50 protein-coding genes (2 of these 50 running past the window's edge) are annotated in these 57,671 nt (G+C 37.0%); 33 read left to right on the top strand and 17 right to left on the bottom strand.

Going from position 1 to position 57,671, the window contains the following annotated elements; all coding sequences use genetic code 11:
* Both ampD and murJ read left to right on the top strand, forming a co-directional pair.
* Positions 1 to 218 carry the final stretch of a 1,6-anhydro-N-acetylmuramyl-L-alanine amidase AmpD gene (gene ampD / locus MKI85_RS08385; RefSeq protein WP_241626773.1) on the top strand. It extends 358 nt beyond the left edge of the window, so the window shows 218 of its 576 coding nt (coding positions 359–576); the start codon falls outside the window, past its left edge; it ends in the stop codon at positions 216 to 218.
* 84 nt (positions 219 to 302) lie between these two features.
* The gene (gene murJ / locus MKI85_RS08380; RefSeq protein ID WP_241626771.1) at positions 303 to 1,853 is read left to right on the top strand and encodes a murein biosynthesis integral membrane protein MurJ; all 1,551 of its coding nucleotides are present in this window, start codon (positions 303 to 305) and stop codon (positions 1,851 to 1,853) included.
* Positions 1,854 to 1,925: 72 nt separating this feature from the next.
* On the opposite strand, the gene MKI85_RS08375 is transcribed toward murJ, so the two are convergent.
* The 5 genes from MKI85_RS08375 to MKI85_RS08355 all read right to left on the bottom strand — a co-directional run bounded on the left by MKI85_RS08375 (position 1,926) and on the right by MKI85_RS08355 (position 7,476).
* Positions 1,926 to 2,615: an FKBP-type peptidyl-prolyl cis-trans isomerase gene (locus MKI85_RS08375; protein WP_241626769.1), complete on the bottom strand. Its 690-nt coding sequence runs from the start codon at positions 2,613 to 2,615 to the stop codon at positions 1,926 to 1,928.
* A gap of 203 nt (positions 2,616 to 2,818) precedes the next feature.
* Positions 2,819 to 3,523 (bottom strand): FKBP-type peptidyl-prolyl cis-trans isomerase, encoded by a 705-nt coding sequence (locus MKI85_RS08370; protein ID WP_241626767.1) that lies wholly within the window; start codon positions 3,521 to 3,523, stop codon positions 2,819 to 2,821.
* 219 nt (positions 3,524 to 3,742) lie between these two features.
* On the bottom strand, positions 3,743 to 5,926 hold the full coding sequence (locus tag MKI85_RS08365) for a polysaccharide biosynthesis tyrosine autokinase (RefSeq protein WP_241626765.1): 2,184 nt from the start codon (positions 5,924 to 5,926) through the stop codon (positions 3,743 to 3,745).
* 18 nt (positions 5,927 to 5,944) lie between these two features.
* Entirely contained in the window at positions 5,945 to 6,373 is a 429-nt protein-coding gene (locus MKI85_RS08360) for a low molecular weight protein-tyrosine-phosphatase (RefSeq protein ID WP_241626763.1), read from the bottom strand.
* Positions 6,373 to 7,476: a polysaccharide biosynthesis/export family protein gene (locus tag MKI85_RS08355; RefSeq protein WP_241626761.1), complete on the bottom strand. Its 1,104-nt coding sequence runs from the start codon at positions 7,474 to 7,476 to the stop codon at positions 6,373 to 6,375. Before MKI85_RS08355 ends, MKI85_RS08360 begins: the two co-directional genes overlap by 1 nt.
* 205 nt (positions 7,477 to 7,681) lie before the next feature.
* On the opposite strand from MKI85_RS08355, the gene tviB reads away from it, so the two are divergent.
* From tviB to pgi, 17 genes are all read left to right on the top strand, one after another.
* A complete protein-coding gene (gene tviB, locus MKI85_RS08350; protein ID WP_241626759.1) occupies positions 7,682 to 8,959 on the top strand; it encodes a Vi polysaccharide biosynthesis UDP-N-acetylglucosamine C-6 dehydrogenase TviB in 1,278 nt (425 codons plus the stop codon).
* Between the two features lie 18 nt (positions 8,960 to 8,977).
* Complete coding sequence (locus MKI85_RS08345; protein ID WP_241626757.1) at positions 8,978 to 10,174, top strand: UDP-N-acetylglucosamine 4,6-dehydratase; 1,197 nt, start codon at positions 8,978 to 8,980, stop codon at positions 10,172 to 10,174.
* Positions 10,174 to 11,325 (top strand): LegC family aminotransferase, encoded by a 1,152-nt coding sequence (locus tag MKI85_RS08340; RefSeq protein WP_241626755.1) that lies wholly within the window; start codon positions 10,174 to 10,176, stop codon positions 11,323 to 11,325. Before MKI85_RS08345 ends, MKI85_RS08340 begins: the two co-directional genes overlap by 1 nt.
* A gap of 1 nt (position 11,326) precedes the next feature.
* Positions 11,327 to 12,463: a UDP-N-acetylglucosamine 2-epimerase gene (gene neuC / locus MKI85_RS08335; RefSeq protein WP_241626753.1), complete on the top strand. Its 1,137-nt coding sequence runs from the start codon at positions 11,327 to 11,329 to the stop codon at positions 12,461 to 12,463.
* Positions 12,453 to 13,544 carry an N-acetylneuraminate synthase family protein gene (locus MKI85_RS08330; RefSeq protein WP_241626751.1) on the top strand — a complete coding sequence of 364 codons (1,092 nt, stop codon included), beginning with the start codon at positions 12,453 to 12,455 and terminating at the stop codon, positions 13,542 to 13,544. Before neuC ends, MKI85_RS08330 begins: the two co-directional genes overlap by 11 nt.
* A gap of 3 nt (positions 13,545 to 13,547) precedes the next feature.
* Entirely contained in the window at positions 13,548 to 14,192 is a 645-nt protein-coding gene (locus tag MKI85_RS08325) for an acetyltransferase (RefSeq protein ID WP_241626750.1), read from the top strand.
* Positions 14,185 to 15,243: a nucleotidyltransferase family protein gene (locus MKI85_RS08320; protein ID WP_241626748.1), complete on the top strand. Its 1,059-nt coding sequence runs from the start codon at positions 14,185 to 14,187 to the stop codon at positions 15,241 to 15,243. The genes MKI85_RS08325 and MKI85_RS08320 overlap by 8 nt, the downstream gene beginning before the upstream one ends.
* Complete coding sequence (locus tag MKI85_RS08315; RefSeq protein WP_241626746.1) at positions 15,243 to 15,941, top strand: acylneuraminate cytidylyltransferase family protein; 699 nt, start codon at positions 15,243 to 15,245, stop codon at positions 15,939 to 15,941. The genes MKI85_RS08320 and MKI85_RS08315 overlap by 1 nt, the downstream gene beginning before the upstream one ends.
* 1 nt (position 15,942) lies before the next feature.
* A complete protein-coding gene (locus MKI85_RS08310) occupies positions 15,943 to 16,833 on the top strand; it encodes a hypothetical protein (protein ID WP_241626745.1) in 891 nt (296 codons plus the stop codon).
* A 22-nt stretch (positions 16,834 to 16,855) separates the two neighbouring features.
* Positions 16,856 to 18,082: an oligosaccharide flippase family protein gene (locus MKI85_RS08305; protein ID WP_241626742.1), complete on the top strand. Its 1,227-nt coding sequence runs from the start codon at positions 16,856 to 16,858 to the stop codon at positions 18,080 to 18,082.
* Positions 18,070 to 19,263: an O-antigen polymerase gene (locus tag MKI85_RS08300; protein WP_241626741.1), complete on the top strand. Its 1,194-nt coding sequence runs from the start codon at positions 18,070 to 18,072 to the stop codon at positions 19,261 to 19,263. Before MKI85_RS08305 ends, MKI85_RS08300 begins: the two co-directional genes overlap by 13 nt.
* 5 nt (positions 19,264 to 19,268) lie before the next feature.
* Positions 19,269 to 20,051, top strand: a complete 783-nt coding sequence (locus MKI85_RS08295; RefSeq protein ID WP_241626739.1) for a glycosyltransferase family 2 protein — start codon at positions 19,269 to 19,271, stop codon at positions 20,049 to 20,051.
* Positions 20,052 to 20,066: 15 nt separating this feature from the next.
* Positions 20,067 to 21,239, top strand: a complete 1,173-nt coding sequence (locus tag MKI85_RS08290) for a nucleotide sugar dehydrogenase (protein WP_241626737.1) — start codon at positions 20,067 to 20,069, stop codon at positions 21,237 to 21,239.
* Between the two features lie 108 nt (positions 21,240 to 21,347).
* Complete coding sequence (locus MKI85_RS08285; RefSeq protein ID WP_241626736.1) at positions 21,348 to 21,956, top strand: sugar transferase; 609 nt, start codon at positions 21,348 to 21,350, stop codon at positions 21,954 to 21,956.
* A 37-nt stretch (positions 21,957 to 21,993) separates the two neighbouring features.
* On the top strand, positions 21,994 to 22,872 hold the full coding sequence (galU, locus tag MKI85_RS08280) for a UTP--glucose-1-phosphate uridylyltransferase GalU (protein WP_241626734.1): 879 nt from the start codon (positions 21,994 to 21,996) through the stop codon (positions 22,870 to 22,872).
* A gap of 22 nt (positions 22,873 to 22,894) precedes the next feature.
* A complete protein-coding gene (locus MKI85_RS08275) occupies positions 22,895 to 24,160 on the top strand; it encodes a nucleotide sugar dehydrogenase (protein WP_241626733.1) in 1,266 nt (421 codons plus the stop codon).
* The gene (pgi, locus tag MKI85_RS08270; RefSeq protein ID WP_241626731.1) at positions 24,157 to 25,830 is read left to right on the top strand and encodes a glucose-6-phosphate isomerase; all 1,674 of its coding nucleotides are present in this window, start codon (positions 24,157 to 24,159) and stop codon (positions 25,828 to 25,830) included. The genes MKI85_RS08275 and pgi overlap by 4 nt, the downstream gene beginning before the upstream one ends.
* A 209-nt stretch (positions 25,831 to 26,039) precedes the next feature.
* Here pgi and MKI85_RS08265 read toward each other — a convergent pair whose 3' ends face one another.
* Together MKI85_RS08265 and MKI85_RS08255 are read right to left on the bottom strand one after the other, a co-directional pair.
* Positions 26,040 to 28,223, bottom strand: a complete 2,184-nt coding sequence (locus MKI85_RS08265) for a polysaccharide biosynthesis tyrosine autokinase (protein ID WP_241626729.1) — start codon at positions 28,221 to 28,223, stop codon at positions 26,040 to 26,042.
* Between the two features lie 271 nt (positions 28,224 to 28,494).
* A complete protein-coding gene (locus MKI85_RS08255) occupies positions 28,495 to 29,601 on the bottom strand; it encodes a polysaccharide biosynthesis/export family protein (RefSeq protein ID WP_241626727.1) in 1,107 nt (368 codons plus the stop codon).
* Positions 29,602 to 30,092: 491 nt separating this feature from the next.
* Between MKI85_RS08255 and MKI85_RS08250 the strand changes: the two genes are divergently transcribed.
* The 11 genes from MKI85_RS08250 to galE all read left to right on the top strand — a co-directional run bounded on the left by MKI85_RS08250 (position 30,093) and on the right by galE (position 44,481).
* Positions 30,093 to 31,628 (top strand): lipopolysaccharide biosynthesis protein, encoded by a 1,536-nt coding sequence (locus tag MKI85_RS08250; protein WP_241626724.1) that lies wholly within the window; start codon positions 30,093 to 30,095, stop codon positions 31,626 to 31,628.
* Between the two features lie 837 nt (positions 31,629 to 32,465).
* Complete coding sequence (locus MKI85_RS16965; RefSeq protein ID WP_413351451.1) at positions 32,466 to 32,666, top strand: glycosyltransferase; 201 nt, start codon at positions 32,466 to 32,468, stop codon at positions 32,664 to 32,666.
* Between the two features lie 225 nt (positions 32,667 to 32,891).
* Positions 32,892 to 33,998 (top strand): EpsG family protein, encoded by a 1,107-nt coding sequence (locus MKI85_RS08245; protein WP_241626722.1) that lies wholly within the window; start codon positions 32,892 to 32,894, stop codon positions 33,996 to 33,998.
* Complete coding sequence (locus tag MKI85_RS08240; protein ID WP_241626720.1) at positions 33,988 to 34,863, top strand: glycosyltransferase family 2 protein; 876 nt, start codon at positions 33,988 to 33,990, stop codon at positions 34,861 to 34,863. The genes MKI85_RS08245 and MKI85_RS08240 overlap by 11 nt, the downstream gene beginning before the upstream one ends.
* 635 nt (positions 34,864 to 35,498) lie before the next feature.
* On the top strand, positions 35,499 to 36,632 hold the full coding sequence (locus MKI85_RS08235) for a glycosyltransferase family 4 protein (protein ID WP_241626718.1): 1,134 nt from the start codon (positions 35,499 to 35,501) through the stop codon (positions 36,630 to 36,632).
* Between the two features lie 2 nt (positions 36,633 to 36,634).
* Complete coding sequence (locus MKI85_RS08230; RefSeq protein WP_241626716.1) at positions 36,635 to 37,237, top strand: sugar transferase; 603 nt, start codon at positions 36,635 to 36,637, stop codon at positions 37,235 to 37,237.
* Position 37,238: 1 nt separating this feature from the next.
* Positions 37,239 to 38,291, top strand: a complete 1,053-nt coding sequence (locus MKI85_RS08225; protein ID WP_241626714.1) for a GNAT family N-acetyltransferase — start codon at positions 37,239 to 37,241, stop codon at positions 38,289 to 38,291.
* Positions 38,284 to 38,886 (top strand): GNAT family N-acetyltransferase, encoded by a 603-nt coding sequence (locus MKI85_RS08220; protein WP_241626712.1) that lies wholly within the window; start codon positions 38,284 to 38,286, stop codon positions 38,884 to 38,886. Before MKI85_RS08225 ends, MKI85_RS08220 begins: the two co-directional genes overlap by 8 nt.
* Positions 38,887 to 38,896: 10 nt before the next feature.
* Positions 38,897 to 40,081 carry a DegT/DnrJ/EryC1/StrS family aminotransferase gene (locus MKI85_RS08215; RefSeq protein ID WP_241626710.1) on the top strand — a complete coding sequence of 395 codons (1,185 nt, stop codon included), beginning with the start codon at positions 38,897 to 38,899 and terminating at the stop codon, positions 40,079 to 40,081.
* A 1,408-nt stretch (positions 40,082 to 41,489) separates the two neighbouring features.
* Positions 41,490 to 43,364 carry a polysaccharide biosynthesis protein gene (locus MKI85_RS08210; RefSeq protein WP_241626708.1) on the top strand — a complete coding sequence of 625 codons (1,875 nt, stop codon included), beginning with the start codon at positions 41,490 to 41,492 and terminating at the stop codon, positions 43,362 to 43,364.
* A gap of 97 nt (positions 43,365 to 43,461) precedes the next feature.
* Positions 43,462 to 44,481: a UDP-glucose 4-epimerase GalE gene (gene galE, locus MKI85_RS08205; RefSeq protein WP_241626706.1), complete on the top strand. Its 1,020-nt coding sequence runs from the start codon at positions 43,462 to 43,464 to the stop codon at positions 44,479 to 44,481.
* Between the two features lie 7 nt (positions 44,482 to 44,488).
* Here galE and MKI85_RS08200 read toward each other — a convergent pair whose 3' ends face one another.
* The 10 genes from MKI85_RS08200 to MKI85_RS08155 form a co-directional block, all read right to left on the bottom strand.
* Positions 44,489 to 45,523 carry an acyltransferase family protein gene (locus tag MKI85_RS08200; RefSeq protein ID WP_241626704.1) on the bottom strand — a complete coding sequence of 345 codons (1,035 nt, stop codon included), beginning with the start codon at positions 45,521 to 45,523 and terminating at the stop codon, positions 44,489 to 44,491.
* A gap of 55 nt (positions 45,524 to 45,578) precedes the next feature.
* Complete coding sequence (locus MKI85_RS08195) at positions 45,579 to 46,949, bottom strand: phosphohexomutase domain-containing protein (RefSeq protein ID WP_241626702.1); 1,371 nt, start codon at positions 46,947 to 46,949, stop codon at positions 45,579 to 45,581.
* 54 nt (positions 46,950 to 47,003) lie between these two features.
* Complete coding sequence (gene glmS, locus MKI85_RS08190) at positions 47,004 to 48,842, bottom strand: glutamine--fructose-6-phosphate transaminase (isomerizing) (RefSeq protein ID WP_241626700.1); 1,839 nt, start codon at positions 48,840 to 48,842, stop codon at positions 47,004 to 47,006.
* A gap of 12 nt (positions 48,843 to 48,854) precedes the next feature.
* Positions 48,855 to 50,219 (bottom strand): bifunctional UDP-N-acetylglucosamine diphosphorylase/glucosamine-1-phosphate N-acetyltransferase GlmU, encoded by a 1,365-nt coding sequence (gene glmU / locus MKI85_RS08185; RefSeq protein WP_241626698.1) that lies wholly within the window; start codon positions 50,217 to 50,219, stop codon positions 48,855 to 48,857.
* Between the two features lie 21 nt (positions 50,220 to 50,240).
* Positions 50,241 to 50,789: a phosphatidylglycerophosphatase A family protein gene (locus MKI85_RS08180; protein ID WP_241626696.1), complete on the bottom strand. Its 549-nt coding sequence runs from the start codon at positions 50,787 to 50,789 to the stop codon at positions 50,241 to 50,243.
* Complete coding sequence (gene thiL / locus MKI85_RS08175) at positions 50,740 to 51,657, bottom strand: thiamine-phosphate kinase (RefSeq protein WP_241626694.1); 918 nt, start codon at positions 51,655 to 51,657, stop codon at positions 50,740 to 50,742. The genes MKI85_RS08180 and thiL overlap by 50 nt, the downstream gene beginning before the upstream one ends.
* A gap of 17 nt (positions 51,658 to 51,674) precedes the next feature.
* The gene (gene nusB, locus MKI85_RS08170; RefSeq protein ID WP_116762674.1) at positions 51,675 to 52,124 is read right to left on the bottom strand and encodes a transcription antitermination factor NusB; all 450 of its coding nucleotides are present in this window, start codon (positions 52,122 to 52,124) and stop codon (positions 51,675 to 51,677) included.
* A 3-nt stretch (positions 52,125 to 52,127) separates the two neighbouring features.
* Positions 52,128 to 52,598: a 6,7-dimethyl-8-ribityllumazine synthase gene (ribH, locus tag MKI85_RS08165; protein ID WP_016165653.1), complete on the bottom strand. Its 471-nt coding sequence runs from the start codon at positions 52,596 to 52,598 to the stop codon at positions 52,128 to 52,130.
* 11 nt (positions 52,599 to 52,609) lie between these two features.
* On the bottom strand, positions 52,610 to 53,731 hold the full coding sequence (gene ribBA / locus MKI85_RS08160) for a bifunctional 3,4-dihydroxy-2-butanone-4-phosphate synthase/GTP cyclohydrolase II (protein WP_241626692.1): 1,122 nt from the start codon (positions 53,729 to 53,731) through the stop codon (positions 52,610 to 52,612).
* Positions 53,732 to 54,029: 298 nt separating this feature from the next.
* Positions 54,030 to 54,452: an Lrp/AsnC family transcriptional regulator gene (locus MKI85_RS08155; protein ID WP_100242299.1), complete on the bottom strand. Its 423-nt coding sequence runs from the start codon at positions 54,450 to 54,452 to the stop codon at positions 54,030 to 54,032.
* 204 nt (positions 54,453 to 54,656) lie between these two features.
* On the opposite strand from MKI85_RS08155, the gene MKI85_RS08150 reads away from it, so the two are divergent.
* From MKI85_RS08150 to astA, 3 genes are all read left to right on the top strand, one after another.
* On the top strand, positions 54,657 to 55,928 hold the full coding sequence (locus tag MKI85_RS08150) for a Glu/Leu/Phe/Val family dehydrogenase (RefSeq protein WP_241626690.1): 1,272 nt from the start codon (positions 54,657 to 54,659) through the stop codon (positions 55,926 to 55,928).
* Positions 55,929 to 56,000: 72 nt separating this feature from the next.
* Positions 56,001 to 57,218: a bifunctional succinylornithine transaminase/acetylornithine transaminase gene (locus MKI85_RS08145; protein WP_241626687.1), complete on the top strand. Its 1,218-nt coding sequence runs from the start codon at positions 56,001 to 56,003 to the stop codon at positions 57,216 to 57,218.
* A gap of 16 nt (positions 57,219 to 57,234) precedes the next feature.
* Positions 57,235 to 57,671: the 5' end (the start) of an arginine N-succinyltransferase gene (gene astA, locus MKI85_RS08140; RefSeq protein ID WP_241626685.1), read on the top strand. It continues 595 nt past the right edge of the window; 437 of the gene's 1,032 nt are visible here — the first part of the coding sequence; the start codon lies at positions 57,235 to 57,237; its stop codon lies beyond the right edge, outside the window.

Genomic DNA, 57,671 nt, shown 5'->3' with positions numbered 1-57,671 from the left:
GGATTGAGTTAGAGGGCAGTGATGATACTGCTTTTGAAGAACAGCAATATCAGGTTTTGGCACAAGTGATTGTGAGCTTGCAGCAAGCTTATCCTGCAATTCAACAGCATTTGGCTGGGCACTCCGATATTGCGCCAGGGCGTAAAACGGATCCGGGTCCTTTCTTTGATTGGGGCAAGTTACGTAGCTTGATCCAACAGATCAAGCATGCAAAATAAAAAGACATTTCCGTTGAGATTAATCATTTAACAACGATTTTCTTTCACAAGTTTCATTACAATAGCGACTAATTTTTTTACTGGGTGGTAACGATGGCGCTTTGGCGATCGACCTTTATTGTCAGTGCAATGACCATGTTGTCTCGCGTACTTGGTTTAGTCCGCGATATTGTCTTGCTCAATGTATTTGGTGCAGGTAAGGATTTCGATACGTTCGTCGTCGCTTTCCGTATCCCCAATTTTTTTCGGCGCTTATTTGCGGAAGGGGCGTTTTCACAAGCTTTTATTCCTGTACTAACGGAATATAAAACCAGTAAGACACACGCAGAAGTCCAGATTCTCATCAGTCGAGTGTTTGGTGGTTTACTCACTGTGATGACCTTGCTGACCTTTATTGCGATGGTCGCTGCGCCTGCAGTTTTGTATATTTATGCGCCAGGTTTCCACTCAGATCCAGCGAAATTTGATCTGGCGGTGAGCATGTTCCGCCTCACTATTCCCTATTTAATGTTCATGTCACTGACGGCTTTTGCCAGTAGCATTCTGAACAGTTATGGATCTTTTTCAACGCCTGCATTTGCTCCTGTTTTACTCAATGTTGCAATGATTGCAGGGGCATGGTGGCTCACACCGTATATGGCTCAGCCGATCATGGCATTGGGTTGGTCGGTGGTTGCAGCAGGGGTATTGCAGCTTGCGATCCAGATCCCAGAATTGTGGCGCAAGAATTTATTGATTCCACCAAAGGTCGACTTTAAACATGAAGGGGTCGATCGCATCATGAAGTTGATGTTGCCTGCCTTATTCGGTGTTTCAGTGACCCAAATCAATTTATTGCTGAATACCATCTGGGCATCCTTTATGCAGGATGGATCGGTGTCATGGCTCTATAGTGCGGAACGTATGACCGAGTTGCCGCTCGGGTTGATTGGTGTGGCGATTGGTACCGTCATATTACCGTCTTTGTCGGCACGACATGCGGAACAGGATCAACATAAATTCCGTGGCATGATGGACTGGGCTGCGAAGGTGATAGTCATGGTTGGGCTACCTGCCAGTATTGCGTTGTTTATGCTGTCGACCCCGATTATTCAAGCCTTGTTTCAACGTGGTGAATTTACCTTAGAAGATACGCAAATGACAGCACTGGCTTTGCAGTGTATGAGTGCTGGGGTAATTTCTTTTATGTTGATTAAAGTCTTTGCACCTGGTTTCTATGCCCAGCAAGATACCAAAACCCCAGTCCGGGTCGGTTTAATGGCAGTTGCAGCAAATGCGATTTTAAACGTCGTGTTTATTGGTTTCTTTAAACTGATTGATTGGCATGCCGAACACATGGCATTGGCATTGGCATCTTCAGGTTCGGCGTTGGTGAATGCAGGTATGCTGTATTTCTATTTGCATAAACGTCATATCTTCCGTTTTGGTCCACATTGGAAAAAACTGTTTTTACAATATGGAGTGGCTAATATCGTGATGATTGCTGCTTTGGCTTACGGTTTAACTTGGTATGATGGCACAGTGTCACAATGGATGCGTGTTGCTGAAGTGATTGGCTTATGTGTACTTGGGGTTGCGGCTTACCTGATCGGATTAATCTTAATGGGCTTCCGCCCACGAGATATTCGACCATAAGCGATTGACGATTTACAGAAAAATCTAGTTTAGAGTTTTAAAAAAAGGGGACTGAAATCAGTCCCTTTTTTATTAAGGTAACACTTGTAATAATTCGACATCAAAAATTAAGGTACTGTTTGGCTCGATAATATCGCCAGAACCAATCTGACCATAGGCAAGATTCGATGGAATAAAGAAGCGATATTTTGCGCCTTCTTTCATCAACTGTAGGCCTTCCGTCCAGCCTTGAATGACTTGATTGACTTGGAATTCGGCAGGATGCTGACGAGCGATTGAACTATCAAAAACTGTCCCATCAATTAAACGTCCTTCATAGTCGACTTTGACTTTAGAACTTACTTTCGGGGTTTTCCCTGTACCAGTTTTTAGTACTTGATATTGCAGACCTGAAGCAGTGGTTTGTACGCCTGACTTTTTGGCATTTTCTGCGAGAAAAGCTGTGCCAATTTTACTATTTTCTTCAGCTTGCTTTCTTAATTCAATCAGTTGTCGTGCTTCAGCCTGCTTTTTATATTGGGTTAAAATACGCGCCATTTCCTCATCAGTAAGCGATGCATCTTTCCCTTGAGCCGCTTCACGCAGCCCTTGAATAAAGGCTTCGAGATTTAAATCTTTCATGGACTCGGCGTTGGTACGACCCATCAAATAGCCAAAGCTATAACCGACTTGTTCTGAAGCGGAGCTGCTGGTGGTAATTGGCTTGGCAAAAGCAGTGGCACTCAATAACAGGGTAGATGCCAACAGTATTTGTATTTTCATTCAATCTTCCTAAGGAATTTTCGTGTCGCTATATTCGAGTATCAGGAATACGTAGGACAGAACTTTTTATTTTTTAGTGTATTCAAGTTCAATCAGTTTAGAACTTTTAATATATAAAATCTGTTCTAGTTGAGGAACACTCGATTTTGTAAAAAGTCGATTGCCTAAAGCGAAAGAAGGAGAGCTAAGCTCTCCTCTATTTCTTATTTCACTTTAATTAATTCAACATCAAAAATCAGCGTACTGTTGGCAGGAATGGTGCCTGGAACACCTTGTTCACCGTAACCCAATTTTGCTGGAATAAACAGAGTCGCTTTGCCGCCTTCTTTCATTAACTGTAAACCTTCAGTCCAGCCTGGGATGACCTGATTCAATGGGAACTCAATTGGTTCACCACGTTGAATCGAGCTATCAAAAACTTTACCGTCAACCAATTTACCTGTGTAGTGTACGGTTACCACAGAGTCAGCTGCTGGCTGCTTGCCAGTCCCTTCTTGGGTAATGATATATTGCAGTCCAGAAGCTGTGGTTTTCACGCCCGATTTTTTAGCATTTTCGGTCAGGAAGCTATCGCTTGCACTTTGTGTATTTTTGGCTTGATCTGCTTGTTTTTGCTGCATTTCTTGTTGGAATTGCTGATAAGCTTGTTGTAATTCTTGCTCGGTATAAGCAGGCTGGGTACGAGCGTGCCCTTCACGGACGCCTGTCACAAAGCTGTTAATGTCGAGTTCAGGTGGTGTTTGGTGGGCAACTTCATAGCCTAAAGCATAGCTAATTTTTTCAACAGCAGAAGCATTTTTAGAGGCTTTTGAAGTGATGGCTTCAGGGTGTTGGGTTGCATAATAAACTGGAACAAGTGCAGCACCGCCTAAAATTACAGCAACAGCGATGGGTAAGGCTTTACTCATAGGGTTTTCCAAAATTCATTGTAGTATTCAAAATTTGCCACCATTTTAGCAAATTTTTAAAAGCGTAGATGCTATTTCAACCAGCTTTATAATTGGATATTACTATATGCCTGTATCAATAAAGAAGCTATAACAGACTGATAAGCTAAAACATTTTTTATACAAATAAAAAGGACCAGCATAATGCTGATCCTTTTTAATTAAATAGAGCTAGAACGATCAATCATCTTGGGTATTTTTATAGGCATACGCGTAGTTATAACCATAACTTGAGCCAGCCGTACGTTGAATATCATTCAAGATAATACCCGTAACTTTAACGCTCGCTTGTTCAAAGCGGTTAACGACCAATTCCAGTTCTTTAATTTGTGTCTTACCATAGCGTGCAATCACAAGGTTAACGCCTGCATATTGCGAAATGATAATACCATCAGTAACCGCCAGAATTGGTGGAGTATCCACAATAATATGATCAAACTGAGTAGAAAGCTGTTCAAGTAAGTCTTTAAATCGCGTTGTACTGAGCAGCTCAGATGGGTTTGCGGGGCTTTTACCTCGAGTAATGACTGATAAATTTTCAACTTCAGTCGTTTTAACAATTTTATCTAGTGGTTGTTGATCATTCAGATATTCCGCCAGACCAGATTGATTATCCTGATGGAAATATTTATGTAAATACCCGCGTCGTAAGTCAGCATCAATTAAGAGTACACGCTTATTGCTTTGCGCCAGAATCACTGCCAGATTAGTCGAAACAAAAGACTTACCGAGCTCTGGTGCTGGTCCGGAAATCATAATGACATTATTTCGCGCATTATTGAGTGCAAAATGGATTGCGGTACGCATGCTACGTAAACTTTCAATCGCGATATCATCACTATTTTTGACGGCAAGAATAGGGATGTGTTTCTTCTTCTTGAGAATGTTGATACGGTTTTCTTGCACAGGCGAACGAGGAACTGTTGCATAAACAGGAAGATCAAGTTCGGTCTCGATTTGACCAGAATCTTTAATTCCTGTACGCATCATATTTCGCATCAATGCTACAAGGACACCAATAAAGCCACCGACAAAAATTGATAATAGTAGTACCAATAACTTTTTAGGCTTAATTGGTTCAATTGGCAACACCGCTGTATCAACAATACGAACATTGCCAATTTCACCGGCTTTGGCAATACGTAACTGCTGATAAGAGTTTAATAAAGTGGTGTAGAGTTGTTGTTTAACTTCAACTTCACGATATAACTGTAAATAGCGGCGTTGCAGGTCTGGTAATTGTTTTAATGTTGCATTGAGTTCTTTAATTTTACTATTAATTGAGGCAAGTTGAGCATCGATTTGCTGCATTGCAGGATGTTCAGCTGTATATTTTTCAGCAAGTTCAGCTTGTTTTTGCTCTAATTGAATCTTTTGGGTTTCAAGATTAATACTTTGAGTTAGATAGAGTTCAGACTCTTTGGTAACATCTACCGTATTATACTGTTCACGGAATTTGTTAAACTCACGTTCAGCAACATCAAGTTGTTGTTTTAGTTCAGGGAGTTGCTCATCCAGAAATTTTAGGGTTTGGGCAGTTTCCGCAGAACGACGTTCGATATTCTGTTTGCTATAAGCAACTAAAATAGAATTTAAAACTTTAGTGATGTGTTCTTTATCAGGGCCTTGATAATTCAGTCCAAGTACACCTGTGAGTTTACCTTTTTCTGCCACAGAATAATGATCAAGAATCGAATTTACCGCAGCAGGCAGCGACATCTTCTGAACATTATAACTTGAATTTAATGAGTCACGGCTAAAAATGCCAATATTCCACGTTCCATAAGAAGAGCGGTCTTGATTCAACTGGTTTAAGGAGCCCTTAAAAACTACTTCATCTGTTTTTTGATCTATTAAAGTAAATAGTTTACCTTCAAAACGTAGAAGAAGTGGTTGATTTAGATATTCAGCGGGAACATCAAACTTTCTGATCTGAAATGACTTTTCATTATTGTAAAAAGTAACAGCCTGTGGTTGATATTCCGTTTGAAAGGTATCTTGATTAAGCAGGCGATTAAAGATCGTATCATCAGTAGAAGAAATACTAAAATCTAAATGTAGTTGCTGTATGACTTGCCCGAGAACCAAACGTGATCTCAAAATCTCAATTTCTGCTTGGGCTGGCGACTTTTGCTCTACCATAGATGATAGATTACCTAATAAAGCAGCAGTACCTGCTCCCTTACTATCTTCAACCTGGATCAATGCATCTACTGCGTAAATATCTTGAGTTGTTCTTAAATAGAGTAATGCACACACCAGACTTAAGATGGTACATAAAGCAATTAGTTTCCATTGAGCAATTAGCGAAAAGAACAGCTCTTTTAAATCAATTGTGTCTTCTGTATTGGTATTTTGGCTCATAATTTTGCTATCAATGGGTTAAATATGTTTCTTCCAGTCATTTATACAATTTTGTATAAGCTGACAGGTATCATCAAAAACGGCTTGTTCATGCTGGTAAGGGTCAGGCACATTTTTCCCTTGCCAATGCCCTAATCGAAAGGTTTTTCCTTTGGAAAAAGGCCATGTCTGTTCGATATGTTTTTGTTGATTTTGACTCATCACTAATATTAAGTCTGATTTTTTAATTAACTCGGCACTTAACTTTTTTGCAATATGTGGCTGCATATCAATACCATGCCTTTGCATGCACAAAATAGCTTTATCGTCGGCACTATGTCCAATTAAACCAGAGATCCCCGCAGACTCAACATGCAGTTGGGGAAATTCCTGTTTTAAAAAATATTCAGCCATTGGGCTACGACAAATATTTCCAATACAGACCACGAGAATATTCTGAATATGCATTAGTTCCCCAACCGATCAATGTTATAAAGTGCGTTAGAGAAAGGTAGAATTTGGGTCACAATACGTTGCCAACGAGCTAACCCAGTAGAATCTACATAGACAATATCATTACGACGCATTTTAAACTGATTGGCTAAGCCAAAATCACCTAGACTGAGTAGGTTCATATGATATAGCTCAGTTTGCTGTGTTCGTCCATCACTGCGTAAGACATAAATACGACTTGCACTGGCGGTATTGGGGTTTAAACCAAGACTTTCTCCCAATACATCACTCAAAGTCATGCCTTGATCGCGCATCTGTAATGACTGATTTTTACCCGACTCACCCATCACGTAAATTTTTTGATTTTCTTTAGAATTTACATAAAGCGTATCGTTGGGTTGAATTAAAAGATTATGGAGTGAATAACCTGCTTTTTCTAAATCAATGCTATTTAACTGATAAGTACGACCCTGACGAACTAATGTGATGGAGGTATTATCCCCATACTGGGTGTTTACCCCGCCAGCTAAACCGAGTGCAGTATATACACTAACAGGTTGATCACTCAGGAAAAATTGCCCGCCTCTCATTACATTCCCTTGCACAGAATAACGTTGACCTTGATAAGACAATACGCGTGCAATCACATCGGGTGTTTTTAAATAACGAGACAGTTGACTACGCAACTCCTGATTGACTTGAGCGAGTGATTTACCAGCTGCTTTGTAGCGTCCAATAATTGGAAACTGAATATAGCCTGTTTGATCAATTTGAAAGCCATTGGCTTGAATGGATTGATCATTGTTAGCATTGCTTACAGGAGGTGTAATTTCAGGATATGCCCATAAATAAATAGATAAGATATCACCTGGACTGAGTTTGTAGTTCAGTTGAGAGTGACGAAATAAACTAGAAATATCTTGAATATCAGTATTTTGGTTTTGTTGCAAATGACGTAGTGTATTTTGATTTAACTGTATCACATTCACGGAGCTTCCTAGCTCTGTCTGATAAATGCCTTGTTCAGGTAAATCGTATGTTTGTAGGCCAGGCGCTAATGCACAACCGACAGTGCTGAGTGTGAACCCCAAAAGGCCTATATGTTGTAGAAATTTCACTCTGAACCCTATTATAAAAATATTTCAATCTTTTGATGAGATTGAGTGTATCTATTCAAAATTTAGCTAACTATAACAAATTGTATAATTTATTTATACGCATTTGCGTTAAGACAAAATGTATTTCTGTTATATTAGCCAATAGCCGATAAAATGGCATTTAATTTATTCTAAAGTCAATGAGTACGGGCATCAAGGCAGACACATGTTGCATAATTCTGAGTTAAAAATAGCCATTATTGGTCTGGGGTATGTAGGTTTGCCATTGGCAGTGGAATTCGGGAAAAAAGTACCAGTTGTTGGATTTGATATTTATCAAAAAAGAATTGAAGAGTTGAAAGGTGCACAAGATCACACCCTTGAGGTGAGTTCTGAAGAATTATTGGCTGCGACTCAGTTAAGCTATTCTTGTGAGTTAAAAGATTTACAAGACTGTAATTTTTTTATTGTGACTGTTCCAACCCCAATTGATGATTTTAAGCAACCTGATTTGACGCCATTAATTAAAGCATCTGAAAGCATTGGAAAAGTATTAAAAAAAGGCGATATCGTTGTCTACGAATCAACGGTTTATCCTGGTGCAACAGAAGAAGTTTGTATTCCTGTATTGGAAAGAGTTTCTGGACTCCAATTTAATCAGGATTTCTTTGCGGGTTATAGTCCAGAGCGTATTAATCCTGGTGACAAACAGCACCGTGTAACCAATATTTTAAAAATCACATCAGGCTCTACGCCTGAAACTGCTGACTATGTCGATCAAGTTTATAACTTAATTGTTGTGGCAGGTACACATAAGGCTCCAAGCATTAAGGTCGCAGAAGCAGCAAAGGTGATTGAAAATACACAACGTGATGTGAATATTGCGTTAATTAATGAACTGGCATTGATCTTCAATAAACTCGGTATTGATACTGAAGATGTACTCAAAGCTGCGGGTACGAAATGGAATTTTTTACCGTTTCGGCCAGGCTTGGTTGGTGGGCATTGTATCGGAGTCGATCCGTATTATTTAACGCATAAAGCTCAATCTATTGGTTTACACCCTGAAATTATTTTAGCTGCACGTCGATTAAATGACCGCATGGGTGAATATGTAGCAACGCAACTTATTAAAGAAATGGTGAAGAAGCGTATTCAGGTTGTGGGCTCAAAAATTTTGGTGATGGGTTTAAGTTTTAAGGAAAATTGCCCAGATATTCGAAACAGTAAAATCATTGATATGGTCAATGCCCTAAAAGATTATGATCTTGATTTGGATGTTTATGATCCATGGGTTGATCCTGAAGAGGTGAAACACGAATATGGTTTGGCGCCTGTTAAGAAGTTGGAAGTAGGGCAATATGACGCCATTATTCTTGCAGTTGCACATGATCAATTTAAGGCAATGACCTCACAAGAAATGCATGCTTTGGGTAAACAGAATCATGTCTTATATGACTTGAAATATATATTAGATAAAGAATTTTCAAATATTAGACTTTAGGAAATAGGGTTTTAAATAATGTCAGTTGATATTCAATTAGAATTAATTGGTCGTAAGCAAGAACTTTTTATTGATGATATTCAATTATGGGATGAAAAATTAAAAAATATTGTTTCATCTTCAAGATTTTTAGTCCTTGGCGGTGCAGGATCTATAGGTCAGGCTGTTGTTAAAGAAATTTTTAAAAGAAATCCATTAAAGCTACATGTTGTTGATATTTCTGAAAACAATTTAACTGAGGTCGTGCGAGATATTCGTAGCTCATTTGGTTATATTGAGGGTGACTTTCAAACCTTTGCATTAGACATTGGCTCTGATGAGTATGACGCATTTATTCAAAATGACGGAAAATTTGACTACGTATTAAATTTATCTGCGTTAAAGCATGTTCGTAGTGAAAAAGATCCTTATACTTTAATGCGAATGATTCATGTCAATATTTTAAATACTGAAAAAACAATTCAACAGTCTATCGAAAAAGGCGTAAAAAAATACTTCTGTGTTTCTACCGATAAGGCCGCGAACCCCGTCAATATGATGGGCGGTTCTAAACGGATTATGGAAATGTTTTTAATGCGTCAAAGTCAATATATCGATATTTCGACAGCACGATTTGCGAATGTGGCATTTTCGGATGGTTCATTACTGCATGGCTTTAATCAACGTATTCAAAAACAACAACCAATTGCTGCTCCAAATGATATTCGACGTTATTTTGTGACTCCTAAAGAATCGGGTGAACTTTGTTTAATGTCATGTTTATTGGGTGACAATAGAGATATTTTCTTCCCAAAATTAAGCGAACATTTACACCTCATTACTTTTGCTGATATCGCAGTGAAATATTTAAAGCATTTAGGTTATGAACCACATCTTTGTGAGACTGAAGATGAAGCTCGAGAATTAGTTAAGACTTTACCAAAACAAGGTAAGTGGCCATGTCTATTTGCGGGTAGCACGACGACTGGTGAAAAAGATTTTGAAGAGTTTTTTACAGATCATGAAGTTCTGGATATGCAGCGTTTCACTAATCTCGGTGTAATCAAAAATGCACTCAATATTGAAGAAGATAAATTACAGACTTTCGAAAACAAAATCAGTGCAATGCTAGAAGCCAAACAGTGGAACAAAGAAGAAATAGTCGATTTATTTAACTATATGATGCCGAACTTTGGTCATAAAGAAACTGGTCTATATTTAGATGGGAAAATGTAGTGGAAATTGCAAAATTTAATCAATTTGTACGTGATATTTATAAAACAGATCAATTCATTCCACTGCATGAGCCCCGTTTTATTGGAAATGAAAAACAGTACGTATTAGACACGATAGAAAGTACATTTGTATCTAGTGTTGGAGCATTTGTTACTGAGTTTGAAGAAAAAATTCAAAATTTTACAGGTACTAAGCGGGCTATAGCTACAGTGAATGGCACTGCTGCACTGCATGTAGCATTGCTGATGGCAGGGGTTAAGCGAGACGATCTTGTAGTAACACAAGCGTTAACCTTTGTCGCAACATGCAATGCACTTTCCTACATCGGTGCAGATCCTTTGTTTGTTGATGTTTCCTTAAAAACGATGGGCTTGTGTCCTACTGCATTAGCACAATATTTAGAAGAATATGCCTATATTAATGATTTAGGAGAGTGTCGACACAAAGCAACAAATCAGAGAATTTCAGCAGTTGTACCAATGCATACATTTGGTCATCCTGTAGAGTTGGATGAGTTAATGGTTGTGTGTCAAAAATGGCATTTAACATTGGTGGAAGATGCTGCGGAGAGTTTAGGGTCATATTATAAAGGTCAGCATACAGGGACTTTAGGTCCAATTTCAGCATTAAGTTTTAACGGTAATAAAGTTATCACTACAGGTGGTGGTGGAATGGTTTTATGTCAAGATGAACAGCTTGGTATCAAAACAAAACATATTACGACCACTGCAAAAATTCCACATCCTTATGAGTTTTATCATGATGAGAATGGATTTAACTACCGTATGCCAAATTTAAATGCTGCGTTAGGCTGTGCTCAAATGGAAAACTTAAATGATTTTCTTGATAAAAAAAGAAGCCTTGCTCAGCACTATTTAGAGTTTTTTAAAGACTCAGATACTCAATTTTTTGTAGAACCTCAAGACTGTCATTCAAACTATTGGTTAAATGCGATTATTTGTGAAAATAAAGCGCATCGAGATCTTGTATTGCAAGGCACTAACGAAAGTAAAGTAATGACTCGTCCAATTTGGACATTAATGACCAAATTACCAATGTACAAAAATGCGTTACAAGACCATTTAACGCATTCAAATTGGTTAGAAGAGCGTGTTGTCAATATTCCAAGCTCTGTTCCTTTGGAGTTTTGAGATGAAAAAAATAGCCGTATTTACAGGAACCCGGGCAGAATATGGGTTGCTGTATTGGTTAATGAAAGATATACAAAGTGATCCAGACTTAGAGCTACAGATTTTAGCTACGGCAATGCATTATTCACCTGAGCATGGGGAGACATGGAAAACTATCGTTAATGATGGTTTTGAAATTACTGAATCGGTTGAAATGCTACTTTCTTCAGATACTCCAAGTGCTATTGTGAAATCTATGGGAGTAGGGTTGCTTGGTTTTGCTGATGCATTACGCCGTATGCAACCTGATTTGCTAGTGGTTTTGGGGGATCGTTTTGAGGCATTAGCCGTGACGCAAGCTGCCTTGATTATGCAAATTCCTGTTGCACATTTGCATGGTGGTGAAATCACAGAAGGCGCTTATGACGAATCAATCCGTCACGCAATTACAAAAATGGCAACACTACATTTCGCTGCAGCCGAACCATATCAAAAACGAATAATTCAATTGGGTGAGCAACCTGAAAAGGTCTTTAATGTCGGTGCATTAGGCTTAGACCATATTCAGCGCACAGAGTTTAGAACCTTAGATGAGTTGAGTGAAATCTATGATTTTGATTTCAAAAAACCTTATATTCTGATCACTTATCATCCAGAGACTAATTTGCATGATGAGGATGTAACACCATTGTTTAAGGCATTAAGGGCTCAAGATAACCTCAATTTTGTTTTTAGTTATCCTAATGCGGACAATGGAAATACTGAAATTGTAAAAGAGATGTTGGATCTGCATGCGGAAATGCCAGATCGTGTGCTTTTAGTTAAAAGTTTTGGTATTCAGAATTATTTGAGTGTTTTGAAATATTCACTTGCAATGGTTGGTAATTCTTCAAGTGGATTATCTGAGGCACCTGCGTTACAAGTGGTTACAGTTAATATTGGTGACCGTCAGAAGGGTCGCCTACGTTGCAAATCGATTATTGATGTCAAACTAAATCAAATTGAAATTCAGGATGCGATAAAGCAGGCGCAAGAATTTCCAGAATCTGAATTAGAGCAAGTGCAACCTCCTTTGGGTTACGGTAATACTTCTCAAAAAATTATAGAAGTCATTAAGACAATAGATTTTAAGAAAAAGGCTCCATTTTATGATCTTTGATGAAAACGAAATTTATGTGATTGCTGAAATTGGTGTGAATCACAATGGTTCTGTAGAACTAGCAAAAGAACTCATTTTAAAAGCAAAAGAATGTGGGGCTAATGCGGTTAAGTTTCAGACTTTCAAAGCAGATAGCTTACTCTCAGATCAAACGGAAATGGCTGCTTACCAAAAAGAAAATACGGGTTCGGCACAAAGTCAGCTTGAACTTGTGAAAAGCCTTGAGTTGACATATGAGCAAACAAAAGAGATTCAGAACTTTTGTTATGCCGAAAATATTACTTTTATATCAACACCTTTTGATTCGGAAAGTTTAAGGTTTTTGGTCGATGAGCTTGATGTGCCATTTTTAAAAGTTTCATCGGCAGATATTTCTAACTTACCATTTTTATATGAGTTGGCATGTACTGGTAAACATGTGATTTTATCGACAGGCACAGCAAGTCTAGGGGACATTGAACAAGCATTGTCGGTTTTTGCATTTGTTCTTGATAAAGGAACAAACATTCGCCCTTCACAACAATTATTTAGAGAGTCATATTCAAAATTTGCTGTTCGTAAAAAGTTAAAAGAACAGGTATCAATTTTGCATTGTGTAACGCAATATCCAGCATTATTTGAACAATCCAATTTACGGGCAATTGAAACAATTAAAAATGTTTTTGGATTAACGACAGGCTATTCTGATCATACTTTAGATGAATATGCGGCAGTTATTAGCTTGAGTTTAGGTGCTCGAATTTTTGAAAAGCATATAACGCTTGATAAAAATATGGCTGGACCAGACCATGCGGCATCTATGGAAGCCGATGAATTTAAACGCTATGTTGAGATATTACATAAAACCCATGCGGCTCTTGGTGATGGCATAAAATTTATGTTAGAGCAAGAAAGTGATAATTATTATTTAGTGCGACGTAGTATTGTGGCGAGTAAAGAGATTGCCGAAGGTGAACTCTTTACACAGGAAAATATTACAACCAAACGAGCTGGTAAGGTTGTCTTAGAACCAAATAAATATTGGGATGTTTTGGGGAGTTATGCAACCAAAGCGTTTAAAAAGAATGATTTTATTGAATAATAAATGAAGAAACTAGCGATTTTTGGAACTAGCGGCTTTGCAAAGGAGTTATTAGATTTAGCTCTCGATCAAGGTTATACCGATATATGTTTTTTAGAAAAGGAAGCAGGGAAAAACCAAACTTTGTTAGGTTTCCCTGTGTTTTTGGAATCTGAAATAGTTGGTGTTGCGAATATTGACTTTACTATAGGTATCGCTGCTCCGAAAATTCGTCAAAAAATTTATGAATTTTATCCTCATTTGAATTTTCCAAATTTAATACATTCCCAGGCTACATTGGGTTTTGGAGTTCGCGAACAATTAGATCATTCTAAAGGCGTGATAATTGCTGCAGGTGCGAGAGTTACCAATTCTTGTAGCTTCGGTGATTTTGTGGTTTTGAGCTTCAACTGCACAATAGGGCATGACTGTAAACTCGATAGCTACGTGTCGATTATGCCTGGTGTGAATTTGTCTGGATGTATCCATGTGGGTACTGGCGTATACATTGGCACAAATGCTGCAATTCTGCCAGGTATGGGACCTTTAGAATTAAAGAAGTTGGGTGAATACTCAACGATTGGTGCTGGTGCTGTAGTGTTAAAAAATACTTTAGTGCATACAACATACGTAGGTGCACCAGCGAAGGAATTAAAACGTAATGATTGATGTAAAAAAAATAGTTTTGAACAAAAGAGACACGATATTAAAGGCATTAGAATTATTAGACCTATATGCTTTAAGAATTGTGTTGGTGGTAGATGAAGATAATCATTTACTTGGTAGTATAACTGACGGTGACATCCGTCGAGGCTTACTTAAAGGCCAAGATTTACATGCTTCTGTTGAAACGATTATGCATGTAACCCCTTATGCAATTGAGGATGGTGAATTAACAAATCGGCAGATTTTTGAAATAATGCGAGAAAAGCGTTATTTGGCATTGCCGGTTCTAAAAGCAGGTCAATTAGTCAACATTATAACTTTAGAAGATTTAATTAGCCGTAAAAGAAAAGAAAACCCTGTATTTATTATGGCAGGCGGTTTTGGTACTAGATTACGACCATTGACTGATAAATGCCCGAAACCTATGTTGCCTGTTGGTGGAAAACCGCTGTTAGAAACCATCGTATTAAGTTTAAAAGAACAAGGGTTTTATAAGTTTTATATTTCAACTCATTATTTGCCTGAAATTATTGAAGAGCATTTTGGAAATGGCGAAAAATTTGATGTTCAAATTCAATATGTGCATGAAAATGATCCGCTAGGTACAGGTGGAGCATTAAGCTTGTTGCCGAAAGAAGAAATCAAGCTACCTTTTATTGTTATTAATGGTGATGTGCTCACTAACATGAATTTTGGAAAACTTATTGATTTTCATGAACAAAACAAATCAGTAGCAACAATGTGTGTGCGTGAGTTTCAGTACCAAATTCCGTATGGTGTGGTTAATTCAGAAAATAATGTAATTCAAGGAATGACAGAAAAACCGAGTTATTTCTTTGATATAAATACAGGTATTTATGTGATTTCTCCTGAGTTACTTGCACAAGTTAATGCTGAATTTATAGGAATGCCTACAATATTAGAGCAGCAGATTGCTTTACAGCAAAAAATTACGAGCTATCCATTGCATGAATATTGGTTGGATATTGGGCATATGGAAGACTATAATCGGGCGCAACGCGATATTATAAATTTAGATTTTGGTAAATTCTGATGTTAGAGCAATACCATGTAACGGCACTTATTCCTGCAAGAGGGGGAAGTAAGCGATTACCCCGTAAAAATACAAAATTACTTTGTGGAAAACCCCTAATTTCTTGGTCGATTGAAGTTGCATTGGCTTCAATATATATAGATCACGTAGTAGTTTCTACAGATGATTTAGAGATTAAGCAGATTGCAGAGCAATATGGTGCAGATGTTCCTTTTTTACGACCAGATGCCTTATCGAATGATCATGCTTCTAGTTTTGATGTTATTAAACATGCAATAGAAAAATTGGATATTAAAAAAGAAAACCATCTTATTGTATTGCTTCAACCGACGTCTCCACTACGTTTGGTTACAGAGTTAGATGCTGCTTTAGATTTTTTTATTGCAAAAAATGCGAAAGGTATTGTTTCTGTATCTGAGACAGAGCATAGCCCATTGTGGTCCAATATTATGCCTGATAATAGTAGTCTAGCAGAATTTATTAGGCCCGAGGTAGAGGGTAAAAGAAGTCAGGATCTACCCAAATTTTATCGTCTAAATGGATCAATTTATATTTATGAGGTTTTATCTCTATTAGAAAATGATAAAATTTTCTTTGATTCAGATGTATATGGATTTCAGACAGAAAAGGCAACAGCAGTTGATATTGATAGTGAAATAGACTTTTTTTGGGCCGAAGCGATTTTAAAAAGTAAATAATATGAATTTATATATAGTTGAGTCACCATTACAGCTCATTTGTGCATTTGAATCGATAAACTTAAATAAGAAAGACCATTACCTGCTATTAATTCGCTTGAGTGGTAGAGGGGATAATGATAAGCATCTAAGAAACTGCATAGATTTTCTAGGATTGAAATGTGTTTTTTTTACTCTCAGACCAAATCATGTAAAAATAGATTTTATTTTTAATTTGTCATTATGGATTAAAGTATTTTTTAGAAAATATGAAATAATATATTTTGGAAGTGCATGTTCATCATTTATAAAATTCATAAATTTATTTTTATGGGGGAAGGAGTATATCTATTTAGATGATGGATTGGCTACGTTGCGTATACAAAAGAAAATTGAACAAAGAAAAATTAATGAGCTTAATTTTTTTACATTTTTCAACATCAGTGGAATTGGTAAACAGAAAATATATAAAAATGAATTTAATGCTATTAAAAATTATTTAGAGAAAAGCAGAACACATAGTTCGTATTTTATTGGTCAACCAGTAGAAAAGATGATTGGATTCAGCAAAGAGGATTATATAAAATGTGTTAATATGGTTGCAAAACAATACTCAAAAGAAAGCCCATTAATATATATTCCTCATAGAGTTGAAGATATTGAAAATATAAAGGGTATTTCAAATATAAAGATTTTAAAAATTGAAATGCCGGTTGAATTATTTTTCATATTATCAAGTAATGAATTACCAAGTAAGATATATTCTTGTTATTCAACTGCATTGATTACATTAAAAAATATGATTCCAAATGTTGAGTGTTACAGTTTTTATAGTAAGGTGAATAATTTAGAGGAAATAGATGTTATTTATAGCTATTTTAAAGAAACTTCTATTAATATAATTGAATTTTAAGTGTGAAGGTTTGTTAAAAAACATGTCGATTTTAAAGGATGGAGTTACATATTTATTAGCAGAGTTTATATCAAAAATAACACCTTTCTTGGTTATACCATATCTAACCAGAATAATGGGTGCTTCAGATTATGGGGTTGTTAGTTATTATCAGACTGTGATTTTGCTAATTTTAATTTTTGTTAGTATGAGTCAAGAGGGTGCGATTACAAGATATTATTATAAATACGGCAAGAAATCTTTGATTTCTATTGTTAATGTCTGTTATCTATATAACTTTTTAATTACATTTTTTCTAATTTTATTTTTTTATGTAATTGGTAAGATGGATTATATAATTCTCACATTAATTGCATCTTTCCAGTCGTTGTTTAATGTTCAGTTGTCACTTAGGCAGTGTCAAAAAAAAGCAATCCAGTATTTTTTTCTCCAATGTATTAATTCATTTGCTTTAGTATTTAGTTTAATATATTTTTTTAATTATGGTGTGTTGGATAATCTTAAATCGTGGATGTTCTCTTTTTTATTTTCTTATTTTTTAGGATTTATAATTTCATATATTAATTTTAGTAGAAATAAAAAAGAAAACTTCAGAGTAAGAAAAATTAAAATAATGCTAATATACTTTTTATCCTTTGGTATTCCATTACTTTTGCATCAATTTAGTATGTTTGCAAAAGGTCAATTTGATAAAATTTATATATATAATTATTTCGACTCTGAAAAGTTGGGGGTTTACTCAGCGGGAGTGCAGTTAGCAAGCATTGTATCTGTTGGATTAATGGCTTTGAATAAAGCATTGTTACCATACTACTTTGATTTTTTGAAAAATAAAAAAATAAGAGAGAGAAAAATTTTACTTTTTTCACTTGTTAGTTTTTGTATAGTTCCTTTACCTCCAATATTTTTTTCTTTAATAAATGATAATATTTATGCTCTTATTTTGGGGGAAGGATTTCAAGGTGTAAAACAATATACTATTATTTTCTCAGCTGCTTTTATGCTCATTCTTCCATACCTTATTGTTGTTAATTATTTATTTTATCATGGTAAGGTTTTGGTAATAAGTATAATTTCATTTTTTTCATTGCTTTGTTACTTGATTTCACTTTATTATTTTTCAAACATTAGTATTTATAAAGTGCCATATTCAATTCTTATTTGTAATTTGGTGCAGATTTTTTTATTATATCTCTATATTCTAGGTAAAAATTTATTTAATGTTAGGGTTCTTAAATGCAACTGTTAATACTTATCATCGCTGCATATTTATTTATGCCTGTTATTGGAGAGTTATATTTATTGCTTAGTGGTGACATGGTTGTTGCAGGAGATGTAACGTGGCAGCTATTTGTAAATAATTTGATATACGCTTTAATAGTATTTTCAATAGTGTTTTTTTTATATTTAAAGAAGGAAATTAATTTAATATCATTTTTACCATCTACTAAAGATACTAGAAGTTTGAGACGTATGCTAGTTATAATGATAATTTTTTGCTGTTTTGTCTTTATTTTTTCTGGTTATGATTATCTTTTTAAGGGGCAAAATCGAGGGGATATTAGGGTTGGATTTGGTCCTTTAGGTTTTTTATATAAGTGGATTACTATATATGCAACTCCTTTAATAATATTGTTGACAACAATAATCTTTATTACCAATAAAAAAATTAGTAAGAAAATTTGTTATGTTATCTATTTTTTGGGTGTTTTAAGCGCATTTTTTACAGGGTATAAGTTTGTTGTTATATTTACTTTAATTCCTGTATTTCTTTTACTGTTTTATAAAAAAAATATTATAAAGGTTGTTTTGTATATTACTCCTATTGTATTAGTGATTTTAACTTTTACAACAAGACAAGTCATGAATTACTCTAGCTATAATGACGCATTTTATTTTATTATTCATAGAATGACTGTAATGTCTGCGTTTGGTACTATAGGTGTCTGGAATTATTTTGCTAATGGTGTTGATATAGATCAATCTTCTAAACTTTTATATAATCTTTTTGGTAATACTATTAGTGAGCATGTTTTTGGTCTGAAGTTTAATTCTGTAGATGTTTTGGATTCTAATTTATCTAGAAAGATAACATATATGGTTTATCCAAATTGGGAGAAGGCTATTTCAGGAACAACTAATGTTACTGTTACTAATTTTGGTGAGGCAGTTTATATATTAGGGAGTTTTTACTGGATCTACGCAATTTTTTCTGGGGTTATTATTTCTTTTTTCTTAAATAAGATTGATTTATTTATTTACAAGGGTGATATTTTAAGAACTTGTATGTATTATATTTTTACTGCCGCGGTAATTTTGTCCTGGTTAAATTCTTCATCTTTTTTAACATTATTTAGTTTTCCAGTTTTTTTGTATATGATAATGTCTTATTGTTTTCTTAAATTTATTTTAAATACTAAAATAGTGTGAATGTTATGCAAAATAGATACTTGGTTTCGGTAATTATGCCATCATTTAACTCTTCATTATTTATCGAGAAAACTATAAATTCTGTTTTGAGTCAAAATTACTCTGATTGGGAGTTGATTATTATTGATGATTGTTCAAGTGATAACTCTTTATCTGTAATAGAAAAATATATACATCAGGATAATAGAATTAAGCTTATTTGTTTAGAAAAAAATTCTGGTGCAGCAGTTGCTCGTAACACAGGAATTCAACAGGCCCAAGGACGCTTTATTGCATTCTTAGATAGTGATGATACTTGGCATCCTGATAAACTCAATAAACAAGTCACTTTTATGATTGAAAATGGTTATGCATTAACTTATACAAAATACCATAAAGTCAATGAAGTCGGGGATTTTTTATCTACGGTAAATATACCACTAAAAGTTGCCTATAGTCAGCTCTTAAAAACTTGTGTGATTGGTTGTCTTACTGCAATGTACGATACAAAAAAAATAGGCAAAGTTGAATTTCCATTAATTAGAAAACGCCAAGACTTCGCATTATGGTTAAAAATTTTGAAATTAACTCCTTATGCTTATGGTCTTAATGTAGATTTAGCAAGTTACACGGTGCGCTCTGATTCAATTTCAGCGAATAAGTTTAAAGCAGCTCAGTACAATTGGTATTTATATCGCCATATAGAAAATCTATCCTTTATTCAATCTATTTATTGTTTCTCTCATTATATGCTTAAAGGTATAATTCGTTCGAAATTACCTTTTATTGCTAATATATTTAATATTTAAAAATAGGATTATTTAATGTCTTTAATAGTATCTGTTGTTGGGCTTGGTTATGTTGGGTTATCAAATGCAATTTTACTTTCTCAACATAATCAAGTAATTGCAGTCGATACAGATGAAAATCGTATTCAATTAGTAAATCAACGTAGATCCCCTATTCATGATCGTGAAATAATTGAATATTTGAAAAATAAAAAACTGAATTTAGAAGCAACAATGAATTATAAAGATGCCTTTGAACGTTCAGATATTGTTATTGTCGCAACTCCTACTGATTACGATGAAGATAAAAATTATTTCAACACATTCTCTGTTGAATCTGTCATTGAACAAGTAATATTTGTAAATAAAGATGCACTAATTATAATAAAATCAACAATTCCTGTAGGATTTGTTGAGTCTGTTAGGAAGAAATATAATACTTCAAATATTATTTTTTCTCCTGAATTCCTGCGTGAGGGGAAGGCTTTGCACGATAATCTTTTTCCTTCTCGAATTATTGTAGGAGAACAATCAGATCGTGCTAAGAACTTTGCTAATCTGTTGTTGCAAGGAGCTCTAAAAAAGGATATCCCAATTCTATTAACAGATCCAACTGAAGCAGAAGCAATCAAGCTTTTTGCTAATACGTATTTGGCTATGAGAGTTTCATTTTTCAATGAATTAGATACATATGCTGAAATAAAGAATTTGGAAACTAAGCAAATTATTGAAGGAATATGTTTAGATTCGCGTATTGGGAATTATTATAATAATCCTTCTTTCGGTTATGGTGGCTATTGTTTACCAAAAGACACAAAGCAGCTATTGGCAAACTATGCGGATGTTCCTAATAAAATTATTACTGCGGTGGTAGAAGCAAATAATACACGTAAAAACTTTATTGTTAATGCAATTTTAGCCAAGAATCCCAAAGTTGTTGGTGTATTCCGTCTTATTATGAAACATGGATCTGATAACTTTAGATCTTCTGCTGTTGAAAAAATTATTGAGAAGTTATTGCAGCATGATATAAGAGTAATCATCTATGAACCTACTTTGAAAGTAAATGAATTTAATCAGTGTCTTGTAGAGAAAGATTTGAACAATTTTAAAATGGATAGTGATGTGATTCTGTCTAATCGCTTGAATGATGATTTACTCGATGTGATTGAAAAGGTTTATACTAGAGATATTTTTAATCAAGATTAACATTGGTATGTAGTAAAAAAAAGCTCTTCATGAAAACGAGTGTTTTTTATATTATTGATTTTAAAGGTTATTTAAAATAATGTTAGTTAAAAATTTGAGTTTGATACTATGAAACGATTATTAGATATACTGATTTCACTAATAGCACTAATATTATTGTCTCCGATTTTCCTCATTGTTTGTTATAAAGTACGTAAAAATTTAGGTTCGCCTATTTTTTTCTGCCAAGAGCGTCCTGGTAAAGATGGAAAACTATTTAAGATGATTAAGTTTCGTTCTATGACGGACGCTTTTGATCGAGAGGGTAATCCTCTGTCTGATGAAAAGCGTATTACTCCTTTTGGTCAAAAATTGCGCTCCACTACATTGGACGAAATGCCTCAACTTTTTAACGTGTTAAAAGGGGATATGAGCATTGTTGGTCCAAGACCGCAATTAAAAGAATTTCTTGAACATTATACCCCAGAACAGATGAGACGTCATGAGGTCCGCCCTGGCATGACTGGGCTTGCTCAAGTCAGTGGTCGCAATAATTTGGATTGGGAAGATAAATTTAAATTAGACATTGAATATGTAAATACACAGACGCTAGCATTAGACTTTAAAATTATGTTTAAAACAGTTTTAGTCATGCTTAAAAAAGAAGGTATTAATGCACCCAATCAGGTCGTTGGTGCAAGTCGGTTTTCTAAAACTACAGAAAAAGTTGATGTATAATCTCAAACATTTATCTAATATGCTGTGATTTCTACAAATGATTAAAAAAGCAATCTTACCTGTTGCTGGTTTAGGTACGCGTTTTTTACCTGCAAGTAAATCTATTCCTAAAGAAATGGTGACCGTGGTCGATCGTCCAGCAATTGAATATGTTGTGCGTGAGGCGGTTCAAGCAGGAATCGAACAAATTATTTTAGTCACGCATTCTTCCAAAGCTTCAATTGAAAATTATTTTGATCGAAATTTTGAACTCGAAACGACCTTAGCGCAGAAAAATAAAACTGATCTTTTGAAAGAAATTACTGAAATCCTACCTTCACATGTGAGTGTAGTGAGTGTACGTCAGCCACAGCCCTTAGGGCTCGGCCATGCTGTTTTGTGTGCCAAAAGCATTATTGGAACTGATGATTTTGCTGTACTGCTTCCAGATGTATTGGTTAAAGCCAAATCAGACCAAAATGATCTTGCCAGTATGATTCAGCGTTATGAGACTGCACAAGCAGCACAAATTATGGTTGAAGCAGTTCCTGAGCATTTGGTGGATCAATATGGAATTGTGGATGTTGCCAGCTCGCCTTTAGAAGGTGAAAGTATCACTATGCAAGGCATTGTAGAAAAACCAGCTGTAGGGACAGCACCTTCAAATTTATCTGTTGTTGGGCGTTATATTCTACCAGCCAAAATTATGCAGTTACTGGAGCAAACTCCGAAGGGTGCAGGAAATGAAATCCAGTTGACCGATGCAATTGCAATGTTGCAGCGTACTGATTTAGTTGAGGCTTATCGAATGAAAGGCGAGACTTTTGACTGTGGCAGTAAACTCGGCTATTTGAAGGCTGTTTTGCATTATGGTATTGCACATCCTCAATTAGGGCACGAATTCAAGCAGTTGATTGCCGAATTGAATGTCGAATAAAAATAAGTGCGGTGGGTGAATTATGAAAGTTGCAATATTAGGTGCGACACTGAATGCAGGTGTCATGGCTGTATTGTTATCCGAATATGGCAATCAAGTCTATTGGTGCAGTCAACAAACTAATGAGCACTCCCATCAGAAACGGGTTCAGTATTTAGATGAAGATGTAAATTCTCGTCTTAATCGACAACATAAATTGGGACAGCTTCTTTATTGTGCTGTAGTTGAACTCCCTTTGGATGTAGATGTTTATTTCTTTTGTTATAGCCCAACAGAGATTGAGATCGCGGTTCAGACCCTCAAGACATTGGCTTTAAAACCGATTATTCATCCAAGATTGATGATTAATGCTGCAACTTTTGGATTAAATGCTACAAATAAGCTTAGCGAGATTTCGCCTCAAGATTACTGGGTCTACTTACCTGATGTGATTCAGGAGGGGAATGCCATTAATAGTGTGCTGCATTTAAAGCAGATTATTGTTGGGGTAGAGGAAGCCCCCGCTAGAACTATGATTGAAGAGTTGTTACGACCTATATTTAGTACAACTAACCAATATTTATTCATGCCGATTCTAGATGCTGAATTTACGAAGCTGAGTATCTCGGGAATGCTGGCGACTCGAATTAGCTATATCAATGACCTTGCTCTGGTAGCTGAAAAATTAGGCATTGATATTGTGAATGTGACGCAGGGTATGGGTGCGGATTCGCGAATCGGTTCAACTTATTTATCACCTGGAGTCGGTTTCGGTGGTGAAAATTTTTCGCATGATATTTTGACGTTATCCAGTGAAGTTTCAAAAAGTGGTGCGAAAAGCCGTCTGTTACAACAGGTTTTGGATATTAATGAGCAGCAAAAAGAAATTTTATTTCGTAAACTCTGGAGTTATTACCATTCAGATTTAAAAAATAAAGTTGTTGCAATTTGGGGCGCATCATTCAAAGAAAATACCTCAAGTATTCATAACTCCCCAATTCATGCCATGCTGAATGCACTCTGGGCACAAGGTGCGAAGATTAAACTACATGATCCACAAGCGCTGAAAGAAATATATCAACAGTATGGTCATCGAGAAGATTTGATTTTGTGTACAGATGCTTATGATGCAGCTCAAGATGCAGATGCCTTATGTGTGATCACCGCATGGAAACAATACGCTAGCCCTGATTATAAAAAACTACAGCAATTTATGCGTCATCCGCTTATTCTAGATGGACGTAACATTTATGATCCTCTATATGTCAAAGCGCAGGGTTTTGCATATGAGGGAGTTGGTCGGGTATGAGAGAAAATATCGAAAATTTTCCTAAGCACGCATTGCCTTCTACTGAACAAAAATTACAGCAGTTAGCGGAACAAATGCAGTTGGTTCATTTGAACCAGCTCTTTGCAGAGCAACCACAACGTTTTGAAAACTTCAGTTTGCGTTGTGAAGATTTGCTTTTTGATTTTAGTAAGCACCGTGTCAATTTGCTTGTGACAAAGGCATTGCTCTCATTAGCAGAAGCAAAACAATTAAAAGCTTGGATCGGTCGTCTATTTTCAGTTGAGACAATTAATTACACCGAGCAACGTGCAGCGATGCATTGGGCTTTGCGCTTGCCTCAAGATTCCGATGTTTTTCCTGAATTATCGCAGCAAGTGCATGAACAATTAGGCCGAATGTTTGATTTGGTGGAAAAAATACATGCAGGACAATATCGTGGAGTGACGGGTGAGGTCATTCAAGATGTGGTGAATATTGGGGTGGGTGGCTCAGATTTGGGTCCTTTGATGGTCTCTCATGCCTTATCGGATTTTAAAGTCCAAACAGCGAAGCCCTTAAATGTCCATTTTGTGTCGACCATGGATGGCAGCCAGCTTTCAGAGCTCTTACATCAGTTAAGACCTGAAACCACCTTGTTTATTATTTCTTCCAAATCATTTGGAACAATTGATACCTTGTCGAATGCGGAAACGGTGCGCCAATGGCTGGAGAAAAGCTTAGGGCAACGCGATTGTGTGCTTAAAAGTCATTTTATTGGCGTATCAACTAAACCTGAAAAAATGACGGCCTGGGGAATTCATCCTGATCACCAGTTCTTATTATGGGACTGGGTAGGAGGGCGTTATTCTCTTTGGTCTTGTATTGGATTACCGATTGCTTTGCAAATTGGAGTTGACGGATTTAAAGCCCTACTTTCGGGTGCACATTTGGTGGATCAACATTTTCAAAATGCACCGTTTGAGCAAAATATTCCTGTGCTGATGGGTTTATTAGGGGTATGGAATACTAACTATCTGAATATGCAGACCCATGCTGTTCTGCCTTATGATGGTCGGTTGAAATATTTTGCTGCGTATTTACAGCAGCTCGAAATGGAATCCAACGGTAAATCTCTACAGAGGAATCATCAAAAAGTTGAATCTGCGACTTGCCCAATTGTATGGGGCGAGGTGGGGCCAAATGCACAGCATGCGTTCTATCAGTTGCTGCATCAGGGGACGCATGCGGTGAGTTGTGATTTTATCGCACCCGTACAGCGTTATAATGCAAAACAATTTACTTATGTGGAAAATGCCGAAGCACTCATTGAGCAACATCATTTAGCTCTGTCTAACTGTTTGGCGCAATCAAGATTACTGGCGTTTGGTAATCAAGCATTGTGTGCGAATGAAGTGGAAAATCTACCAGAATATAAAAAATATGAGGGAAATCAGCCAAGTACAACAATATTGATCAATGAGTTAAACCCCAAAACACTAGGTATGCTGATTGCACTCTATGAACATAAAGTGTTTGTGCAGTCGGTGATTTGGAATATTAATCCCTTTGATCAGTGGGGCGTGGAAAAAGGCAAAGAAATTGCCAATCAGTTATTACCAGTACTGAATGGTCAGCAAACTGATATGACAGAGTTTGATGCTTCGACCCAAGGTCTACTGAAAGTGTTATTAGGCAATACGTATGACTAAAATTTTGGTCACAGGTAAAAAGGTTTAACTGATTCTCATGTCTAAAGAGGATTGTTTAATATTCTGCAATAAGTGAGCATTAGAAGATGTTAGAGGAGGATGGAGTATCTATCCAATTTTATTCGTCGATTGTGTTGCGCTAGGTTTGATCATATAAGAAAGAACGAGTATGGTGCTCGTTCTTTCTATGAATGGATTTTGAAAATAAATTAAACCTTTTTTGAACTCTTATAATCATAAGCATAGTTATAGCCATAATGTGAATCTACAGTACGTTGAATATCGTTGATGATAATTCCCGTAATTTTAGTATTGGCTTGTTCAAACCGATGAATAACAAGATCTAACTCTTTCATTTGGGTTTTCGCATAACGTGCAATCACAAGATTTACACCTGCATATTGTGAAATGATAATACTGTCTGTCACCGCCAAAATTGGTGGTGTATCGATAAGAATATAATCGAATTGACCAGAGAGCTGTTCGAGTAGACTTTTAAAGCCATCCATGCTCAATAATTCTGAAGGGTTTGCTGGGTTGTTACCACATGTAATGAACGATAGATTTTCAACTTCTGTATGTTTGAGAATCTTTTCAAGAGGCTGCTGACCATTTAAAAAGTCTGCTAAACCTGCTTGATTATCTTGATTGAAATATTTGTGTAAATGCCCACGACGCAGGTTAGCATCAATCAACAATATACGCTTATTGGTTTGCGCTAAAATTACAGCAAGGTTGGTGGCAATAAAGGATTTACCTAGATCAGGTCCTGGACTAGAAATCATAATTATATTGTTAGGTGCATGATTGAGCGCAAATTGAATAGCGGTACGCATGCTACGTAAGCTTTCAATCGCCATATCATCACTATTTTCAACTGCAAGAATTGGAATATGTTTCTTCTTTTCAAGCAGTTTACTATGACTTTCTTGTACAGGTGAATGTGGAATAGTTGCATACACAGGCAGATTAAATACATTTTCAATTTGAGCTGAATCTTTAATGCCTGTATGTAGCATGTTGCGTAGAAAGGCTAAAACTGTACCGAGGAAAGCACCTAAGAAAATAGCTAAAATTAAAATCTGTAATTTTTTAGGTGCAATCGGTTTAATTGGTTTGATTGCAGTATCGACAATACGAACATTGCCAATTTCACCTGCTTTGGAAATACGTAGTTGTTGGTAAGAATTTAATAAGTTGGTATAAAGTTGTTGTTTAACTTCGACTTCACGGTACAACTGTAAATAGCGGCGTTGCAAGTCGGGTAATTGTTTAAGTGTTGTATTGAGTTCATTAATTTTATTGTTAATTGCTTCAAGTTGAGCATTAACTTGTTTCATTTCAGGGTGTGCAGCGGTGTACTTCTGTGCCAATTCAGCACGTGTTTGTTGTAGGGCGATTTTCTGAGTTTCAAGGTTAATACTTTGTGTAAGATAAAGCTCAGACTCTCGTGTAACATCAACCGTATTGTATTGCTCACGGAATTTGTTAAATTCACGTTCAGCAACATCAAGTTGTTGTTTTAGCTCAGGTAATTGCTCATCTAAAAACTTCAGTGTTTGTGCGGTTTCTGCAGAACGACGTTCAATGTTTTGTTGACTATACGAGGCTAAAATAGCATTTAGTACTTTGATAATATGCTCTTTATCTGTACCTTGATAGTTCAGTCCTAAAATACCTGTGAGCCTGCCTTTTTCTGTAACTGAGTAATTCTCTAGAATATTATTTACTGCTGCAGGTAAAGATTGTTTCTGAATGAGATAGGTATCATTGAGTTGATCTTGAGTATGGATTGTAATATTCCATACACCATCGACAGTACGAATGTTATTAGGTTGATTGACCTTAGCTGTAAGTAGGACTTGCTCAGTTTTTGGATCTGTTAAATTGAATTGATGATCTGTGAAGCGGAGTTCAAGGCTTTGATCTTCGTAGTTTTCTGGGACTTTAAATTGTGTTATTTCGAATGCTTTTTCGTTATCTTTGAACAGGACAGATTGAGTGCTGTACTGGGTCTTATAAATGTGTGGAGAGAGTAAACGATCGAAAAATGAGTTTTCTGTACCAGAGACTTGTAAGTCTAGGTTGAGATGTTGAATTACATTTCCGAGTACTAAGTGAGATTTTAGAATCTCGATTTCAGCTTGAGCCGGTGACTCTTGATCTACCATGGAAGATAAATCACCGAGTAAGGCAGCGGTACCAGCCCCTTGACTGTTTTCCACCTGAATTAAAGCGCTCACTGCATAAGTGTTAGGTGTAGCTCTTAAATAAAGCAGTGCACACCCCAAGCTTAAGATGGTGCATAACGCAATCAGTTTCCATTGAGCGATGAGTGAAAAAAATAGTTCTTTTAAATCACTTGTTTCTACTTTATTGATATTTTGGCTCATAATTTTATTATCTATGGGTTAAATTTATTGTTTCCAGTCACTTATACAGGTTTGTGTAAGTTGACAGGTGTCATCAAAAACGGCTCGTTACGTGCTGGTAAGGATTGAAAATGTTTTACCTTATCAGTGACCCAAACGAAATATTTTCATTTGGGAAACGGCTATGCTTGTCCAATATGCAATTGAAGAAATTTCTGCTTGGAAACGTATTTTGCTATTGGACAAGGACAAATATTTCCAATACAGCCCATAAGAATATTTTAAATATGTATTAGTTAGTTCCCAATCGATCAATATTATACAAAGCATTAGAGAACGGTAAAATTTGGGTAATGATACGTTGCCAACGGGCTAAGCCTGTAGAGTCAACATAAACAATATCATTGCTATGCATTCTAAATTGATTGGCTAAACCGAAATCACCCAGACTCATTAAATTCATATGATACAGTTCAGTTTGTTGCTGCTTTGGGTCACTACGTAGTACATAAATTCGTTTAGCACTTGCAGTATTTGAATCAATGCCTAGGCTTTCTCCCAGAACATCACTTAGGGTCATACCTTGATCACGCATGGGCAAAGATTGATTCCTACCAGATTCACCCATGACATAAATCTTCTGGTCCTCTTTAGAATTTACATAGAGAGTATCATTAGGTTGAATGAGTAGATTGTGTAAAGAATAACCAGACTTTTCGAGTTGAATACTATTCAACTTGTAAGTTCTACCTTGGCGTACCAACGTAATAGAGGTGTTATCACCATATTGTGTATTAATCCCACCAGCCATACTAAGAGCGGTATAAACACTGACGGGCTGATCACTTAGAAAGAATTGCCCACCTCTCATCACATTACCTTGAACTGAATAACGCTGGCCCTGATAAGACAGAACACGTGCAATCACATCAGGTGTTTTTAAATAACGAGAGAGCTGACTACGCAACTCTTGATTCACTTGAGAGAGTGATTTTCCAGCAGCTTTATAGCGCCCAATAATGGGGAATTGAATATAACCACTTTGGTCGATTTGGAATCCATTGGCTTGAATAGATTGTTCGCTGGAAATATTACTCGCTGCAGGCGTAATTTCAGGATAAGCCCACAAGTAAATGGATAGAATATCGCCTGGACTCAACTTGTATGAGAGTTGGGAATGGCGAAATAAGCTAGAATAATCTTGTAGATTGCTGTTTGAAGTTTGATTTAAATCACGTAAGGTATTTTGGTTGAGTTGAATGACATGCACTGTACTACCAAGTTCAGTTTGATAAATACCTTGTTCAGGTAAATTGTAAGTTTGAAGGCCTGGTGCTAGAGCGCAACCAACAGTGCTGAGTGTGAACCCTAAAAGGCCAATATATTGTAGTAATTTCACTCTGTACCCCTGTAATTCATTGTAAATTATAAATATATTTCAATCTGTGGGGGTGATTGAGATTGTTTAATAAATATACTAATACATCAAATTATACAGTGCAATTATAATTTTTTACGATAGTACAAACCTAACTACAGTCCAATAGTAAAAATGGAGTGTCAACAAGACTTAGTAATTGTATATATGATACAAGCAGGATATGATGAAACAAGATTGAAATTTTCTGATCTACAATAATTACAGTCTTGTACTTAGTGATAGCACTTTATTATATAAAGTCTTTAATATAATTAAAAATGTATTAGATTTAATTGGTATAAAATTTACTCAAATTCAATTAATCGTAAATTCAATGCTAGTAATATAAGGAATCCATAGGCAAGCATATTAAAAAAAATTCGAAATCATAGGCCAGTTTATTCAGTTTGGCAAAAATCAAATAAAGCAATTTTTTATATGTTTAAATATTTAAAAGTTGATTTTAAATTATGTCTAAAAATGAAAAAATTTTAAATAATACATTGGCTTTGTACATTAGGCTTTTGGTTACAGTTGTACTGAACTTATATGCAACTAGAATATTATTAAAGAATCTTGGTGTGGAAGATTTTGGTTTATATGGAGCATTGGCGGGAGTTATTGCGTTATTTTCATTTTTTCAGACTGCATTGTCGAATGCATCGAATCGCTTCTTAAATATAGAAATGGAGAAAGGTACAATATCTTATATTCAAAAAATATTTTCTACAGCATTTTTTCTACATATTTTTATTGCATTATTTTTTTGTATATTAATTAAAATTTTTGGTGCTTTAGTAATCAATTTTTTTGTAAAATTACCGATTGAAAAAATAAATATTGCCTTGCAAGTTTTTAATTTATCAATACTGTCTCTATTCTTTTTAGTTATTACCATTCCATTTGAATCCATATTGATGGCGAAAGAAAAGTTTGGAATATATGCTTTGATTTCTGTACTTGATGTAACTTTGAAGCTGGTATTGGCTTATGCTTTAATATTCCTTCCTCATGATAAGCTGTTATATTATGCGTCAGGTTTTGTTTGTATAGTTTTTTTAATAAGATTAACTTATGTAGTTTATAGTCAATTAAATATTGTTGAAGCAAGGGTTAAATTTCATATAGATAATGATTTTCTTAAAAAAATAATAAATTTTATTAGTTGGGATTTGTATTTGAGTTTTTCTAAGGTTTTTAAAGTAGAGGGTATAATGCTCTTGATGAATAATTTTTTTGGTTTGATAGCGGTTGCAAGTGTAAAAATAAGTTATCAAATCAATGCAGCTTTATATAGTTTATCTGGTAATCTATTGGTTGCAGTTAAGCCACAATTAATGCGTAGTTATGCTGATTATGATGTTGATAGAATGAATGTATTAACATTTTACTCGGCAAAATATTCTTATTATTTAATGCTGATATTTTGTGCTCCAATTATATTAAATATTGATTATATTATGAAGTTTTGGCTGGGATCCCCACCTGATTATGCTAAAGTAATTACGGTTTTTGTACTAATTTCCAGTTTGATTGAGGTGGTTTTTGAGCCAATTGTGATATTAATTCATGCTACTGGTAATGTGAAAAAATACTGTTTTTTAACAGGGACTGTTATTTTTTTATCAGTTCCATTGGTTTATTTTATATTTAAATTTGGTTTTGATTATCATTATGCTTATATTGTTTATGCCTTGAATACTACCTTAGCTGCATTTTTAAATTTATGGATAGCAAAAAAAATGATTAATGATTTTGATGTATCCAAATTTTTTATGAATGTTTTAGTTAATATAATTATTACTACTAGTACAATTATTTTAATCCTCAAGGCAATAGCTGAATTTGTAATTGTGAGTGATTTTGTTGGATTTTTGATCATTTTTATGTTAGAAACTTTAGTTGTGATTTCGTTAATATATGGTTTAGGTATAGAAAAAGCGCATAAAAAATTGGTTAAATCCTATTTAAAATCAAAGATTAAATGCTATTTTAGGAGTAATTGATGCTTAAATTGATAAGCTTAGATTCATTCTATAGATTTCTTGAATCGTTGATGTATTAGCTGGTTAATTATTCTATAGAACATCATTTTTCATACTGGGTAATAAGGATTTCTAATAAAAACTAGCATTAAATAGCTCGAATAAATATTGAACTGTTGTTGAATTTGAAAATAAAGAGACTGGTTTTGCAGCTGCAATATAACAATAGCTAAATCCTGAATATATAAAACTCCTATCAGGAATTGCTGTAATGAATACAAATCAGTTTAATACCGAAAACTTCAAAAATGCATATATAGGAATCATTAGTAATTATATTTTTACATAAAGCAGGTCAGAGGAAGCATGTTAGTACAGAAAATATACTTATGAATCTATATCATCATATTGATCGGACCCAAGTCAAATTTAACTTTATACATTTACGACTCAATAAGGTGATTATGAAATTCGTGAGTTAGGTTGTAGAATTTTTCCGATTCTTACTTATAATCCAATTAAACACTTGTTCAAGCTAACACGTTATTTAAAGCAATATCTTGAATATTGAATTGTGCATGTACATATTCGCTAAGTAATGCTTTTCATCTGTTAGCAGAAAAGATGCTGTGAAATATTTGTTTTAGTACAGCAGAAGGTGTATTGTTATTACATAATGCTATAGATTTAGAATTATGTAGTCAAACAACAGAAACAACTAAAATTATTGGAAAAGCATTAAACAATATATTCACATGTTAAAAACTATTCAAGTCGATCGGTTAAGTGGAGTAAAGAATAATAGACTAACATTATAAATTGCTAAAAAATTAAGGAACATGATATTTTTTTACATTATTGATTGTAGGTGAAGCACTTTTAGAGATATCGATTAAGCAAATTAGACAAGATTATACTTTAACTAAAAGTATATATTTCTTAGGTGCTAGAGATGATATGTCAAACTTAATGGCTGGTACTGATCTCATGTTAATGCCATCATTACATGAAGGATTTCCAGTCCAGTGGTGTTGCTGGAAGGTCAAGCAATTGGTTTAAAGCCTATAATATCTTCGATGATATCAAAAGAAGTTGATTTGGGTGTAATCATAATTTATTTTAAAGAGTTCAATAACATTGAAAAATGGATTAAGCGTTTGAATATATAAATCTAGTAAGCAATCAGTTTGATAGTAATGTCGAAGTCTTGCTAAGAGTGGTTTTGATATAAAACAAAAATCCGTCGAACTTTAACCTTGTATAATAATATGGATAGTATTTCTAATGATATTAATTGATAATACTGCTTTTTTTAATTTATACAGTTTAATTTATTTTTGTACAGCATGTATGGTTATAGCTTCTGCTTTATCTTCAGAGATTAAGAAGGATGTTTTACTACAAAATAAATTAAGTCAATATTTAGTTTTTTTCCCTTTAATTTTTTTAATATTCCTTGTCGGTCTCAGGGAATATGATGTAGGAACTGATACAGCTAGTTATTTTGATATACTTTGGAATGAAACATTTGTTTTGAATTTTCGTGGTGAGTTTTTATTCGGTTTAATCGCTTCGATTCTACAATATTTTAATCTGGGTTATACTTATTTTCTATTATTGATATCCTTCTTATTTTATGCTTTTACTTATAATGCGTTAAAAAACTATACTGAAAAATTTGAATCAAATCTTCTTATTACCTTCTTTGCATGTATGTCATTTTTCTTTTATTTAAGTATGAGTATTAATGTGATTAGGCAAGGGGTGGCTTTAGCCGTTTTATTGTTTGCTTATTCTTTGTGGGTTAATAAGAAGAGTAATATTATAATTTTACTGTGTATGTTTCTGTCATTAGCTTTTCATTTGACTTCAATTATACCAATTTTATTGTTTTTGTTTTCTTATTTTTTAGGAAAAATTAGAATCTTTAATTTTCTAATATTTATTTATTTTTTTTCAATAATTTTATCTTACTATAATTTTGGTATTCTAAACTTTTCCTCACTATTCTTAGATTTTTTTGCTGATGATAGGTATTTGGATTATTTTTCAGAAGGAAATTCTGAATACAGTGTTGGATTTAAACTGCAGTTTGTTATATTGAATACTTTCTTTCTTTTGATTTCTTTATACATTATAAGTAAATTGAATGATATTAATTTGTTATCTCAATATAAATTACTTGTTTCTTATTATATGATTTCAAGTGTTGTTTTTTTTATGGCATTTCAGTTGCCATTTTCAGATCGTTGGGGATTGTTCTCATGGTGTGTTATTCCATTGCTAATTTCTCCATTGTTTTATTCACCATTTGTTAATGAAAAAATAAAAATTCATTATGTTTTAATGTTAATTTTAATTTACATTGGTTTTTATTTCTATGATAAATGAATCTGAAATTACACCTATTATTAGTGTGGGTATTCCGTTCTATAATGCTGAAAAGTTTTTGGCTTACTCTATTCAGTCTATACTTTGTCAATCATATACTAATTGGGAATTGATTCTTGTGGATGATGGATCAACAGATAATTCTCTTAAGATTGCTCAAGAATTTGCTCGTAAAGATCATCGTATTAAAGTGCTCTGTGATGGTGAAAATAAAAAACTACCCAATCGTCTAAATCAATTAATAAAAGAATCAAAAGGTAAATTTATAGCAAGGATGGATGCAGATGATATTATGCATCCTAGCCGTTTGGAAATACAGTTAAATTATCTTTTAGAAAATAATGCATTTGATCTAGTCTCTACTGGTTTGGTCTCTATAGATGATCAGAATAGAGTCTGTGGATTTAGAAGTGTTGATTCACTTACTACCGGAATATCTAAACCTTTTAAGTTTAATATTGCTCATCCAACTGTAATGGCCAGAAAAGAATGGTATTTAAGAAACTTATATAGTTTAGACTACCCTCGTGCTGAAGATTTTGAGTTGTGGTGCCGTACATATGCTAAAAGCGATTTAAAAATAGCAATTCTTCCAGATTTACTTCTTTTTTATCGTGAATTTGGAAACATCTCAATCGATAATCTTTTAAAAACATGTTCAGATGAACGTAAAATAAGAAATTATTATCAAATGAATAATAAGATTTATAATTTTATTTATTTTAATTTTAAATATGTTTTTATTTATGCAATTGGCATTTTAGGGTTGGGGCAGAATCTTTCGAAGCGAAGAAATCGGGAATTATCTGATCATGATGCAAAAGAATTGCAAGAATTATTGAATTCGGTTGTGAATAATAAGTAACAGCTTATGAAAGCTCATTTTGTAGACCTGCTACTATAATAATAATAATTAAATGAAAATTAATAAAAGTAGATTGATTTTACCAAGACATTCTTAAAGAACTATTCATCAATATAGCTTTCGATGGATAAGCCTGAATCTAAAAACTTTTGCACACGTAATTGACGAGTTTACAATCAAGTACAAAGCATTCTTTAGAATCTTATATGTTTAAATCTACCAAACTTGCAGTACATCGAAACAACCACTAGGAAAGGATTAAGTCAGTTTATTTTGGTATGGAAATCCTATACTTTTCAATGAATATATTGAAATTTTCTTTTTTATAAAGAGTTACTCGCTTTATTCAAATTCGTATGAGGTGTATGTTCATTAACTATTCTGAATCAATTTACAGAATTTAGATAGACTTTTTGGCTAAGTCATATTTCAATTTTTGTTACATGGCTGAACTTTATTTTTTTTAAACTTTTTGCAACAAAATGGATAATTAATTAAAAGACACAGCTCAAAAAAAGTATTTTAATTAAAGATGCAAAAGAGACAATCAGAACATGTTTTTAGGAAAAAGTTCTATTTTTGTCACTTAATTAAGGAAAGAATAATTTTTAAAAAAACTAAAAAAGCTGAAAATTATGAGTACGATAGTGTTTATTGGCACGATAGCATCTAGCATTTATGATTTTCGTGCAGATTTAATCCGTAGCCTCTTAAAGCAGGGACATCAAATCTATGCTTTTATATCTCAATACAATACAGAAGATGTAAATAAAATAGAACAACTAGGTGCCATTCCTGTTACATATACTTTAAACCGTGGTGGTTTAAATCCACTGGCTGATATTGTTGCGACTTATCAACTTTTAAAAAAAATAAAGAATATAAGTCCTGATGTGGTCTTTTCATATTTTTCTAAGCCAGTCATTTTTGGGACTCTAGCTGCGAAACTCGCAAAAGTACCTCGTGTAATCGGTATGCTTGAGGGTCTAGGTTACACTTTTACAGAGCAGCCAGAAGGCCTAAGCCATAAAACTAAATTTATCCGATACATTCAGGTTTTTCTCTACAAAATCGCATTGCCAATGCTGGATAAACTTGTTTTCTTAAATCCAGATGATCCAAAAGATTTATTGGAAACATATTCTATAAAAGTAAAAAAAGTAGTGATCCTCGGTGGAATAGGCTTAAATTTACAAGAATATTCATATCAACCTGTTGAAGATATTTCCCTTCCGATTAAATTTTTATTTATTGGTCGATTGCTTAAAGAAAAAGGAATACATGAGTTTGTTCAAGCCGCTAAATTGGTGAAAAAACAATATCCTAAAACACAGTTTACGATTCTTGGACAAATAGATACTTTTAATATTGGAGCACTACAACAAGAAGAATTAGATGATTTGATTGCTTCATGTGTTGTTGAGTATCAAGGTCAGGTGAATAATGTAAAAGACTGGATCGTGAATAGTCATGTATTTGTATTGCCCTCTTATCGTGAGGGTGTACCTCGTAGTACACAAGAAGCAATGGCAATAGGTCGTGCAATTATTACTACAGATGTTCCAGGTTGCCGAGAAACTGTAATTCAAAATCGCAATGGTTTCATTATTCCAAAGTGGGATTCCAAAACTTTGGCTGAATATATGATTTATTTTATTGAAAATCCTAAACAGATTCGTTGTATGGGAGATGAAAGCTACAAAATCGCAGTCGATAAGTTTGATGCTGAAAAAGTAAATCAACGACTACAAAATATTTTAGGAGTCTGAAAATGATAAAACGCCTCCTTGATATTGTGATTGCTTCAGGTGCCTTAGTTCTACTTTCACCCTTGTATATTTATGTTGCATATAAGGTGAAAAAAAACTTGGGATCACCTGTCTTGTTCCGTCAAGTACGACCAGGACTTAATGGCACGCCATTTGAGATGATTAAGTTCCGCACCATGAAGGATGCTTTGGATGCACAAGGCAATCCTTTACCAGATATTGAACGTTTAACTCCTTTTGGTAAAAAACTGCGTGCTACAAGTTTGGATGAAATGCCTGAATTATGGAATGTGATTAAAGGTGATATGAGTATTGTAGGTCCGCGTCCTTTACTGATGGAATATTTACCACTTTATAATGCAGAACAAGCCAAGCGGAATGATGTGCGCCCTGGCATGACAGGTCATGTACAAGTGAATGGACGTAATGCAATTAGTTGGGAGGAAAAATTTAAACTCGATATTTGGTATGTTGAAAATCAATCAGTTTGGTTGGATTTTAAAATTATGCTGAAAACAATTAAAGTTGTTTTAATTAAAGAAAATGTAAATGATGAATCAGGTCACTCTATGCCTAAATTTACAGGCAATAAACAAGGTGATTAAAATGAATTCTAATGTGAAATGTTCTTTAGTAGATGTTGATGATGAATGGGATAATGCAGTAAAGAAATTTAATTTTGATATATATCATTTAAGTGGATGGCTTAAATCTTCAGCACTCATAGATGGCGGTCAGGCGAAAGGGTTAATTATTCAGTCTGATAATAATGAGTTGCTTTTTCCGCTAATTATCAGGGAAATAGATGGCATATTTTGGGATGCAACTTCTACATATGGTTATGGTGGTCCATTAGGGGATAGTATATTAACAAACCAAGAGATTGATCAGTTATTGAAAAATGCAATTAAATTTTTAAAGGAGCAAAATTGTGTTTCTTGGTTTATTCGATTACACCCCATATTAAATATTGAGTGGAACAGTAAACTGGGTATTATTGTTGAGCATGGACCAACATTATCTTCAGATTTGAGTAAAACAGAAGAAGAACATTGGACTGAAACCCAAATTAGACATCAACGAGGTATTAAAAAGGCATTAAAACAATCTATATATACAAAAATAGAAGATTTAAATGAAAGTAATGCTTTGATTTTTTATAAAATTTATACTGAAACCATGCAGCATCTAAATGCATCGGAATTTTATTTTTTTGATGATTCATATTTTATACAGTTGGCAGAAAATCTAAAAGGAAGAATTCTATTAATTACAGCTTATCATAAGGAAATACCAATTGCTGCTTCAATCTATACCTATTGTAAAGAAAGTGGAATTATTCAATATTATTTAGGTGGTACTCTAGATGATTATCGAAATTTACAACCTGCTAAGCTGATTACACATATTGCAAGAGCTTGGGGCCGTGAAAATCAATACACCATCTTGCATCTTGGCGGAGGTTTAGGAGCGTGTCTAGACTCATTATATGAATATAAAAAAGGATTCAGTTCGAATGAGCATTTATTTAAAACGCATCGTATTGTCGTGAACTCTGATATTTATATCAAATTATTAAATAAAAATGGCAGAGCTGGACAGTTAACAGAATACTTTCCGCTTTATCGGAAACCAAATGGGAGGTCATCTCATGATTAAATCTAAAAATGTGTCTCTTAGACCAATTGAGTTGCACGATGATATTTTATTGCAAAAATTGATTAATGATTCAGTGGTGGCTGGAAATGTAACTGGATGGTCCTTTCCTGTATCTCTGTTTTCCCAAAATAATTGGATTCAGTCAAATACAAATAGTTCAAATTATCGCTTAGTTATTGTAGATAATGAAACGAATGAAGCAATTGGTATCACCGGGTTGTGGGATATTGATTGGCATAATCAATCAGCTAATATGCCAATAAAAATCTTACCAGAAAAAAATAAAAAAGGCTTTGGTACAGAAGTTATTATGTTAACCATGGCATGGGCATTTTACAATGTCGGACTCAGACGTTTATATGGTCCAGTTTTAGACTTCAATGGGCCAAGTATGGGGGCTTATGTTAAAAAATGCGGTTGGAGGATTGAAGGTCGACAACGTGAAGCGGTTTTCCGTAAGGGAGAATGGCATGATGTATACGATATAGCAATTCTCAAGCATGAATTTGATGCTCTACCTCATGTAGCTGAGTTTATTGATGCAGTATGCCCTGTAGATACCACACCGAATATCAATTCCCAAGATTATATTTAGGGAAAAAAAGATGCTAAATACTACATTGGAGCCATGGCCAAGCTTCACAGTAGAAGAAGCAGATGCTGTTAAAGAACTGCTTCTTTCAAATAAAGTGAATTATTGGACTGGACAAGAATGTCGTGAATTTGAGAAAGAATTTGCTCAATTTTCCCAAACCAAATATGCCGTAGCACTAGCGAATGGTACGGTAGCACTTGATGTTGCTTTAAAAGCTTTAAATATTGGTACTGGTGATGATGTAATTGTTACGTCAAGGACATTTCTTGCATCTGCCAGCTGTATTGTCACAGCGGGTGCTAATCCTATTTTTGCAGATGTTGAGTTGGATTCTCAAAATATCTCTAGAAAGACTATTGAAGCGGTATTAACCCCGAATACCAAAGCGATTATTTGCGTACATTTAGCGGGTTGGATGTGTGATATGGATCCAATCATGCAGTTGGCGGAAGAAAAAGGTTTATTTGTTATTGAAGATTGTGCTCAAGCACATGGTGCACAATATAAAGGAAAATCAGCGGGTTCGATTGGTCATATTGGGGCATGGTCGTTTTGTCAGGACAAAATTATGAGCACTGGTGGTGAAGGCGGGATGGTCACCACCAATAACGAGAGCTTATGGAAAAAAATGTGGTCTTATAAAGACCATGGTAAAAATTATGACAGCATTTACCATAAACAACACCCACCTGGTTTCCATTGGGTACATGACTCTTTTGGAACCAATTGGCGCATGATGGAAATGCAGGCTGTGCTCGGGCGTATGCAACTGGAAAAAATGCCAATATGGACAAAAAAACGTACACAAAATGCGCAGCGTATATTGGCTGTATTTCGAAATAGCCCTTATTTTTCTGTAAATTATCCAAACCAAGATTATATACATGCCAATTATAAGTGCTATGTACAGGTGAATACTGAACAATTACCCGTAGGTTGGTCCCGTGACCGTATTTTGAATGAAATAAATGCACAAGGTGTGCCATGCTTTATTGGCTCTTGTTCAGAAGTTTATTTAGAAAAAGCATTTGAAGGTACTATTTGGAGACCCAAAACACGCTTAGTGAACGCTCAACAATTAGGTGAAACCAGTTTAATGTTTTTGGTACATCCGACCTTAACAGAAGAGAGTCTGACAAAAACTGTGAATGCTATTCAGCAGGTTATACAGATGATGAATGCAATACATAACTAAACCAATTAAGGTGATTCTCGACAAAAGATTGGATACATCGCCCTTTTAAAAATAATGTAAATTTTAGAGATTACTGATTTGCAATTATTCAGTTTCCGTTACTATTTAGACAGTAAACATGGCCTATATTTGGATTAAAGAAGGATAATAGTACTAATTTGTGTTATTAAATTAATTTAGTCTTCGTATTCGTGGTTGGAAAACTAGCCCTCACATAAACTGTCAATTGGTATGTGATGTATTTTTCTATGCAATGCTCTGCTAGGACAATCTATCAGATATTATGTTTATGACCTTGCGTAGCAGAGCTTCTTAGGTTCACGATACTGTATTTTGATTTTAGAATGTTATTACACAAACAACTGAATTAAAATCATATTTAGGCGTAGAAACTGCTGGGGAAGCAGTAACTGAAAGCTTCTTTCATATATCAAGACAAGAGTCTATGTGGTACATGGCAGTGTATTTCTACTAGCAAACGAACCAATCATGTCTAGTTTGAATATATTGAGATTTACTACAACCGAATCAGACAATACGCTGTAAATAGCGGATTAAGTCTGACAGCATTTCAACAAAAATATTTTAAGAATTTAGAAAGATTTGCTGTCGAAAATACTGCCTAGGGGCAATTTTATTGTAGTGGGATTACCCATATATACTGGCAATATGCTTCTAAATATTCCGATAGCTTGTCGGATATAAATAGGAAAATGAATTTACTGCCGACTTCATTAGATTATTTGGTTTGTTCTTTTTTTAATGGGTTGAAGCTCAGAATGACTTATCCGATTTTATTGGGATTCCTGTTTAATTGAACCGAAACCCTTTTTGATCTTGCGAGAATAGCCCTTTCTATAATTGATTGGTTTAGGATTTACTTCCAGATATTTTTCAATTTCTGCATTGAAGACCGTTTCAGCCAGCTGTTTAATCCGAGACTTTAGAATAAAAGTTTTAGCCAGTGAGTGGTTGTTCTGATTGTAATTTTTTAAAGTTGTTATTTATCATCCTTTATCATTAATATCTGATTAATTTAATAAAATAATGATTTATTTTGATGAGTATCTCAATTTAATTAAAAACAAATATAAATTTATCAATTTTACCAATTTTTGGGGATTTATCGGCCTTTATGATGGCTTTATAGTTGTGCTATGTCATGCGTTTGCTTGATCGAGAAGGTTTACGTTGAGACTTAAAGTGCATTTAGTGAATGCTCAATTTCTAAGTGAAACAAATTTAAGGTTCTTGGCAGATAGCTCCCTTAAGTGAAGAGAGTCCTGTAAAAACTGTGAATACGATTAAGAAGATTGAGCAGACGATTGAGGCTATACCATTTCAACATGCATTTTTATTGATATAAAAATGGGCATAAAGATGCAATCCTGTAAAGGGGATCATCATTGTGAAAAATATAATCCATCAATTTGCTGCACAACCAAGAATATATAAGCAAATTTTCCTAAGTTTTTTAGACTTATTGGCTTTCCCTGTAATTTTATGGTTGTGCTATGTCATTCGTTTGTTTGATCCTGAAACGCCAATTATTTCAGATGCGACCTATGGCATTCTCTTGATCAGTTTTATTGCGGTCTTAAGTTTGATGATCACAGGCGTTTATCGTTTTATTGTCCATACTTTTGAAGAAATCCTGATATTGAAGTTAGCACTTGCTGTCGCAATGACGATGATCGCCTTATATGTACTGCGTTCAAGTACAGCAACATTTGTACCGATGTCTGTCCCATTTATATTCGGATTTCTGATGTTTACATGGGTTTGGTTGAGTAGGGTATATATACGTTTTTTAGTCAGAGCCTCATATTGTGCTGAAATTGGTCGTCACAGAGTTGCAATTTATGGTGCAGGTGCAGCTGGTCAGCAAATTGAGGCGGCACTTAAATGTTCAGGTCAGTATCTACCTATATTCTTTATTGATGATGATCCATCCTTACAAGGAAGAATTATTGGCAGTATACCCGTTTATCCAGTGGACAAAGCATTACAGCGGCTTAAGAAAGACCGAATAGATGAAATTTTATTGGCACTTCCTTCTGTGGGACGTGTAAGAAAAGCAGAGATTATCCATGAGCTTGAGCCTTGTTGTTTAAAAATTACTGCACTACCGGGTTTGACCCAGTTGGTTCATGGTGAAATTAAAATTTCAGATATTCAGGAAGTCGATATTATTGACTTGTTAGGGCGTGATCCTGTTCCCCCGATTGAACACTTATTGACCAAGAATATTGAAAATAAAATTGTGATGGTGACTGGTGCAGGTGGCTCTATAGGCTCTGAATTATGTCGTCAAATTGTCAAGAATAGGCCGAAAGCGCTAATTATTTATGAACTGAACGAATTCTCGTTGTATAACATTGACCAAGAATTACATTCAAGTAGTGATGTGACCATCATTCCTGTTTTGGGTTCTGTGCGGGATCAAGCCAAATTAGAGTATGAGATTGAACGGTATGGTGTTCAAACGGTTTATCATGCAGCTGCATACAAGCATGTACCATTAGTCGAATGTAATCCGCTGGATGGACTGAAAAATAATGCAATTGGTACGGCATGTAGTCTCAATGCAGCTGTTAAAAAAGGGGTGGAAACATTTGTATTAATTTCGACAGATAAAGCGGTTCGACCTACCAATGTGATGGGGGCTTCTAAACGACTGGCAGAGCTATATTGTCAATCTGTTGCTGCAATACAGCAAAATACACGTATCAGTATTGTTCGATTTGGTAATGTTTTAGGGTCATCAGGTTCAGTCGTCCCTTTGTTCAAACAGCAAATTGCCAATGGTGGTCCCATCACGGTGACTCATCCAGAGGTGACGCGTTACTTTATGACAATTCCTGAAGCCTCACAATTGGTGATTCAGGCGGGTGCACTGGGGCAAGGTGGAGAAATCTTCTTATTGGATATGGGGGAACCTGTATGCATTCAGAATTTGGCACGACAAATGATTAAACTCAGTGGTTGTACTGTGCGAGAAACTGGGTCGTTGAGTGGTGATATTGAGATCGCCTACAGTGGCTTACGTCCAGGAGAGAAGCTGTATGAGGAACTGTTGATTGACCAAGAGAATACAGAGTATACAGAGCATACGCGGATTCGTCGTTCCTTTGAAAAGGATTATCCTTTACAAGAAATACAAATAGTCTTTGATAAAATAAATCAAATGGATGCAGCAAAACCAGATATTGATTGGTTATTGACTCAACTTGAGCATTATGTCGATGGGTATAAACGGGGTAATCAAGTTATAATCAACTAAATTATATAGATTGGCTTGATGACTATAATATCGATATTACAGGATTCATTTGATAGCTTAATTTAGGGCTTACTGAAAGTTTTGCAAGGAAAAAAATATGGCTAAAATTTTAGTCACAGGTGGCGCAGGTTACATTGGCTCACATACCTGTGTTGAGTTATTAACGGCTGGTCATGACGTTGTTGTGTTAGATAATCTCTCGAATAGTTCAGTAGAATCTTTGGCTCGAGTGCAAGCGCTGGCAGGTAAATCTCTTGATTTTATTGAAGGGGATATTCGAGATGGTGAAACACTAGATCATCTTTTTTCGCAGCATACAATTGATGCAGTGATTCATTTCGCTGGTTTGAAAGCGGTGGGTGAAAGCCAGCAGATTCCTTTGACTTATTTTGATAATAACATTTCGGGGAGTCTAAATTTAGTCAAAGCCATGGAACGTGCTGGTGTATTTAAGCTGGTGTTTAGTTCTTCTGCGACTGTCTATGATGAAGCGAATGTTTCTCCACTCAATGAAGATATGCCGACAGGTATGCCTTCGAATAATTACGGTTATACCAAACTGATCGTTGAGCAGATGCTGCAAAAACTCAGTCTTGCAGATGCTCGTTGGTCGATTGCTTTGTTGCGTTACTTTAACCCTGTTGGAGCACATAAAAGTGGTCAAATTGGTGAAGATCCACAAGGAATTCCAAATAACTTAATGCCTTATGTGACACAAGTCGCTGTAGGGCGTCGTAAAAAACTGGCTATTTTTGGTCAAGATTACGATACCGTTGATGGTACGGGTGTTCGTGATTATATTCATGTGGTTGATCTAGCCAATGCGCATTTATGTGCGCTGAATAACCGTTTAGCCGCTACGGGTTGTCGTGCATGGAATATTGGTACGGGGCAAGGTGCCTCAGTTTTGCAAATTAAAAATACCTTTGAGCAAGTCAATGGGATTGAGATTGCTTTTGAATTTGCACCACGACGTGCGGGGGATGTTGCGACTTCATTTGCAGATAATACTCGCGCAGTGACAGAATTGAACTGGCAACCGCAATATGGTTTGGAAGATATGCTGGCTGACAGTTGGAACTGGCAGAAGCAGAATCCGCAAGGGTATGATCAATAACTGCAGTCTAAGTTATTGATCGTGTAGTAAGCCTTTTACCGATTTTGATAAAAGGCTTCTCATAGAAATAATAAAGAAGATTTGAAATTAAGATGGTTAAAATAATCGTGAGCAATATATTTAAATAAGCAGCTAAATTAAAAAAACGAGTTATATATAGAAAAATAACGGGATGTATGAGATAGATACCATAAGTTGCTTCACCAAGGTTTGATAAAAATTTGGAGAAAATTAATTGAATTGTAGTTACTTCTAGCTTATAAAAACCAAGAGTTAAGGTTACTGCGGCAATAGAAAAAATAATTCGATTTAAATTTGTGACTATTTGAATTTGATCTCCGTTAACAGGGTAAAACCATAAGATACAAATTGATATGAAAATCAGTAGAGGTGCAATACGTTTCATTGTCAATTCATGAAAATTGTAATATATAGCTAAGCCACTAAAATATAAAAATAAATTATTAAATGGGTTGATATAGGCTTTCCATTGCTGTGCGAGAGTTAAATGGTGATCAAGGGTGAAAAATGCGAAATATATTCCGATTATGATAGCTCCTAAGAGGGCTAAATTACCGAATAATTTTCGTTTATTGTAAAGCATAATCAGTATGGGTGTGAAAGCATAGTAAACACATTCATTGCCTATGCTCCATGCACCCACATTTATATATTCACTCGGTGCTAAAAATCCATATAATAGTGTTATGTTTAATATGAATTTAGATAAATCAAAATAGTGGGTGAGATAGAATTGATCAAGGCTAACAATGACAATAACAACCCAGAGAAGGGGGAGTAATCTAAATAAGCGCCGAATAAAAAAAATAAAAGAAGATTTAAAATTGCATATGAAATGATTATATACAATTCCCATGCTTAGCCCAGATAGCACGAAAAATATTGAAACACCATAAATACCTAGATTTCCTAAAAGACTACCAGCTTGAGGATGCCAAAGCGTCCAGCTGATCAGGTGGTAAATCATGATGGCGCAGGCGGTGATCCCTCTTAACCAATCAAGGGTTTCATATCTTTTCATGTGAGTTTTCTAATCAGGTGGGAACGAGGACAAATATGTCCCCGTTCAAATCAAACTACATCTGAATCAACTGGGTCAATTCATTTACGTATGTTTGCATTGGCTCAGGATTCTGATCCAAACGGCTTTCAATATTTAAGCGCAGTAAAGGTTCTGTGTTGGATGCACGGACGTTAAAACGCCAAGTTCCAAAATCTAAGCTCACCCCATCGGTGCGGTCAATCTTAGGATTTTGATCTGCGAAATGGTCAAACAGTTTTTGAATGGTGGCTTGGGTATCTGCAACCTTAAAATTGATTTCACCACTACATGGGAACTTGGTGATCATATCTTCAACCAAGCTAGATAGAGATTGTCCAGTTTCAGAAAGTACGCTAATCGCAAGCAACCATGGAATCATACCGCTATCACAATAGGCGAAATCACGGAAATAGTGGTGTGCACTCATTTCTCCGCCATAGACCGCATTATGCTCGCGCATAACATCTTTAATAAAGGCATGACCAGATTTAGATTGTACGGTAATCCCTCGATACTGATCGACAATATCTAAGGTATTCCAGACCAAACGTGGGTCATGTACAATTTTTTCATTGGCTTGCTTTAACAAAAAGGCCTGTGCCAATAAACCGACAATATAATAGCCTTCAATAAATTGCCCTTTTTCATCAAACAGGAAGCAGCGGTCAAAATCGCCATCCCAAGCAATGCCCATATCCGCCTGATGTTCCAGTACTGCATTACGAGTGCTGTCACGGTTTTCGATCAAGATTGGATTAGGAATGCCATTTGGGAATGTCCCATCGGCTTCATGGTGAATTTTAATAAATTCGACTGGAATTTGCAGTTGAGTGAATTTCTGTTCTAGTGCATCAATCACATGTCCTGCTGCACCATTACCTGCATTAACCACCAGTTTCAAAGGACGAATTTTTTCAGGACGAATATAGGTCAGTAGATGGTCGATAAATTCAGGCAAAATATCATAACTTTGCACTGTACCTTTATGCTCAATAGTCTGAAATGCGCCAGATTCAGCCAGTGCTTGAATCTCTTTTAAACCCGTGTCGGCACTAATTGGGCGTGCATTTTCACGCACAAGTTTCATGCCGTTATAATCCATTGGATTGTGGCTTGCCGTAATTTCAATACCGCCTTGTACATCAAGATGGAAGGCACCGAAATAGACCTCTTCCGTACCCGTCATCCCTAAATCCAGTACATTCACGCCTGCATCGGTAAGACCTTGAATAGTGGCTTGCTTGAGTCCTTCACTGCTGAGACGGATATCACAGCCAATCACCACGGTTTTTGGTTGATAGATTTGCCCATAGGCGCGGCCAATCTTGTAGGCAATCTCTTCATTTAATTCTGTGCCGAGTTTGCCTCGAATGTCATAAGCTTTAAAACAGGTCAGAGAGGTCATATCTTTCACTCATAATCATTTTATAAAAAAGGCTCGATGTTCGAGCCTTTGGTATCATTCGACGGTAACACTTTTGGCCAAGTTTCTCGGCTGGTCTACATCTGTACCGCGCAGGACTGCGACATGGTAGGAGAGTAACTGCACTGGCACGCTATACACAATCGGTGCTAGGGTTGCACTGATACTTGGTACACTCACCACATGTTGACGTTCTTTGCTTTGAATGCCGCTGTGTTCATCTGCGAAGACAAACAGTTCTCCACCACGTGCCTGAACTTCTTCCATATTGGATTTAAGTTTATCCAGCATGTCATCTTGCGGAGCCAGAATGACTACAGGCATATCATTATCAACCAAGGCCAATGGACCATGTTTGAGTTCACCTGCAGCATAACCTTCCGCATGGATGTAGGAAATTTCCTTGAGTTTGAGAGCACCTTCTAGAGCAATCGGGAAGTGTGTGCCACGACCCAAGAACAAGCAGTGCTGCTTTTCTACAAACAATTCAGACAGGTGCAGAATTGCTGGATTATTTTGTAGCGTATCCAGAATCACTTTTGGTAAGTGCCAAAGTTCTGCGGCAATCGTTTGGATTTGATGCTCGGAAATGGTTTGTTTGATTTGACCAATTTTCAGAATCAGCAACATCAATGCAGCGAGTTGTGTCGTGAAGGCTTTGGTTGAAGCCACCCCAATTTCTGGTCCTGCCAAAGTGAGTAAGCTATGGCTAGTTTCACGGATCATCGAGGATGTTGCGACATTACAAATTGCCATGGTCACAATATTGCTATTCTTTGCTGCTGCACGTTTTTGGGTATCGCGCAGTGCCGCTAAAGTATCCGCAGTTTCACCCGATTGTGAAATGCACAAGTAAAGCGTGTTATTGACAATCACAGGGGTGCGATAGCGGAACTCGCTGGCAATTTCGACCTGGCAAGGCACATCAATCAGTTGTTCAAACCAGTATTTGGCAATCATGCCTGCATGGTAACTGGTCCCACAAGCCAGAACTTGCACTTGCTGGATATTGGCAAAATCTACTTCGGCCTGTTGCAGGAAATCAGCACGTAAAGCATTGCCATCCAGTGCTTGCGAAATGGTTTGTTGTAATGCTTCAGGTTGCTCGTAAATTTCCTTTAGCATGTAATGCTTGAATTCACCTTTAGAGGCATTGCTGACGGTGGCATCAAGCTCTTTGACTGGACGCTGTACCAACTGCCCATTGACAAACACTTCAATTTTGTCACGGGTCAAGCGCGCGATATCGCCTTCTTCAAGGTAGATAAAGCGGTTGGTAATAGGGAGCAATGCCAATTGATCCGAGCTAATGAAATTCTCACCAATCCCGACGCCAATCACTAGAGGCGAGCCTTCACGCACAGTGATTAACTCATTCGGATAATCGGTATGAATAATCCCGAGGGCATAAGCACCTTTCAGTTGCGGCACTACGCTTTGTACCGCTTCTAACAAACTCGAGGTGGATTTCAATGCATCATGTACAAGGTGCGCAACCACTTCAGTATCGGTTTGTGAAGTGAATACATAACCAAGTGCTTCAAGATCATCTTTCAGCTCTTGGTAGTTTTCGATAATACCGTTATGTACCACCGCAACATCGCCTGAAACATGCGGATGGGCATTATTTTCAGTCGGTTTACCATGGGTAGCCCAACGGGTATGCGCGATCCCTAGGTTGCCGACAATTTGTGATTCACTTACGGCTTGTTCTAGATTGGCGACTTTACCGACACGACGTTCACGTAAAATCTGGTCATGGTTAACCAAGGCTAAACCCGCTGAGTCATAGCCACGATATTCAAGTCGCTTGAGACCTTCAATGAGAATATTGGTAATACTACGTTCTGCAACGCCACCGACAATACCACACATAGGACGATCCTCTTATTTCTTCAATTTTTGTGGACGTTGAAAATTTTCTTTGACCAGTTGTTTAGAGCGTTCAATGGCTAAACAATTATCTTCGACATCGCGGGTAATCACGGAACCTGCACCAACGGTTGCGCCGTTGCCAATGCGGACAGGGGCAACCAGTGAACTGTTGGAACCAATAAATGCAGCATCACCAATGATGGTTTTAAATTTGTTGGCACCATCATAGTTACAGGTAATGGTGCCTGCACCAATATTAGAACCTGCACCAATTTCGGCATCGCCTAAATAGGTAAAGTGGTTGGCTTTAGAGCCTAGACCGACACTCGAGTTTTTGACTTCGACAAAGTTACCGATATGCACTTCATTGGCGAGTTTTGCCCCTGGGCGTAAGCGCGCAAAAGGTCCAATTTGGGTATCTTCACCGACAATGGCTTGATCAAATAAACTGTAGGGTTGAACTTTGGTGCCTGTGGCAATTTTGGTGTTCTTAATCACACAGCCTGCACCAATTTCTACACGGTCACCGAACTCGCAGTCACCTTCAATAATGACGTTAATGTCGATACGTACATCTTGCCCAACTTTGAGTGTGCCACGCAGATCAAAACGGCTCGGATCAATCAAATGCACACCTTGTTGCATGAGTTGCTTGGCTTGGAAGTTTTGAAATTGACGTTCAAGCGCTGCAAGTTGAATACGATCATTGACGCCTTCAACTTCAAATGCCATCTCAGGTTTAACTGAAGCCACTTCAAGACCATCTGCCAGTGCCATCGCCACGATGTCAGTCAGGTAGTATTCACCTTGGGCATTGTTGTTGCTCAATTGTGGCAACCATTGATGCAGTTTGGCATTGCTGACACAGTAAATACCCGTGTTGATTTCTTGAATCTGGCGTTGTTGCTCGTTGGCATCTTTGTGTTCAACAATTGCCTGAATTTGCCCATTTTCACGCACAATGCGTCCATAGCCTGTGGCATCTTCGAGGGTTAAAGTCACCAAACCAATGCCTGTTCCACGTGAAGCATCCAGTAATTTTTGTAAGGTCGCTGGTGTGATACATGGGACATCACCCGATAAAATCAGGGAAATACCGTCTTGTGGCAGCACAGGCAAGGTCATTTGTACCGCATGACCTGTACCGAGTTGCTCGGCTTGTTCAACCCATTGGACTTGTTCATGGTTAAAATATTGTTGTACTTGTTCACCGCCATGTCCATAAATGGTAATGATATGTTCAGCATTGAGTTGTTTTGCTGTGTCAATCACATGACCAAGTAAGGGGCGTCCTGCTAAGGGTTGTAAAACTTTGGGTAGCTGGGAACGCATACGTGTTCCTTTACCTGCAGCAAGAATAATCACAGAAGTTGTCATAACACACCTTACATGCTGACCTTAAGCCAGAGAAATATTGAGGTATATAAAAATACAGAGCGCTGCCCATAGCCCTGCAATAATGTCATCCAGCATGATGCCGAAACCACCATGCACTTGACGGTCAATCACGCGAATTGGCCATGGTTTCCACACATCAAATAGACGGAACAGTAAAAAACCAATTAATGCAGAGATCAAACTCATTTGTCCGAAGTAGATCAACGGTAATACTGTAATTGATTGACCCGCGAACTCGTCCCAGACAATGCGCCCATCATCATGTACACCCATCACTTTGGCGGTTTGTCCGCAAATGTAGATGCCGATGAGTGACATCAGAATGATGGCGTAGATGGAGTTGAGAAAGCCTAAATTCAACCACAGCGGAATAAAGAGCAGGGCAAAGGCTGAACCAAAAGTACCTGGTGCTTTGGGTAATAAACCTGAGCCAAAACCGACGCCGCAAAATACGATACAGCGGTTCGACCAAGACATGTGTTTAAACTGAATTGGAGGTTTATGCAAAGTGTTGATACCCTTGAAATTGAAGCGGATGATCTTTGCCATCTTTTTCAAATGTAAGCCCAGTTGAATTTGTAATTGTTCCAATTACCGTAATTTTTACATCTAATTGTTGTTGCAAAAGCTGTTGGTAATTTTGCGGGCTTATTGTAAAGCATAACTCATAGTCATCGCCACCTGCGAGCGCGTATTGCCATTGTTGTGCTTGTGTTAATTGTTGCACATTTGGGTCAATCGGTAGTTGCTCAAGTTGCAAGTGGGCACCGACCTGTGACGCTTTAAGAATGTGTCCTAAATCTTGCGCCAGACCATCCGAGACATCAATCATGGCGGAGGCAAGACCTTTCAGTTGCTGTCCGAGCTGGCAGCGTGGGGTCGGGTAGTCTAAGCGTTGTTTTAAAGGGTGGTCTGGATGTTGCAGCCCAAAAGCGGCATCGCCGACTTGACCACTGACACAGACATAGTCGCCCAACTGTGCACCTGAGCGCTTTACCGCTTGGTTGGTGTCAATCCAGCCGAGAGCAGTCACAGAAATGGTGAGATGTGGGCTTTGCGTGGTATCACCACCGATTAAACTCACCCCAAATTGATCGCAGCAATCATAGAGTCCCTGACTAAAGTCTTTTAGCCAGTCATGATCAATTTGGGGTAGGCTCAATGCCAATAAAATACTATGCGGTTTGGCACCCATTGCTGCGATATCGGAAAGATTTACCGCAACAGACTTCCAGCCAATGGCATGGGCAGGAGTATCGAGAGGAAAATGTCGTCCCGCAATCAAGGTATCGGTACAGATCACCAATTGTTGCTGCGGAGGAGGGGTAAGCAAGGCTGAGTCATCGCCGACACCTAAATCGACCGAATGCTGATGCGCTCGATTAAAATAGGTTTCAATAATAGAAAACTCAGCCATACTACTTACTATACGTCTTATTGTGCTTGTTGCTTTTCTGCTGCACGAAGGCTGTTGGCTAAACGGTCCAATACACCATTGATGTATTTGTGACTGTCTGCACCGCCAAAGTGTTTTGCAAGCTCAATCGCTTCATCTAAAACCACGCGATATGGGATTTCAAGATGTTCTTTCAATTCGTAAGCACCTAAACGCAGTGTTGCAAGTTCAACACCGTCTAAGGCTTCGATTTGGCGATCTAGCACAGGAATAAGAAGCGCATCCAAAGCGTCATGATTGGCAACCACTTGAGTCAGCAATTCATGATAATAGCTTAGGTCCACTTTATGCATGGCATTTTCAACACGGGTACGCGCTTCAATTTCATGCACTGGGTTGCGGCTCATTTGCCATTCATAAATGCCTTGTACAGCAAAACGACGTGCTTTACGTTTTGCAGCATAAGCGGCTTGAAGTGTTTGCGACATGCTTTAAATAGCCTTTAACAAGTTAACCATTTCAATTGCAGTAAGAGCAGCTTCGCTACCTTTATTACCTGCTTTTGTTCCAGAGCGTTCAATCGCTTGTTCAATGCTGTCCGTAGTCAATACACCATTAATTACTGGTAAGCCAGTGTCTAAGCCTACAACGCCTAGACCTTTGGCACATTCACCTGCAACAAAGTCGAAGTGAGGCGTGCTACCACGAATCACTGCGCCCAGCGCGATGATGGCATCAAAGCGATCAGAAGCTGCCAGTTTTTTCGCAACCACTGGAAGTTCCCATGCGCCTGGTGCATGAACAACAGTGATATTATCCTCTGATACACCATGACGTTTCAATGTATCAATTGCACCTTCGAGTAAGTGTTCAACGACAAAGCTATTGAAACGACCAACTAAAATCGCGTAACGGCCTTCGCTCGCGAGATGTAATAAACCTTCAATTCGGCGAATCGCCATAGCAACCTCGATTATTTCGTTAATGTTTGTTGAGCGGTGACATATTCCACCACTTCAAGATTAAAACCTGATAATGCGTTGAAACGTAGCGGCGAACTGAGCAGCTTCATTTTTTCAACACCTAAATCACGTAAAATTTGTGCGCCTACACCAATGGTTTGGTATTGCTGTGACAATGCTGCACTGGATTTGGTTTTCTTCGGTGCAGTCAGACTGTCGAGGGCAGGACCGAGGTCTTGCAAATGACGTTGACCAATCCACACCAGTACGCCGCGATCACTTTGTGCAATTTCTTTTAAAGCACGATCCAAGTTCCACGCAGGTTCACCATCTTGCTTATTGAGTTTCAGCAAGTCTCGTGTAGGATTGAAACCATGCACGCGAACTGTGGTGATGCCGTCTTTTGGCTCACCTTTGACCAAAGCCAAATGAATATCTGGATTACCAATTTCACGGTAACGATAGAGCTCAAATGTGCCATATTCGGTATCGATGCTTTCTTGACCAAGACGCTCAACCGTTTGTTCATTGGTCATGCGGTAATGGATCAGGTCGGCAATGGTCCCTATTTTAAGACCATGCTTTTCTGCAAAAATTTCTAAATCTGGACGACGTGCCATGGTGCCGTCTTCTTTAATGATTTCACAAATCACAGAAGCGGGTTCTAAACCAGCAATACGGGCAAGATCACAGCCTGCTTCGGTATGTCCCGCACGGTGCAGTACACCACCTGGTTGTGCCATCAAGGGGAAGATATGCCCTGGCTGTACAATATCGCTTGGCTTGGCATGTGCCGCGACGGCAGTTTGAATGGTATGCGCACGTTCTGCCGCAGAAATACCTGTGGTGATGCCTTCTGCTGCTTCAATCGAGAGGGTGAAGTTGGTGGCGTGCTGCGCACCATTGGCATCTACCATTAAAGGCAAATTCAATTGCTGACAACGCTCACGACTTAAAGTGAGGCATACTAAACCGCGGGCATGCGTAATCATGAAGTTAATATCTTCTGGACGGACATGCGTTGCTGCAATGACCAAGTCACCTTCATTTTCACGGTCTTCATCATCCATCAGGATGACCATTTTCCCTGCACGGATATCTGCTACAAGCTCTTCAACGGTATTGAGCGGCATCAATCTTCACCTTTCTATTCATCTGCAAATCACTCAGGAATTTGCATTTTTGATTGTGGCATAGTCTAACGCTTTTTTAGACAGTTTGCCTATGCTTTTACTTTTCTGTACGTGAATTGTTATACACAGCCACGCACGACTTTAAAAGAGTTGAGCCATTTAAAAATGATCAAACGGTTAAACTCGCGGGGTCAAAATTGGCTGATCTGGGTTAAACCTTCGCACACAACATCGCTTTTTCATCAGTTTCACACCTCTTGATCCGCTGGTGCATCGTGTTGAACTATGCTATGAGCGATTAGGCTTTGTAGGTCGAGAGCAAGATACTGGTTTCAGTGTTGTAAATGCCTGAAATGGTTCGAATCCGCTCAAGGGTCTTATCAAAACTTTCTAAACTGTCCGACTTCAACTCCACCAATAAATCCCATTTGCCATTGGTGGTATGCAGCGTGTGTACCGCAGGATCAATTCTGAGTTCTTTCACCACAGCACTGGTCTTGGTGCCTTCCACCATAATATTCATCCAAGCACGGATGGTGTTTTTTTCACTGCCAGGCTTCAAGCGTACGGTATAGCCGGTAATGATGCCACTGGATTCCAAATATTCGATGCGTTTTTGCACCGTGTTGCGGGAAACACGCACTTTATTGGCGATATCAGTAATCGACATTCGGGCATTATCACGCAGCAAACCGAGAATTTGGCTGTCCGTATCATTCATTTTGATTTTCCTTGTCAGCATTTTGCTAAAATTTATTGCATTTTAATCAAAATTACAACTTTTTGGATTCGTTTTGATTTTTCATACTATGTGTACTGGGTAACACTCCAGTTGGAACTACACCGAGCTGAGGCGGTGTCCAATAGGTGGGGTGTTTCCTATTTTTAATGGATTGGATCAACCAAATTCTCAGAGGATAAATCAATGTCTTTGTCGTATGAAATGGAAAACAGTGGCGCATGGCAAACCTACCTTGCTCAGATTAACCGTGTTGCACCTTATCTGGAAGAAGACTTAATCCCTTTTATCAATACATTAAAGCGTCCAAAGCGTGCGCTTATTGTTGATGTACCAATCGTAATGGACGATGGTTCTATTCAGCATTTCGAAGGTTACCGTGTACAACACAACTTGTCGCGTGGACCAGGTAAGGGCGGTATTCGCTACCATCCAGATGTTGAATTGAATGAAGTGATGGCGCTCTCAGCGTGGATGACCATCAAAACTGCAGTATTAAATTTACCGTATGGCGGCGCCAAAGGCGGTATTCGTGTAGACCCTCGTAAATTGTCTCCGCGTGAGCTTGAGCGTTTAACGCGTCGTTTCACCAGCGAAATTAGCCCGATCATTGGCCCACAAAACGATATTCCAGCTCCAGACGTAGGCACCAATGCCGACATTATGGGTTGGATGATGGATACCTATTCCAGCATTAAAGGTCACACAGTGACGGGTGTTGTAACAGGTAAGCCAGTGCATTTGGGCGGTTCTTTAGGTCGTGTTCGTGCTACAGGTCGTGGTGTATTCGTAACAGGTTTAGAAGTTGCGAAGAAAATCAATTTGCCACTTGAAGGCAGTCGTGTCGCAGTTCAGGGCTTTGGTAACGTGGGTAGCGAAGCCGCTTACCTATTCCAAAAAGCCAATGCGAAAGTGGTGTGTGTACAAGACCATACTGGCACCATTTTTAATGAAAATGGCATCGATATTAAAGCATTGCAAGATTACGTCGCGATTCACAAAGGTATCGCGGGTTACCCAGATGCAAGCCTGATTGAAGATGACGCATTCTGGGCAGTAGAAATGGATATTTTAATCCCTGCTGCATTAGAAGGTCAGATTACGCCTGAGCGTGCACAGAAACTGACTGCGAAATTGATCTTGGAAGGTGCAAACGGTCCAACTTATCCAGAAGCAGAAGACATTCTTTCACAACGTCAAATCATGATTGTGCCAGATGTACTGTGTAACGCTGGTGGTGTAACCGTAAGTTACTTCGAATGGGTACAGGACATGGCAAGTTACTTCTGGACTGAGGAGGAAATTAACGAGCGCTTAGACAAACTCATGATTAAAGCAGTTGAAGACGTTTGGCATAAAGCCAACGAAAAAGACTGTAGCTTGCGTACAGCAGCGTACATTTTGGCGTGTGAACGCATTTTGAAAGCACGTAAAGAGCGCGGAATTTTCCCTGGTTAAGGGAAAATTTCACACTGCTGAAGTGTGAACTGAAGAAAGATTAACGTCAGATTTATTAAGGAAGAACAGACCATGAACCAGAATAACCAACCAAGTCGCCAAGATTTTAATCAGTATATGGTGCCTGTATTTGCACCCGCTCAATTTATTCCTGTGCGCGGTGAAGGTTCTCGTTTATGGGATCAGCAAGGTAAAGAATATATCGATTTTGCCGGTGGTATTGCGGTGAATGCGCTTGGGCATGCACATCCAGTTGCGGTCAAAGCCTTAGTCGAACAAGGTCAGAAGTTATGGCATATCGGTAACGGCTATACCAATGAACCTGTACTTACCCTCGCAAAACAATTGGTTGAAAGTACCTTTGCCGATAAAGTGTTCTTCTGTAACTCTGGTGCAGAAGCCAATGAAGCGGCTTTGAAACTTGCGCGCAAAGTGGGTCTACTGTCAGGCTCTGCGCGCAAGAACAAGATTATTGCATTTAAAAATGCCTTCCACGGCCGTACCTTATTTACGGTATCGGCAGGTGGTCAACCGAAATACTCACAAGACTTTGCACCTCTTCCAGAAGGTATTCACCATCTCCCATTCAATGATTTGGATGCAGCACGTGCAGCCATTGATGCCGACACGTGTGCGGTGATTGTTGAGCCGATTCAAGGTGAAGGCGGTGTGATCACGGCAAAGCCTGAATTCTTAAAAGGCTTACGTGAACTGTGTGATCAACACGGTGCAGTGCTGATTTTTGATGAAGTGCAAACCGGTGTCGGTCGTACAGGGGCGCTATATGCCTATATGAACACTGAAGTGACACCAGACATTTTAACCACAGCCAAAGCACTGGGTGGTGGTTTCCCAATCGGTGCCATGATTACCACAGATAAATACGCCAACATGTATGCGGTGGGTGATCACGGTACAACTTACGGTGGTAATCCATTGGCATCTGCTGTCGCTAATGCAGTGTTTGGATTCATCAATACCCCTGAAGTATTGAATGGTGTACGTACCCGTGCGCAAATTTTTGCAGAAGGTTTAAACCGTTTAAATGAACGTTTTGGCTTGTTTGACGAAGTTCGTGGTCAAGGTTTATTGATTGGTTGCGTACTCAAAGCGGAATATGCAGGTAAAGCCAAAGACATCGTCACCCTTGCTGGTGAAGAAGGCTTGTTGGCACTGATTGCAGGTCCAAACGTGGTTCGTTTCACCCCATCTTTAATTATTCCTGAAGCAGATATCGAAGCAGGTCTACAACGTTTCGAGCGTGCACTCGCACGTTTTGTTGGCGCGTGATAGGCGGCCACTGCTGATGATGATTGTTAGACATGCAGAGCTTCGAGATCTAGATGACATCTTCATTCTGGCAGGGAAGTCGGGCGTTGGCCTGACTTCTTTACCGCAGAATAAAGAGATCTTATCGGCTCGAATTGCACGCACACAAAAGACTTTACAAGGTCAAGCTGCGCCAAGTGAACAAGGTTATTTATTTGTTTTAGAAGATACGCAAGAGCAGCGTGTAGTTGGCGTGAGTGCCATTGAAGTTGCCGTGGGTCTGACGGAACCATTTTATAACTTTCATGTGGGCAAGCAAGTCCATGCCTCACAGGCTCTGAATGTTTATAAAGCATTAGATACGCTGTTTTTAAGTAATGACCTGACCGGTTGTAGCGAACTCTGTACCTTGTTTTTAGATCCAGATTACCGCAAAGACCAGAACGGCAAATTACTGTCCAAAATTCGTTTTCT

Origin of the sequence: Acinetobacter zhairuonensis, from assembly GCF_022601715.1 — a bacterium.
Taxonomy (GTDB): Bacteria; Pseudomonadota; Gammaproteobacteria; order Pseudomonadales; family Moraxellaceae; genus Acinetobacter.
This window is presented reverse-complemented; position numbering and strand designations above follow the sequence as displayed.

Excerpts from the sequence above, each read along its gene's own strand:
- MKI85_RS08375 (WP_241626769.1), bottom strand. The coding sequence starts at position 2,615 with ATGAAAATACAAATACTGTTGGCATCTACCCTGTTATTGAGTGCCACT.
- MKI85_RS08370 (WP_241626767.1), bottom strand. The coding sequence starts at position 3,523 with ATGAGTAAAGCCTTACCCATCGCTGTTGCTGTAATTTTAGGCGGTGCT.
- MKI85_RS08365 (WP_241626765.1), bottom strand. The coding sequence starts at position 5,926 with ATGAGCCAAAATACCAATACAGAAGACACAATTGATTTAAAAGAGCTG.
- MKI85_RS08360 (WP_241626763.1), bottom strand. The coding sequence starts at position 6,373 with ATGCATATTCAGAATATTCTCGTGGTCTGTATTGGAAATATTTGTCGT.
- tviB (WP_241626759.1), top strand. The coding sequence starts at position 7,682 with ATGTTGCATAATTCTGAGTTAAAAATAGCCATTATTGGTCTGGGGTAT.
- MKI85_RS08345 (WP_241626757.1), top strand. The coding sequence starts at position 8,978 with ATGTCAGTTGATATTCAATTAGAATTAATTGGTCGTAAGCAAGAACTT.
- neuC (WP_241626753.1), top strand. The coding sequence starts at position 11,327 with ATGAAAAAAATAGCCGTATTTACAGGAACCCGGGCAGAATATGGGTTG.
- MKI85_RS08330 (WP_241626751.1), top strand. The coding sequence starts at position 12,453 with ATGATCTTTGATGAAAACGAAATTTATGTGATTGCTGAAATTGGTGTG.
- MKI85_RS08325 (WP_241626750.1), top strand. The coding sequence starts at position 13,548 with ATGAAGAAACTAGCGATTTTTGGAACTAGCGGCTTTGCAAAGGAGTTA.
- MKI85_RS08320 (WP_241626748.1), top strand. The coding sequence starts at position 14,185 with ATGATTGATGTAAAAAAAATAGTTTTGAACAAAAGAGACACGATATTA.
- MKI85_RS08315 (WP_241626746.1), top strand. The coding sequence starts at position 15,243 with ATGTTAGAGCAATACCATGTAACGGCACTTATTCCTGCAAGAGGGGGA.
- MKI85_RS08310 (WP_241626745.1), top strand. The coding sequence starts at position 15,943 with ATGAATTTATATATAGTTGAGTCACCATTACAGCTCATTTGTGCATTT.
- MKI85_RS08305 (WP_241626742.1), top strand. The coding sequence starts at position 16,856 with ATGTCGATTTTAAAGGATGGAGTTACATATTTATTAGCAGAGTTTATA.
- MKI85_RS08300 (WP_241626741.1), top strand. The coding sequence starts at position 18,070 with ATGCAACTGTTAATACTTATCATCGCTGCATATTTATTTATGCCTGTT.
- MKI85_RS08295 (WP_241626739.1), top strand. The coding sequence starts at position 19,269 with ATGCAAAATAGATACTTGGTTTCGGTAATTATGCCATCATTTAACTCT.
- MKI85_RS08290 (WP_241626737.1), top strand. The coding sequence starts at position 20,067 with ATGTCTTTAATAGTATCTGTTGTTGGGCTTGGTTATGTTGGGTTATCA.
- MKI85_RS08285 (WP_241626736.1), top strand. The coding sequence starts at position 21,348 with ATGAAACGATTATTAGATATACTGATTTCACTAATAGCACTAATATTA.
- galU (WP_241626734.1), top strand. The coding sequence starts at position 21,994 with ATGATTAAAAAAGCAATCTTACCTGTTGCTGGTTTAGGTACGCGTTTT.
- MKI85_RS08275 (WP_241626733.1), top strand. The coding sequence starts at position 22,895 with ATGAAAGTTGCAATATTAGGTGCGACACTGAATGCAGGTGTCATGGCT.
- pgi (WP_241626731.1), top strand. The coding sequence starts at position 24,157 with ATGAGAGAAAATATCGAAAATTTTCCTAAGCACGCATTGCCTTCTACT.
- MKI85_RS08265 (WP_241626729.1), bottom strand. The coding sequence starts at position 28,223 with ATGAGCCAAAATATCAATAAAGTAGAAACAAGTGATTTAAAAGAACTA.
- MKI85_RS08250 (WP_241626724.1), top strand. The coding sequence starts at position 30,093 with ATGTCTAAAAATGAAAAAATTTTAAATAATACATTGGCTTTGTACATT.
- MKI85_RS08245 (WP_241626722.1), top strand. The coding sequence starts at position 32,892 with ATGATATTAATTGATAATACTGCTTTTTTTAATTTATACAGTTTAATT.
- MKI85_RS08240 (WP_241626720.1), top strand. The coding sequence starts at position 33,988 with ATGATAAATGAATCTGAAATTACACCTATTATTAGTGTGGGTATTCCG.
- MKI85_RS08235 (WP_241626718.1), top strand. The coding sequence starts at position 35,499 with ATGAGTACGATAGTGTTTATTGGCACGATAGCATCTAGCATTTATGAT.
- MKI85_RS08230 (WP_241626716.1), top strand. The coding sequence starts at position 36,635 with ATGATAAAACGCCTCCTTGATATTGTGATTGCTTCAGGTGCCTTAGTT.
- MKI85_RS08225 (WP_241626714.1), top strand. The coding sequence starts at position 37,239 with ATGAATTCTAATGTGAAATGTTCTTTAGTAGATGTTGATGATGAATGG.
- MKI85_RS08220 (WP_241626712.1), top strand. The coding sequence starts at position 38,284 with ATGATTAAATCTAAAAATGTGTCTCTTAGACCAATTGAGTTGCACGAT.
- MKI85_RS08215 (WP_241626710.1), top strand. The coding sequence starts at position 38,897 with ATGCTAAATACTACATTGGAGCCATGGCCAAGCTTCACAGTAGAAGAA.
- galE (WP_241626706.1), top strand. The coding sequence starts at position 43,462 with ATGGCTAAAATTTTAGTCACAGGTGGCGCAGGTTACATTGGCTCACAT.
- MKI85_RS08200 (WP_241626704.1), bottom strand. The coding sequence starts at position 45,523 with ATGAAAAGATATGAAACCCTTGATTGGTTAAGAGGGATCACCGCCTGC.
- MKI85_RS08195 (WP_241626702.1), bottom strand. The coding sequence starts at position 46,949 with ATGACCTCTCTGACCTGTTTTAAAGCTTATGACATTCGAGGCAAACTC.
- glmS (WP_241626700.1), bottom strand. The coding sequence starts at position 48,842 with ATGTGTGGTATTGTCGGTGGCGTTGCAGAACGTAGTATTACCAATATT.
- glmU (WP_241626698.1), bottom strand. The coding sequence starts at position 50,219 with ATGACAACTTCTGTGATTATTCTTGCTGCAGGTAAAGGAACACGTATG.
- MKI85_RS08180 (WP_241626696.1), bottom strand. The coding sequence starts at position 50,789 with ATGGCAAAGATCATCCGCTTCAATTTCAAGGGTATCAACACTTTGCAT.
- thiL (WP_241626694.1), bottom strand. The coding sequence starts at position 51,657 with ATGGCTGAGTTTTCTATTATTGAAACCTATTTTAATCGAGCGCATCAG.
- nusB (WP_116762674.1), bottom strand. The coding sequence starts at position 52,124 with ATGTCGCAAACACTTCAAGCCGCTTATGCTGCAAAACGTAAAGCACGT.
- ribH (WP_016165653.1), bottom strand. The coding sequence starts at position 52,598 with ATGGCGATTCGCCGAATTGAAGGTTTATTACATCTCGCGAGCGAAGGC.
- ribBA (WP_241626692.1), bottom strand. The coding sequence starts at position 53,731 with ATGCCGCTCAATACCGTTGAAGAGCTTGTAGCAGATATCCGTGCAGGG.
- MKI85_RS08155 (WP_100242299.1), bottom strand. The coding sequence starts at position 54,452 with ATGAATGATACGGACAGCCAAATTCTCGGTTTGCTGCGTGATAATGCC.
- MKI85_RS08150 (WP_241626690.1), top strand. The coding sequence starts at position 54,657 with ATGTCTTTGTCGTATGAAATGGAAAACAGTGGCGCATGGCAAACCTAC.
- MKI85_RS08145 (WP_241626687.1), top strand. The coding sequence starts at position 56,001 with ATGAACCAGAATAACCAACCAAGTCGCCAAGATTTTAATCAGTATATG.